General features: G+C 70.7%; 43 protein-coding genes, 4 tRNA genes, 1 other RNA gene and 2 pseudogenes (1 of these 50 cut by a window edge). 22 read left to right on the top strand and 28 right to left on the bottom strand.

Annotated elements, in window-relative coordinates:
- A protein-coding gene (locus AC5K6T_RS24270) for an SUKH-3 domain-containing protein (protein ID WP_493212117.1) crosses the window boundary here: on the top strand, positions 1-504 show its 3' portion. It extends 306 nt beyond the left edge of the window; 504 of the gene's 810 nt are visible here — the last part of the coding sequence; the start codon falls outside the window, past its left edge; it ends in the stop codon at positions 502-504.
- Between the two features lie 117 nt (positions 505-621).
- On the opposite strand, the gene AC5K6T_RS24265 is transcribed toward AC5K6T_RS24270, so the two are convergent.
- From AC5K6T_RS24265 to AC5K6T_RS24245, 5 genes are all read right to left on the bottom strand, one after another.
- Positions 622-1,758 carry a dihydrofolate reductase family protein gene (locus AC5K6T_RS24265; protein ID WP_493212115.1) on the bottom strand — a complete coding sequence of 379 codons (1,137 nt, stop codon included), beginning with the start codon at positions 1,756-1,758 and terminating at the stop codon, positions 622-624.
- Positions 1,759-1,867: 109 nt separating this feature from the next.
- On the bottom strand, positions 1,868-3,064 hold the full coding sequence (locus AC5K6T_RS24260) for an FtsX-like permease family protein (protein ID WP_493212113.1): 1,197 nt from the start codon (positions 3,062-3,064) through the stop codon (positions 1,868-1,870).
- Positions 3,061-3,759 carry an ABC transporter ATP-binding protein gene (locus AC5K6T_RS24255; RefSeq protein WP_493212111.1) on the bottom strand — a complete coding sequence of 233 codons (699 nt, stop codon included), beginning with the start codon at positions 3,757-3,759 and terminating at the stop codon, positions 3,061-3,063. Before AC5K6T_RS24255 ends, AC5K6T_RS24260 begins: the two co-directional genes overlap by 4 nt.
- A gap of 36 nt (positions 3,760-3,795) precedes the next feature.
- Positions 3,796-5,325 (bottom strand): hypothetical protein, encoded by a 1,530-nt coding sequence (locus AC5K6T_RS24250; protein WP_493212109.1) that lies wholly within the window; start codon positions 5,323-5,325, stop codon positions 3,796-3,798.
- 79 nt (positions 5,326-5,404) lie between these two features.
- Positions 5,405-5,869 (bottom strand): hypothetical protein, encoded by a 465-nt coding sequence (locus tag AC5K6T_RS24245; RefSeq protein ID WP_493212107.1) that lies wholly within the window; start codon positions 5,867-5,869, stop codon positions 5,405-5,407.
- A 675-nt stretch (positions 5,870-6,544) separates the two neighbouring features.
- Here AC5K6T_RS24245 and AC5K6T_RS24240 point away from each other — a divergent pair.
- Positions 6,545-6,844: a transposase gene (locus tag AC5K6T_RS24240; RefSeq protein ID WP_461025418.1), complete on the top strand. Its 300-nt coding sequence runs from the start codon at positions 6,545-6,547 to the stop codon at positions 6,842-6,844.
- Positions 6,841-7,728 carry an IS3 family transposase gene (locus AC5K6T_RS24235; protein ID WP_493212105.1) on the top strand — a complete coding sequence of 296 codons (888 nt, stop codon included), beginning with the start codon at positions 6,841-6,843 and terminating at the stop codon, positions 7,726-7,728. The genes AC5K6T_RS24240 and AC5K6T_RS24235 overlap by 4 nt, the downstream gene beginning before the upstream one ends.
- A gap of 493 nt (positions 7,729-8,221) precedes the next feature.
- On the opposite strand, the gene AC5K6T_RS24230 is transcribed toward AC5K6T_RS24235, so the two are convergent.
- The 5 genes from AC5K6T_RS24230 to AC5K6T_RS24210 form a co-directional block, all read right to left on the bottom strand.
- Positions 8,222-9,586, bottom strand: a complete 1,365-nt coding sequence (locus AC5K6T_RS24230; protein WP_493212103.1) for a Shedu anti-phage system protein SduA domain-containing protein — start codon at positions 9,584-9,586, stop codon at positions 8,222-8,224.
- A 192-nt stretch (positions 9,587-9,778) separates the two neighbouring features.
- Positions 9,779-10,096, bottom strand: coding sequence for a hypothetical protein (locus AC5K6T_RS24225; protein ID WP_493212101.1), 318 nt, complete (start codon positions 10,094-10,096; stop codon positions 9,779-9,781).
- Between the two features lie 234 nt (positions 10,097-10,330).
- A complete protein-coding gene (locus AC5K6T_RS24220) occupies positions 10,331-11,056 on the bottom strand; it encodes a PaeR7I family type II restriction endonuclease (protein ID WP_493212100.1) in 726 nt (241 codons plus the stop codon).
- Positions 11,057-11,068: 12 nt separating this feature from the next.
- On the bottom strand, positions 11,069-12,745 hold the full coding sequence (locus AC5K6T_RS24215) for an Eco57I restriction-modification methylase domain-containing protein (protein WP_493212098.1): 1,677 nt from the start codon (positions 12,743-12,745) through the stop codon (positions 11,069-11,071).
- An 87-nt stretch (positions 12,746-12,832) separates the two neighbouring features.
- Positions 12,833-13,414 carry a creatininase family protein gene (locus tag AC5K6T_RS24210; RefSeq protein WP_493212219.1) on the bottom strand — a complete coding sequence of 194 codons (582 nt, stop codon included), beginning with the start codon at positions 13,412-13,414 and terminating at the stop codon, positions 12,833-12,835.
- Between the two features lie 73 nt (positions 13,415-13,487).
- Here AC5K6T_RS24210 and AC5K6T_RS24205 point away from each other — a divergent pair.
- A pseudogene (locus AC5K6T_RS24205) lies at positions 13,488-14,329 on the top strand (PE-PGRS family protein).
- Here AC5K6T_RS24205 and AC5K6T_RS24200 read toward each other — a convergent pair.
- Positions 14,259-15,956, bottom strand: coding sequence for a PE-PGRS family protein (locus AC5K6T_RS24200; protein ID WP_493212096.1), 1,698 nt, complete (start codon positions 15,954-15,956; stop codon positions 14,259-14,261). The pseudogene AC5K6T_RS24205 and the gene AC5K6T_RS24200 overlap by 71 nt on opposite strands.
- Before the next feature lie 620 nt (positions 15,957-16,576).
- On the opposite strand from AC5K6T_RS24200, the gene aspS reads away from it, so the two are divergent.
- Positions 16,577-17,893 carry an aspartate--tRNA(Asn) ligase gene (aspS, locus tag AC5K6T_RS24195; RefSeq protein WP_493212095.1) on the top strand — a complete coding sequence of 439 codons (1,317 nt, stop codon included), beginning with the start codon at positions 16,577-16,579 and terminating at the stop codon, positions 17,891-17,893.
- 61 nt (positions 17,894-17,954) lie between these two features.
- Here the strand turns inward: aspS and AC5K6T_RS24190 are convergent, their stop codons facing one another.
- From AC5K6T_RS24190 to AC5K6T_RS24170, 5 genes are all read right to left on the bottom strand, one after another.
- Entirely contained in the window at positions 17,955-18,737 is a 783-nt protein-coding gene (locus tag AC5K6T_RS24190) for a hypothetical protein (protein WP_493212093.1), read from the bottom strand.
- A 15-nt stretch (positions 18,738-18,752) separates the two neighbouring features.
- Positions 18,753-19,631 carry a radical SAM protein gene (locus AC5K6T_RS24185; protein ID WP_493212091.1) on the bottom strand — a complete coding sequence of 293 codons (879 nt, stop codon included), beginning with the start codon at positions 19,629-19,631 and terminating at the stop codon, positions 18,753-18,755.
- The gene (locus tag AC5K6T_RS24180) at positions 19,628-20,929 is read right to left on the bottom strand and encodes a radical SAM protein (protein WP_432248885.1); all 1,302 of its coding nucleotides are present in this window, start codon (positions 20,927-20,929) and stop codon (positions 19,628-19,630) included. Before AC5K6T_RS24180 ends, AC5K6T_RS24185 begins: the two co-directional genes overlap by 4 nt.
- A 4-nt stretch (positions 20,930-20,933) precedes the next feature.
- Positions 20,934-21,293 carry a hypothetical protein gene (locus AC5K6T_RS24175; RefSeq protein WP_493212089.1) on the bottom strand — a complete coding sequence of 120 codons (360 nt, stop codon included), beginning with the start codon at positions 21,291-21,293 and terminating at the stop codon, positions 20,934-20,936.
- Positions 21,294-21,507: 214 nt separating this feature from the next.
- Positions 21,508-21,774: a hypothetical protein gene (locus AC5K6T_RS24170; RefSeq protein WP_493212087.1), complete on the bottom strand. Its 267-nt coding sequence runs from the start codon at positions 21,772-21,774 to the stop codon at positions 21,508-21,510.
- 278 nt (positions 21,775-22,052) lie between these two features.
- On the opposite strand from AC5K6T_RS24170, the gene AC5K6T_RS24165 reads away from it, so the two are divergent.
- The gene (locus AC5K6T_RS24165; protein WP_493212085.1) at positions 22,053-23,543 is read left to right on the top strand and encodes an NsdA family TPR-like regulatory protein; all 1,491 of its coding nucleotides are present in this window, start codon (positions 22,053-22,055) and stop codon (positions 23,541-23,543) included.
- A 15-nt stretch (positions 23,544-23,558) separates the two neighbouring features.
- On the opposite strand, the gene AC5K6T_RS24160 is transcribed toward AC5K6T_RS24165, so the two are convergent.
- Entirely contained in the window at positions 23,559-24,581 is a 1,023-nt protein-coding gene (locus AC5K6T_RS24160) for an NAD-dependent epimerase/dehydratase family protein (RefSeq protein ID WP_432248888.1), read from the bottom strand.
- A gap of 198 nt (positions 24,582-24,779) precedes the next feature.
- Between AC5K6T_RS24160 and serS the strand changes: the two are divergent.
- Positions 24,780-26,071: pseudogene (serS, locus tag AC5K6T_RS24155) on the top strand (serine--tRNA ligase).
- A 250-nt stretch (positions 26,072-26,321) separates the two neighbouring features.
- Here the strand turns inward: serS and AC5K6T_RS24150 are convergent.
- The 5 genes from AC5K6T_RS24150 to AC5K6T_RS24130 all read right to left on the bottom strand — a co-directional run bounded on the left by AC5K6T_RS24150 (position 26,322) and on the right by AC5K6T_RS24130 (position 33,005).
- Positions 26,322-27,221, bottom strand: coding sequence for a ParB N-terminal domain-containing protein (locus tag AC5K6T_RS24150; RefSeq protein WP_493212083.1), 900 nt, complete (start codon positions 27,219-27,221; stop codon positions 26,322-26,324).
- Positions 27,222-27,437: 216 nt separating this feature from the next.
- Positions 27,438-29,138, bottom strand: coding sequence for a relaxase/mobilization nuclease domain-containing protein (locus AC5K6T_RS24145; protein WP_493212081.1), 1,701 nt, complete (start codon positions 29,136-29,138; stop codon positions 27,438-27,440).
- Positions 29,135-29,692: a MobC family plasmid mobilization relaxosome protein gene (locus AC5K6T_RS24140; RefSeq protein ID WP_493212080.1), complete on the bottom strand. Its 558-nt coding sequence runs from the start codon at positions 29,690-29,692 to the stop codon at positions 29,135-29,137. Before AC5K6T_RS24140 ends, AC5K6T_RS24145 begins: the two co-directional genes overlap by 4 nt.
- 214 nt (positions 29,693-29,906) lie before the next feature.
- A complete protein-coding gene (locus AC5K6T_RS24135; RefSeq protein WP_493212217.1) occupies positions 29,907-31,232 on the bottom strand; it encodes a hypothetical protein in 1,326 nt (441 codons plus the stop codon).
- A 252-nt stretch (positions 31,233-31,484) separates the two neighbouring features.
- The gene (locus AC5K6T_RS24130) at positions 31,485-33,005 is read right to left on the bottom strand and encodes a DnaB-like helicase N-terminal domain-containing protein (protein ID WP_493212078.1); all 1,521 of its coding nucleotides are present in this window, start codon (positions 33,003-33,005) and stop codon (positions 31,485-31,487) included.
- Between the two features lie 321 nt (positions 33,006-33,326).
- On the opposite strand from AC5K6T_RS24130, the gene AC5K6T_RS24125 reads away from it, so the two are divergent.
- From AC5K6T_RS24125 to AC5K6T_RS24115, 3 genes are all read left to right on the top strand, one after another.
- Positions 33,327-33,821, top strand: coding sequence for a helix-turn-helix transcriptional regulator (locus AC5K6T_RS24125; RefSeq protein ID WP_493212076.1), 495 nt, complete (start codon positions 33,327-33,329; stop codon positions 33,819-33,821).
- Between the two features lie 170 nt (positions 33,822-33,991).
- Positions 33,992-34,288, top strand: coding sequence for a helix-turn-helix domain-containing protein (locus AC5K6T_RS24120; protein WP_493212074.1), 297 nt, complete (start codon positions 33,992-33,994; stop codon positions 34,286-34,288).
- Positions 34,285-36,051, top strand: a complete 1,767-nt coding sequence (locus AC5K6T_RS24115) for a tyrosine-type recombinase/integrase (protein WP_493212073.1) — start codon at positions 34,285-34,287, stop codon at positions 36,049-36,051. The genes AC5K6T_RS24120 and AC5K6T_RS24115 overlap by 4 nt, the downstream gene beginning before the upstream one ends.
- Before the next feature lie 81 nt (positions 36,052-36,132).
- On the opposite strand, the gene AC5K6T_RS24110 is transcribed toward AC5K6T_RS24115, so the two are convergent.
- A complete protein-coding gene (locus AC5K6T_RS24110; RefSeq protein ID WP_493212071.1) occupies positions 36,133-36,276 on the bottom strand; it encodes a hypothetical protein in 144 nt (47 codons plus the stop codon).
- 924 nt (positions 36,277-37,200) lie between these two features.
- Here AC5K6T_RS24110 and AC5K6T_RS24105 point away from each other — a divergent pair.
- Together AC5K6T_RS24105 and AC5K6T_RS24100 are read left to right on the top strand one after the other, a co-directional pair.
- A complete protein-coding gene (locus tag AC5K6T_RS24105) occupies positions 37,201-38,697 on the top strand; it encodes an ATP-binding SpoIIE family protein phosphatase (protein ID WP_493212216.1) in 1,497 nt (498 codons plus the stop codon).
- A gap of 159 nt (positions 38,698-38,856) precedes the next feature.
- Complete coding sequence (locus AC5K6T_RS24100) at positions 38,857-40,119, top strand: competence protein CoiA family protein (RefSeq protein WP_493212070.1); 1,263 nt, start codon at positions 38,857-38,859, stop codon at positions 40,117-40,119.
- A gap of 88 nt (positions 40,120-40,207) precedes the next feature.
- Here the strand turns inward: AC5K6T_RS24100 and AC5K6T_RS24095 are convergent.
- Positions 40,208-40,295, bottom strand: a tRNA-Ser gene (locus tag AC5K6T_RS24095).
- Positions 40,296-40,366: 71 nt separating this feature from the next.
- Here AC5K6T_RS24095 and ffs point away from each other — a divergent pair.
- From ffs to AC5K6T_RS24065, 6 genes are all read left to right on the top strand, one after another.
- An RNA gene (gene ffs / locus AC5K6T_RS24090) (signal recognition particle sRNA small type) lies at positions 40,367-40,465 on the top strand.
- 358 nt (positions 40,466-40,823) lie between these two features.
- On the top strand, positions 40,824-43,250 hold the full coding sequence (locus AC5K6T_RS24085) for a DNA polymerase III subunit gamma and tau (RefSeq protein WP_493212068.1): 2,427 nt from the start codon (positions 40,824-40,826) through the stop codon (positions 43,248-43,250).
- Between the two features lie 198 nt (positions 43,251-43,448).
- Entirely contained in the window at positions 43,449-44,732 is a 1,284-nt protein-coding gene (gene purD, locus AC5K6T_RS24080) for a phosphoribosylamine--glycine ligase (protein ID WP_493212066.1), read from the top strand.
- A 617-nt stretch (positions 44,733-45,349) separates the two neighbouring features.
- Positions 45,350-47,371, top strand: a complete 2,022-nt coding sequence (locus AC5K6T_RS24075) for a hypothetical protein (RefSeq protein WP_493212064.1) — start codon at positions 45,350-45,352, stop codon at positions 47,369-47,371.
- A gap of 543 nt (positions 47,372-47,914) precedes the next feature.
- On the top strand, positions 47,915-49,426 hold the full coding sequence (locus AC5K6T_RS24070) for a N,N-dimethylformamidase beta subunit family domain-containing protein (protein ID WP_493212063.1): 1,512 nt from the start codon (positions 47,915-47,917) through the stop codon (positions 49,424-49,426).
- 99 nt (positions 49,427-49,525) lie between these two features.
- Complete coding sequence (locus AC5K6T_RS24065) at positions 49,526-50,425, top strand: phosphoribosylaminoimidazolesuccinocarboxamide synthase (RefSeq protein ID WP_493212061.1); 900 nt, start codon at positions 49,526-49,528, stop codon at positions 50,423-50,425.
- A gap of 62 nt (positions 50,426-50,487) precedes the next feature.
- On the opposite strand, the gene AC5K6T_RS24060 is transcribed toward AC5K6T_RS24065, so the two are convergent.
- The 4 genes from AC5K6T_RS24060 to AC5K6T_RS24045 form a co-directional block, all read right to left on the bottom strand.
- Positions 50,488-50,560: transfer RNA gene (locus tag AC5K6T_RS24060), tRNA-Gly, on the bottom strand.
- A gap of 847 nt (positions 50,561-51,407) precedes the next feature.
- Positions 51,408-51,480: transfer RNA gene (locus AC5K6T_RS24055), tRNA-Gly, on the bottom strand.
- Positions 51,481-51,560: 80 nt separating this feature from the next.
- Positions 51,561-51,632 (bottom strand) — tRNA-Gly (locus tag AC5K6T_RS24050).
- A 332-nt stretch (positions 51,633-51,964) separates the two neighbouring features.
- Positions 51,965-52,282: a histone-like nucleoid-structuring protein Lsr2 gene (locus AC5K6T_RS24045; protein ID WP_493212214.1), complete on the bottom strand. Its 318-nt coding sequence runs from the start codon at positions 52,280-52,282 to the stop codon at positions 51,965-51,967.
- Between the two features lie 312 nt (positions 52,283-52,594).
- Here AC5K6T_RS24045 and purS point away from each other — a divergent pair, with 312 nt between their 5' ends.
- The 4 genes from purS to AC5K6T_RS24025 all read left to right on the top strand — a co-directional run bounded on the left by purS (position 52,595) and on the right by AC5K6T_RS24025 (position 57,099).
- Positions 52,595-52,858: a phosphoribosylformylglycinamidine synthase subunit PurS gene (gene purS / locus AC5K6T_RS24040; RefSeq protein ID WP_493212059.1), complete on the top strand. Its 264-nt coding sequence runs from the start codon at positions 52,595-52,597 to the stop codon at positions 52,856-52,858.
- On the top strand, positions 52,855-53,535 hold the full coding sequence (gene purQ, locus AC5K6T_RS24035; protein ID WP_493212058.1) for a phosphoribosylformylglycinamidine synthase subunit PurQ: 681 nt from the start codon (positions 52,855-52,857) through the stop codon (positions 53,533-53,535). The genes purS and purQ overlap by 4 nt, the downstream gene beginning before the upstream one ends.
- Positions 53,532-55,790: a phosphoribosylformylglycinamidine synthase subunit PurL gene (gene purL, locus AC5K6T_RS24030; RefSeq protein ID WP_493212056.1), complete on the top strand. Its 2,259-nt coding sequence runs from the start codon at positions 53,532-53,534 to the stop codon at positions 55,788-55,790. The genes purQ and purL overlap by 4 nt, the downstream gene beginning before the upstream one ends.
- 649 nt (positions 55,791-56,439) lie before the next feature.
- Positions 56,440-57,099 carry a DUF397 domain-containing protein gene (locus AC5K6T_RS24025; protein WP_493212054.1) on the top strand — a complete coding sequence of 220 codons (660 nt, stop codon included), beginning with the start codon at positions 56,440-56,442 and terminating at the stop codon, positions 57,097-57,099.
- Positions 57,100-57,671: the final 572 nt, after the last annotated feature.

Raw genomic sequence — 57,671 nt, 5'->3', positions numbered from 1 at the left:
GGCTGGCCCGAAGACGTGCCGGTGGACAAGGCATGGGTCGATGCGGCGGTGACGCATCTACGGGGAACCGGCGTGATCGAGGAGACACTGCGCTCGGCAGGCTGGCGGCCGGGACGGCACGTCTCGACGGGCCGCTGGCGCAAGGCGCTCGAGAAGACCGGCCTGATCCGCATGCACGATGCCGCTGAAGCCTTCTTGGCGGAGTTCGGTGGCCTGGACGTCCGGATCAGCGGCCCCGGGATCACCTGCGCCAGGACCCCCTTCACCTTCGACCCGGACGACCTGATCGGCGAGGAGGACCGCTTCGCCGACTGGAGTCACACCATCGGGCGCGCCGTCTTCCCCCTCGGCGAACTCGATGAGGGCAGATTCCTCCTCGGCATCGACGAGAACAGCGAGATCTACCTGGTCGAGACCTGGCTGGCTACGTTCGGCTCTGCCCGGGACGCGCTGGAGAAGCTCATCCTGGGCGTCGCCCCGGAGCGGATCGAGACTGCCGACTGAGCAGCCCCAGCCGACCGGGCTCCACCCCGACGACGCTTCCCGACGGGCCGCGCGATCGCCCAAGATCCCGTGTCCCTGCCGGGGCGGAGGCGAAGGACGGGTTGGGCCGGGCTGAGGTCAGGCGGGGGGTTCCAGGTGCCGGTTGGGAGCCTTGGCGCGGTCCGCGTACTCGGGCAGGACGACGACGTGGGCACCGTGCGCGGTGAGGAGTCCGCTGCCGTCGGCCCCGGCGACGAAGGTGTCGGGTTCGCGCCAGGCGGTGACGACACGGCGGACGCCGGCGTCGAGGATGAGCCGGGCACAGGGGGCGGGGCGGGAGGCGCGGCGGGCGCAGGGTTCGAGGCTGGAGTAGACGGTGGCGCCGGGCAGCCGCGGGTCCGCCGGGTCGATCTTGGCGAGGGCGGCCTCCTCGGCGTGCACGAGGGGGTCGCCGACCTCGCGGGAGTGGCCGCGGGCCAGTTCGGTGCCGTCGGCGCCGACCACCACCGCACCCACGCTGAAGGCGGTGTCCGACGGCGGGCACAGCGCGGCCAGATCGCAGGCGAGGGCCAGCCAGTGCCGGTCGGCGGGCACGGTGCGCGGGCCGGTGCCGGGGGCGGTGGGCTCGTAGCGCATGAGGACGACGTCCTCGATGCGCCGGGTCTCCACCAGCCGCAGCCGGCCGCCCTGATAGCCGCCGGGGCCGAAGAGCCGTGGCGCTTCGGGGGTGCCGACCAGGAGGGGGGCGAGGACCAGCTGGAGTTCGTCGGCGAGCTGCTGCCGGAGCAGCTGGGTGTGCACGGTGCCGCCGCCCTCGACCATCAGTCGCCGCACCCCCCGTACGTCGTGCAGGTGCTCCAGCACGGCGGGCCAGTCGAGCCGGTCGCCGAGGTCGACGACGTCGGCGGCGAGCCCCGCCCGCGCGGCGCGTCCGGCACCCCTGCCGGTGGTGTACAGCACCTTCTCACCGCCGGTGTGCCAGAAGCGGGCCGCGGGGTCGAGATCGCCGCTGGCGCTGACGCAGACCTTCAGCGGGAACTCCGCCCGCCCCTGTGCGACGCGCGCGGCCCGCCGCTCGGCGGAGTTGACGAGCAGCCGGGGGTTGTCGGCGCGCAGGGTGCCCGCACCCACCAGGATCGCGTCGCAGGAGGCCCGTACCTCGTCCACCCGGTCGAAGTCGGCCGGGGAGGAGAGCAGCAGCCGCTCCGGGCCGGTGTCGTCGAGGTACCCGTCGAGGGAGACGGCGGCGGAGAGAAGGACGTACGGGAACGGCATCGGCGCGAATCTCTCACTCTCACGGAGAACGGACGGCATCACACACCAGGGCCCCCATCCTCGCGCCTCCCCCGGGCCCCGGGAACTCCCCCCGCCTCCACCCGCACCGTCAGCCATGCGCCCGCGCCCCCAGATAGGGATCCCCCCGCAGCACCCCCCGACTGCCCAGCAACACCCCGCCGGCCAGCCCGAGAGCCGGGAGCAGCAGTACTGCGGCGGTCCAGCCCGGTCCTGGCAGGGAGTCACTGAGTGTGATCGGCAGTCCGAGCGTGCTGCTGAGCGGACCCGCGAGGGCGAGGGAGGCGCCGCTGCCGACGACCGCGCCGACCGTGCCCGCCACTCCGCCCGAGAGCAGTGCCTCGCACAGCAGGATCCGACGCAGCTCGGGGCGTCCGGTGCCAAGAATGCGCAGTACGGCAAACTGCCCGAGCCGGGCCCGGGCGCTGTCGGCGGCTCGCACGGCCCCCAGGCCGACAGCAGCCAGAGCCAGGACCAGTACCCCGGCCCGCATGGCGAGGTCCGCTGCGCCGAACAGACCCGGCAGATGACGGATCCGGTCGGACACCGGGGAGGCGGAGAAGCCTGCGGCCTGCAGCGCGTCGGTGACCGCGGCCACCTGCCTCTGGTGCGCGACCACCACGACGGCGGACTGCGCGCCCTCCTTGTCCCGGAAGGTCTCGGGGTCCTGCCCTGCCCGTGCGGCGGCCAGCAGCGCGGCGGAGGACTCGGAGAGATAGGCGACGCCTGGTCCGTCGGCTTGCCAGCTCGGGTCGTAGAGAGCCGCGATCCGCAGTCGGAGGACCGCGGTGGTGCCGGAGGCGGCCCCGGTCGCCCGGGTATGTCCGAAAGCGATCGTGCGGCCGAGGAGCGGGGTGAAGTCCGTGCCCTGCGCGGTGGCGGGAAGGACGACCTCGTCCGGGGAGAGCCGTTCCGGCAGGGTCCCTTGTGTGATGGGAAGGTCGTCGGCCGGGGTCAGAGTGCGGCTGGTCAGGTCGTACGTCCCTGACTCCTCCGCGTAGAGGGTGGAGGGGTAGTCCGCGACCACGTGGCGGACGCCCGGCACATTCCGGGCCTCTCTCAGGGCCGCAGTGGTCAAGGGGCGGACCGACACGTCGTCCTCGAACGAGGTGAGCTCGATCTGGGTGAGTCCGCCCGATGCCAGGACGTCTCGCTGGACGGCGCCCGCCGCGCCCGCGGTCACACCGGCCGACGTGCTCAGCAGAGCCGCCAGCACGGTGAGCGTGGGCAGCGCCCGGCGCAGGGACTGTCCGTCGCGTCTCCACGTGTACAGGCTCCAGCGGCTCATCCCTGCTTCTCCTCACCGGCGTCCTGCCGGAGGGCGGGTGACAGCACTCCCCCGTCGAGTACGTGGCGCTGCTCGCAGATCCCTGCGAGCAGCGGGTCGTGGGTGACCAGCAGGACGGCCGCCCCGCGCTCGGCACAGGAGAGCAGGGCGGCACTCACGGACTGCGCGGTCGCGGGGTCGAGGCCGGAGGTCGGCTCGTCGGCCAGGATGAGCACCGGCTCCTTCACGGCGGCTCGGGCGACGGCGATCCGTCGGCGCTGGCCGCCGGAGAGTTCCGTGACCGGGCGGTCGGCCAGGTCCGCCATGCCCAGATCGCCGAGCATGTCGCGCGCCGCCGCACGATGCCGGGTCAGGCGGGACCCGTAGGCCGCCGCGACGTTCTCCCAGGCGTTGAGGAACGGCAGAAGTCCGAGGTCCTGGAGCACGAGGCCGATCGCGCGCCGGCGCAGTTCGTCCCGTTCGGCCGCTGACAGGTGGCGGGTGTCCGTGCCGGTGATGTCGAGGGAGCCGGCGTCCGGAGAAAGGATCAGCCCGAGAAGGGCCAGCAGTGTGCTCTTGCCCGAGCCTGACGGCCCCTCCACGGCGGCCGTCGTGCCTGCTTCCAGGGTGAGGTCCGCTCGGGTCAGGCCGCCGCCTGACGCGTAGTGGAAGACCAGGCCCTCTGCCGCGACTGCGGGTGGTGAGGCGATGTTCATGCGCGGGTGAGTTCCTTCCGCCGGGATCAGGACGGTTCAGGCGAGCAGGTGGTAGGCAGCCCTGGTGCCGTCGGCGGAGGCGACACCGCCGGGCGACACGGCGTACAGGTCCGGGTGTTGCGGATCGCGGTAGGGCTCCAGGAGACCTGGCAGGTCGTCCCACAGGGTCTGGGGGATGCTGCGGTCGGAGACAAGCGCCGCCTCGACCGCGTCGGAGGCGGTCGGCAGATCCCCGGATCGAAGTGCCTCGCGGGCCTGCGCCACGAGATCGGCCCTCGTGGTGAGGCGCCGGGCCTGCGCCTCGCACCCGACGCTGGCGAGCATCGCCACGATGCGCAGGGAACGGGCGGACAGGGTGCTCCCCTCCTCTTCCGGCAGTTCCGCCGATGTGTGCCCGCACCCGAGGCCGAACTCGGCCCGTGCCGCCATCGCGCCGTACCAGCGGCGCTGGTTCTCCTCGGTGAGGCGGGCGGGCACCGCCGACTCGACCGCCTGCCGTACGCCCGCGGCGGCCTGTGGGCCGCAGGACAGGGACAACCGGTGGCAGATCATGGCGAGGAGGATCCGGTCGGACGGGTCGAGTCCGTGGTCGGTCCCCAACTCCGTCAGGCGTGCCTTCAGCCAAGGCGGCACACGCCGGTGCCGGCCGGCCGCGGTGAGAGCCCGCGCCGCGTTGTAGGTGGCGGTCAGCGTGCCCAACTGCGCCGGTGCCTTGTCGACAAGCCCGTCGGGCCGGACGGTGCCCATGGGGGGAGGCAGCGACGTCGAGGCCCTGTCGGCGTCCCGGGCCAAGGCCCTGCGGACGATCCAACGGGTCTGGGTGTCGCCGTCCCTGAGCGCGGGCAGCAGGCATGCGCGCGCGCTGTCCGGCAGGTGCCCGTGCAGCAGGGCCAGGGCAGCCCGCCGCAGAGGATCGAGAGCTTCGCAGTCGGCCGTCAGTCGAGCGCCTGCATCCCGCAGCGCATACGTCGCACGACCGCTCACCCCGGCCGACCGAAGCGCCTCTACGGCGTAGAGCACGGGGACGGGCTCGGCGGTGTGCGCGGTGTCCGCCACGAGGTGCCGCAGGGCGTCGGGCGGTACGGAGTCGGTGCGGCCCAGACAGGTCAGGGTCCGCAGGAAGGCCGCCCGTGTGGCCAGCGAGGTCAAGGGGTCGTCCGCCGCGTCCGGTGTACGCAGGTAGGCAAGCGCCTCGGCCTCGGCCCGCTCTCGGAGCCCGGCCCGCTCCAGGACTCTTGCCGCCGCCCGGACCGGTGCCCTCGTCATGGCCAGACACACGTAGTGGGCGCGCCAGGCCGGAGTGTCCAGGGCGTCGGTCCGGGCCAGATCCGCCAGAGCGGCCGGCAGGATGGCCGACGGGGTTCCGGCAGTCGGCGCGAGTGCGGCTTCCAGGCGCCCGTACGCGGTCGGATACAGCGCGGGAACCCGGCCGGTGTCCGCTCGCGTGGCCCGTACCAGGTCGTTCGCGCCGCGCAGGGCGTCGAGCCCTTCCGCCAGACGGTCACCGGGCGGAACCGGCCGGTCGATCGGGCCACCGCCGAACAGCGAGAGGCCGAGAACGCCCACGGCCGCCGCCACCGTGGTGCTGAACGCCCACCGGCGATACCCGGGGGCCGCCGCCCGGGGAAGACGGTTCCTCACGCGGTCAGTCGTTGGCGCAGGCCGAGGCGAACGCCTTGACACCGGCCGTGAAGGCGCCACCGTCCGAGCAGGTGGTGATGCTCGTGTTGAGTGAGCCACCCGGATCTGCGATGCCGCTGATGTCGGCGATCCAGGTGTTCTTGTTGGTCCAGCTCACCTGCCGCGTGTTCTCGCTGACGTAGGTACCGCTCGGGCTGAGAGAGAGCGTCGCCTGCCAGCCGTTGGCCTTCACGGTGGCCGTGTTGGTGATCTTTCTGACCTTGTACTTGTGACTGCCCCGGAACACCTTGGTGGACGTCTTGAAGGAGCACTTGTCGGCATAGACGTTGCAGTGCCAGGCGTTGACCTGGACCTTCGCTCCGGTGCCGGGCAGATCCGTCGACCCGGAGTCCGACACGGCGGCAGTCGGAAAGGCCGTACCCGCGATCAGGACCACGGCGAGTCCCGCGGTCAGAAGGGTGCTCTTCACTCGTCTCCCTGTACTCGTGGGGCATGCGCCCTGGTGACCCGACAAGGCATCGAATGCTATGAGTTGCGCCGATCCATACCGGTGACCGAAAAACGCCCTCTGTTGCGCCGTGACGTCGGCGGAGAAACGAATGGCCGGGGCGCCCGACCCGCTTGCCGACAGCGATCGGGGGCGCCTTCCGGCCACTCCAGGACATCCCGGTTCACCCCTACGCGGGACAGCAGCGGACGGAGATGACGGGCGACAAGACCACGGCGCCCGCCCCGGCATGAGGCGGACCAGGGCGCCGTGCGACAGGTCTCCCCCAGCCAGAGGCTGGTGCGTCTCGAACTCACCGAGGGTCCGCGACGGCACCGGCACGCCGGGGCACAGGGCACTGCACATCTCGAGAGTTGCCGCACGGCACCCGGGTGGCGCACACGCCGCTGCCGCGTATGCCGGGCGGTGAACCGTGGCGGCCGGGCAAGGTCTCGGCCACGGAGCGGCCCACGTCGAGGCCGGCACCGGAGCTACGAGGCCGCGGGCCCACCGCCGGCCGGCCGCCGGCGACCGGGATACGAACGCGCCCCCAGCTCGAACTGCCTGTGAGCCGGGGGCGTTGCGGTAGTGAAGCTTCCCCTTGATCGTGGACACCTGGAGACTGGGATCTTGAGGTTCCAGAGGAAGTAGCACCAGGTGGGAAGTAAGTACACGAAGCGGTACACCGAGGAGTTCAAGCGGGACGCGATCGCGCTCGTCGACTCCTCGGGCAAGACGGTTACCGCCGTCGCCCGGGAACTCGGCATCAGCTCCGAGTCCCTGCGCGGCTGGTACCGCCGGGCGAAGGCGGACCAGGGCGAGGGCACGTCCGGTGAGCTGACCAGCGTCGAGCGCGAGGAGCTCAAGCGACTGCGCAAGGAGGTCCGTGAACAGCAGCAGACGATCGAGATCCTGAAAAAAGCGACGGCCTTCTTCGTGAAGGAGAACGACCGGTGAGCGAGCTGTACCGGTTGATCCATGCGGAGAAGGCGAACTATCCGATCGTCCTGCTGTGCCGGGTGCTGAAGGTCGCCCGCTCCTCCTACTACGCCTGGTGCGAGGGCGAAGCCGCCCGCTGTGCCAGGCAGGCCGCCGACGACGCCCTCGCACACGAGATCACCGTGGTGCACGTCGCTTCCCGGCACACCTACGGTGTCCCACGTATCCATGCCGAACTGCGCCGCCTGGGCCGACGGGTGAACCGCAAGCGCGTCGCCCGCGTGATGCGTGAGCGCGACATCCGCGGCGTCACCCGGCGCAGACGGCGTTCGCTGACCCGGCCGGACGCGAGAGCGAAGCCGGCCCCGGACCTGATCGGCCGCGACTTCCATGCCGAGCGCCCCGGGACCAAGCTGGTCGGCGACATCACTTACCTGCCCACCGCCGAGGGCTGGCTCTACCTCGCCTGCTGGCTGGACCTGGCCACCCGCGAGGTCGTCGGCTACGCCATGGCCGACCACCACCGCGCCGAGCTGGTGGTCGACGCTCTCGACATGGCCCACGGCCGGGGCGGACTCGAGCCCGGCTGCGTGGTTCACAGCGATCGCGGCAGCGAATACACCTCGACTCAGTTCCGGCAACGAATAGGGAAGTTGGGGCTGCGGCAGAGCTGCGGACGCACCGGATCATGCTTCGACAACGCCGCCGCGGAGAGCTTCTGGGCCCTGCTCAAGGAAGAGATCGGCACCCGTACCTGGCCCGACCGGGCCACCGCCCGCGCCGAGGTCTTCTCCTTCATCGAGACCTTCTACAACCGCCGCCGCCTACGCAAGCACCGCACGTTCGGCTACCTCACCCCGGCCGAAACCAGGCAACGGCACCAGCACGCTCTCGCGGCATAGCGATCACGTGTCCGAGATCACGGGGAAACTTCACAGACCCACAGGTGCTGGCTCTGCTTCGCGACGATGAGCTGCGTCAGAGCCTGCTGGTGTGAGGCGCGAGCCGACTCGGTCTGAGAACGACGTCGGACGCACAGCGCTGACGACCGAGCCGACTGGGGCCAGGGAGACGAGCAGAGATCTGTCGCCGGGTGCCTCGGTAGGCCAACTGAGACCACGCAACGACGAAGGGTCCGGCCGCTGAGCGGTCGGACCCTTCGTTTGCCCAGGTGGGCGAGTGCGGAGGATACGAGATTCGAACTCGTGAGGGGTTGCCCCCAACACGCTTTCCAAATGTTCGTACGGGTGTCCGGTGCGGGCCGTACCCGTCCTGACCTGCGGCGGAGCGTTCGGGGTGACCCCGTCCGGACGGGCCTGGACGGGGGTGAATGCAACCAGAACTGCAACCAGACGATCGCCCTGACCCGTGGCAGAAGCCCGTGTCGCTTCGGGGCTACGCCTCTTCGCCGCTCACTCGACTGTCCTCCTCGAAGGCGAGAGCCCGCTCGGCTGCATCCAGCAGGTCGGCATACGTCAGGACCTGGATCCGAGACAGGTGGGCGTTGTAGGTCCTGATCGTCTGGTCGATCTGCTCGCGAGTCGCAACGTCCGTTCGCTCGGGGTAGCCGATCACGACCGTGGCGCGAGCGCGTCGGTAGTCGTAGTCGAGGTTCAAATCGTTGCGGTGGAGGGTGCCGAGAGCCGCACCCATTTCGTCGAGGGTGCGCAGGTAGTTCATGCACTGGCCGACGGCTTCGTTGACGGCACCAGAGAGGATGAGGTGGTTTTCACGGGGTCGTCGAATCAGTGGGGCCTCGGGGCCCTTGAGTTCGATGATATTGAGACTCCGGTCAGCTGAAATCAGAGGGATGTCGTGCTGGTGTAGATTCATGAGATCTCGCCTTGCAGCGACACCGATGTACTGACCGCCAAAGATCCAGTGATGACCGGACATGGCCTTGTGCATTACCGTCTCGTTGGTTCCCTCGGAGACGGCAAGTTTGCGCAGGTCTCCCAGCAGCGCTCGCCGCCGGCGAATAACCGCCGCCTCGGCCGCAAACAAACCCGCGGGCGTCGAGGTTAGCCCGGTCAGAACCTCGTCAATGTCGATACGATTCGACAGCATCTCGCCGAAGGAGACGGATGTGAGCCCAGCGGCCCCATTGAGTGCGGCAAGCGATTCCACCCTCGCCAGGAGGGTGTCGATAAGGGTCTCGATGGACATATCGGAGTAAGGCTCGTCTACGCTTGTGCCCTGCTCAGAGCCGACAGAGACGTAGCAGACTCCGTCATACAGGCCGTCTTTCTGGAACTGCGAGAAGGTCTCTCCCAGGCGCTCCTTGTACGACAACCCATCGCCGATCCTGACGTAAGAATCACCCCGCGGCTTGCAGACAGGAATGTTGGCACCCTTTCCTTCCTGGAGAACGAAGAAGAGCCCCAGGTAAGGCTGGAATCCGGTCAACTCCGGACTGCCGTACTGTCTGCGCACATCGAAAGCAATCGACGTTAGCTCCGCGATCCGATTGTTGTAGTTGTTGCCGTACGAGGGCCCGCCAAGGCCCTTTACGACGATCGCAGCGAGAGGAATCCCATCCTTGACCACGGCGAGGTCCCACGCCGATCGGCCCACCCCATACGCGCCCGGCAGGGTTGCATCGCGCCCAACGTGGATCCAATTCCGGTCAATGCCACGCGCGGCAAGTTCATCCGCCACGGCGAGGATGACATTGTCCCATCGTGCCGCACGAACCATGGGTGGGGTGCCAGTGCCGTTGTAATGGCGCTGAAGCCAGTAGTTCTTGACTGCTTCCCTCACCGACTTCACGGTCGGTCACCCCCACCCAGCGTTGGTCAAAGCTTCTCATCGAGGCTAGCGGGAGGGTGTGACAGCCGACCTCCGAGCGCCCGAAGCAGCAGGTCGCCCGGACTGTCCCAACGTCCTGGTGGAGCTCCAACGGACGCCTACTGGACCAGGGCATCCTGCTGAGCTCGCTTGTGTCTCTTCGAATCACCTGCCGGCGTTCGAGTGTTGGCAAAGTGGACGCGGCTGGTATCCGCCGGGGACCGCGCTGCCAGCAGCGCTCCAAAACGCCTGCGACTCGCCGAGGTGCCCACCGAGCGTGTGCCATGCCAGGGCCGGATGGTCGGCGCGAAGTGCGGTGAGGCCGGCGGTGGCCAACCCACACCGCTGGTACTGGGGCAGGGTGTAGGGCTGTTCGACCCAGCCGATGCGACAGGGATAGCAGACGAGGTAGTCGACAGCGAAGGCGAATTCGCCGTTCAGGTTTGCCGCGCGTTGGCGCCAGCCATCCCGCTCGGTCGACACCGTGTCCTGCCAGAGGGTATCAAGCTGAGGAACGTCAGGCCAGCCTCTTCGCCGACCGAGCCTCCCTCCGCTGATCCATTGCAGTGCCTCGCGCCAGAGAACCCGCCCGGACGCGCGACCGACGTCGTGGGCCTGGCTGGCGAGGCGTATGGCCGCTCGCCTGTCGTCATCTATTGCCATGCCTCACATCCGTACCCGACGGCCGCGCGTCGCCAACGTCCTCAGGCGCCGCACTTACCCAGGGATGCCAAGGTCCTTCAGATACGTGAGGCGGGCGTTTATCGCTGCGGAGAAGTGGCGCCAGTCGAGGCTCTCGACCAGTTCGATGGGCTTCGGGTTCTCAGCTGAAGACGTGACGTAGCACGCGGCGTCGTAGAGCTGCTCGGCCATGAGCCTCTCGCAGAAGATCCCGAACCGGTCCTGGTACGAGGTTCCGTGCCAGATCTTATCGGCGGGGAGGGCGCCCTTGGCCGTCTTGACCGGCCTCCGGGATCCTTCGCCGTCCTGCATGATGAAGAAGTAGCCCAGCCAGGGCTTCTCCTTCGGGTACAGCTCGGCGAGGGCAGCTCGGCGCAGGTCGACAGCGCTGCCCAGCGCCTCTTCGACCCGGTTGTTGTAGTTGTTGCCGTACGACGGCCCGCCCAGTGCCTTCAGCTCGAACGCCGCCACGAGGACGTTCTGGTGGACGACTACGAGATCCCACTGCTTCTGCGGCCGGTAGTAGCCAGGCAGTTCAAGGCCCTGTGACTTGGTGACGCGGATGCTCGAAGCCGGGTAGCCGGCGTCCAGGAAGAACTTCGCCAAGAGTGTCGCGATGACGTCGAAGTGCTTGCCGCCTCGGACGGAGCCAGCGGTGCCGGCCCCTACCGCGTCCCGGATGGCGGACTGCTCTTTCTGCAGTTGCTTGGCGCCCCAGTACGCCGCGATGGCGTCTTCGAAGTCTTGGCGGGTGACCGTCAAGATCCGTTCCTCCTAGTCAGGCAGCTCGGCGAGCCCGTAGACACGCAAAGCGGCCTCGGTGGCGGCCTCCCTATCCCGCTTGTCGAAGGCTTCAGCGAGAGCGGCCTGGTCGCCTTCGCTGATTGTTGCCGGGTCCGGGACGCGGATCTTCCGGAGGTACTGGGCTTGGAAGCGGAGGGTTCCCCCGCGCATCTTGACCGCGTACGCCTCCACGAATGCCTCCGCGACCTTGGACAGCAGCAGGCCACCGAGTACGCGCATGTCCCAGACGTCCGAGACGATGAAGTACAGGTTGTGGTGAGGGTACAGGCCGCCTTCGTCGAGGACCGGATGGATCCTCAGCTTCATGTCCGCAAACAGCAGCTTCTGACGACGGGTGAGCTTGTCGTCGACCTTGTCGATGGTCTTGTACCAGCGCTGCGGCTGCTTGACCGCGACGTAGCGCTTGCGCAGGTCCTCACCGTGCTTCTCGAAGTAGGAGGCGAGCCGCGGAAACGCGTCGAGGTCGACCAGGTCGCCGCTGGCCGTCCAGGGATTGACCAGGTGCGTGCCGTCCCAGTTGATGATGCCGCTGGTGGTGTCGCGGACCATGGCCATGGGGAGCAAACGGTCTGCCTCGACCAGGTCCTTGTCCTTGGTGAGGAAGATCTTGTCGGCGCCGGTGGCGATGCCGATCCCGACCTTCGTTCCCGTCTCGCTGTCTTCAAGGAGTCGGAAGCGCTCGGTGAGGTCCTCAAGGATCGCGAGCCTGGCCGGTGAAGCAGCCGGCCACGAGTCTTCTTCCGGGAACCAGTGCGGCATGCGAGCAGCTTGGTAGGAAGTCGTGGCGATCGTCGTCGGCTTGCCCTCCAGGTACCAGCTGGCGAAGTCCCGCGCCTGTTCCGCTCCGAAGGACCGGTTCGTGTCCGCGGCTACCGCTGCGCCCTGGCTCTTGTTCGAGATGAGGGTGATCGCGGGATAGGCCGAAACCTGATCGTCGAAGGCGTCTACGTCGTGCATCACGAGGGCCAGGTCCATGCTGAAGTGCTTGGTCACTAGCTTCCTCAGCCGCTGGCCGTACTGGTTCCGCATCCACCGGTCGGCGCAGATGAATCCCAGCTGGCCGCCTCGGTTAAGGCTGCGCAAGGCCACCTCGTAGAAGCCGATGTAGATGTCGGCTCGGCCACCCATCGTCGAGCAGCCGCGGCGGTATGCGGCCATCCGGTCGTCGGGAACATCTTCGAGCCGGATGTACGGAGGGTTACCGACGACGTAGTCGGCGCGATGCTCGGCGTCCGACTGCAGGAGGTAGTCGCCCTGCCTCACCCACGCTGTGGCGACCTTCCTCGCATCCTTCGGCTCCCAGCCCTCTGCTTGCAGCGTTTCGATGACCAGTGACCGGCTCTGCTCCACGTTGCGGCCCAGCAGGTCGAAGGCGCGGACAGCGTCGATGGCGTCGGTAATGGGGCGCTGGTGCACATGACATGACGCGCTGATTCGGGACGCGACGATGGTCAAGAATGCGCCGCCGCCGCAGGCCGGCTCCACGAGCCTCAGATCACAGAGGTCTTTGTCTGCCGTATAGCCGAGAAGGTCCAGGATGAGCTCGACCACCCAGGCACGCGTGAACACCTCACCGTGTTCCACAGCCTCCTGCAGAGACTCGGGAAGGGAGAGGTCGTCGGTGCTGAACAGCGCGATGGTTGCCACGCAAGGACAGTACCGCCGAACCCTCCTGAAGCCTGACTTCTATCCACAGTGCGTAGTCAGTTGATAACAGAATTGTGGATGTGGTCGTCAGTGTCGGGCGTGGTGGGAACCGCTGCCTCGCCGAGCGCGCAGAGGTGCTCGGCGAAATCCCCCGTCAGTCTTTCGGATGGCTTTGCCTTTGCCTGCAGAAGCAAGCGACGGGAAGCCGATCACACCGGTTTCTGTGTAGTTGCTGGTCCCGTGCACGAGGAGGAGAGGACGGGCTCCGCCGTCGTGGTCCGCGTCGGCGTACCCCTCGCGGACGAGCTCGGGAGCGGCGTGGAGCAGGATCGAGGTCTCGACTTCGCCGGTGTGCATGTCCGCGTGCCTGTCGGTCAGCCCGCCATGCTCCCGGGCGCGGTCCCAGTCGGGGCCGAGGGGGAAGAGGGAGACCGCAGGGCCGTCGACGTTGGCTTCCTGGACCACGCTCGACAGGACGTAGTTTCCGCCGTGGCCGTTGACGATCACCAGCTTGTGGATGCCCGAGCGGGCGAGTGAGGCGCGGATGTCGTCGATCACTGCGTACAGGGTCCTGGCGCTGATGCTGACGGTGCCCGGGAACGCTGCGTGCTCGTGGCTGCACGAGATGGTGATGGGCGGGAGGAGGTGGACAGGGTAGGCGGCGGCGATCTCCTGGGCTATGACGCATGCGATCTCGCAATCACGGGGGCGAAGGGATCAACAGACCTGGCTCAATGGACCCATGGAGATGGGTGAGCACTGGGCCTACCGAGCGAGGCCGAAGGAGCTGGGCGGCCCGGTTCGTCGGGTCGAGGTCGTACGGGTAGGCGGTCGTGGCCGGGCTGATTGGCTCCACGTGCGGTTCCTCGACGGTGACGACGCCGGACTGCAGGAGTGGGTAGACGCGACTTCCCTCGTGGCGCGCTGGGAGGACGTCGCGGCGTTTCGTGCGGACGACGCGAGCGAGCTGGCTCTGGCCGAGGCGTCGCGGCATGTGAGGGGGAGTGCCGACTTTGAGGCTGCACGGTTGATCCTTGGGTTCGTCCGTCGAAGAGCAAGCTGCGGCTGCGGCGCAGCGTCGCGGACGCAGGGATCTTGGAGATGGGCAGTCTTGATGGCAGCGCTCCCCTCGTCGGCATAGATCCCGCGGAGCTGCGAGGCGACCCGATGGTCTATGAGAACCGCTGCGGCAGGTGTCTGGCCGGGTGGCCGGTCACGGAGCGCATCGCGCGCCTCGTGGCCAGCCGTCTTGCCGAGGACATCCTGCCCGAGGTGGACCGCAGGCAGCAGGCCATCGATCAGGAGCGCACGCAGTCCTCCTGGTACTCCTACAGCCGCCGGGACGACCGGAAGCTGGACGCGGAAGCGGCCGTCCTGCGGACCGTCCGTGAGTGGTGTGGTCAGGACAAGGCCGAGCGTTACGACGAGCTGGTCGCCCTGCGCGAGGAGGTCGTCCGGCTCGGGAAGCTCGTGGAGAAGTCGGTGAAGGCCCTACGTGACCGCGGGCACGGCGTCATCGCCTCCACCATTGAGCGCGACCTCGGGGTCCATATCTCCAGCCTTGGTCCAGACGATCGTCGGTGAGGCCGCGCCACCGATCGGGCTCCGGCTTGGGCGGTTCGGCTTCCGCCTTGGGTTCTTCCTGCTTCGGAGGCTTCTCTTTCTCTGGCCGCTGCGGGTGCCAGCCGTCGAGGAAGGGTCTTAGCTGGTCGTCCGTGGGTTCCGCGTGGAGGCTGTGGCCGGTCAGGCTCCTGCCGGCCACGGTCGGGTCGAGCCGGTCAGCCTCCGCCTTCCCCCACGCTGACCACTCGCGAAGCCGCTCGGCTTCGTGAGCGTCGTCCGAGGTGGAGGCGGCCTCGTCGAGCGCGGCGCAGAAGGCCCGCATCTCCCCTGCGGCCCGCCACTGCGCCAGGGCGGTGCCGAACCGGTCGACCCGTACGGCGTCCACTGCCTTGATCGTCGCGAGGCTGACCGCCGCTTCCCACTCTCGACGCGTGCGCTCCTTCTTCTCCGCCTTCCGCCGGCGGTGCTCCTCTTCTTCCTGGGCCTCTCGCAGGCGGCGTTCCTCCTCTTGCCGCTCCCGCTCCTCATGCTGACGCTGCTGTTCCGCCTCCCGCGCCAGCCGGGCCTGCTCCTCTTCCTCCGCGCGGGCCTTCAGCGCTCGGAGGACAGCGTCGATCTGGTCCTCCAACGGCTTCTTGGCGGTGTCGGACCATTCCTTCGTCCAGCCGTAGCGGTAGCCGTAGCTGTACCCCGATTGCTGGGCCACCTGCAGCTCCAGCTCGCCGGACGGTTCGAGCCGGTGGGCCGGGGTGACCCGCTGCCAGTCGTACGTGCGCCGGCCCGGCTGCGTGGGCACGTACCGGACCTGCTTCTGCCGTTCCTTGAAGCTGATCTCGTACGTCCTGCCATGGACCGTGAGCAGCGGCCGCACCTGCCTACGCTTCTTCGACACCGCGATATCGCCGTGCCGCGCGAGGGCCTGCTCGGCGAGGAGCCGAAGGAGAGAAAGCACCCGTGGGAGGACCTCGTCCGAGATCTCGAAGGCGCTGTGGTCCACGGTGACCGCCGCGATCACGTCCTCGACGTCGGTGATCACTCGGCTGCGCGCCAGGCGGATCCGGTTCCATTCGGTGTCGTCCTCGCCTGTCACCCGGAGCAGACCGAGGAAGAAGTCTCCCTTCGCCCGCCCGCTGTACTTCAGGTGGTAGCCCTCCGGTGCACACTGTCGCGCGGCGTCGAACGCCCTGCGGTAGCGGGCTCGCTCCTCGGCGCTCGGGTCCGGGATCCGAAGGAACCGGTCGGCCTTCTGCACCTCCGCGATCAAGGCCGCGCCGATTTCCGCAGGCGACTGCCGTGGCGGCTTCGCAGGGCGCGCAGGCGTCGGCTTTGCCTCGGGCGGGGGCGTCGCTCGCCGACGGGGAAGTGCCGCAGCCTCCGGCCTCGGCGCGGCGGCTGCCGGCCTTCGCGTGCGCGGGGCTGGCTCGGGCCGGTCCGGGTGGTGGCCGTGTTCCAGGTAGAAGCGACCGTCATCGGTGATCTCCGCCTGCCACTTCCCACCGTGCTTGGGCATGGTGATGAGGCCCCGGCCCTTGAGGGCACGGGCGGTGTGGGCGAGTTCCGGGCTCGCTGAGGTGACGGGATCCGTTCCCTCTCCGATGCGAGTGAGCAAGGCCAGCTGTCGGTCGTTGAGCGGCGACCATCGGTACATGGTGACCGTCGTACCGGTCCCGCCGAGCGCCTACAACCAGAATGGTGATGTTCCCGCATTCTGCTGCTCGAGCGTCTCCACGATCGGGCTGGCCACGTCGGCGGCGGCTGAATCCTGGTTCTGGTCCTCTGCGCAAGCGCGTACTCCTCGCCGCGTGACCCGGCGTCCGCCCGGCCCTGGCAGTGACCGTCCGTCAGTTCAGTACGGAAAGTGATCCCGCCCCCCTTCAGCCGCCGCCGACATGCCGGGGACGGCGGCGTGTGCGCAGCTCTGTCGTTGATCGTCATTCGGCCAAGTCTTTGCTGTCACCGTGATTGCGTTGCAGGGGCCCTTAACGCTCCCTATCCTCGTGGGCAACGCGTAGATGGAGACGAGTAGCCGAGGATCACGCGAGCAGAGAGAGCCGCCGGTAGCTGGGAAGGCGGACTCGCGCCCGAGGTGAAGACCCTCCTGAGCGCGGGGAGGAACGGCCCTATGGCCCAATGCCCCGCCGGTTTGCCGCCGTCATCGGGCTGAATGAGGCCGCCGCTGTCTGGCGGTGGCAAAGGCGTGGTGGCACCGCGAGTACCCTTCTCGCCCACGCTCCCAAGGGATCATGACGACGCCCTTGGAGGGCTGCGATGATCCACACTACGACCCGCGTGCTGACCGCCGACCTACGCGGTCATATCGACCAGACCGTTTCGATCTCCGGATGGGTGAACGCGCTCCGGCTGCAGCGCAAGATGCAGTTCGTGATCCTGCGCGACCACTCCGGCATGGTCCAGGTGACCCACAAGCGCGACGGCGGCCCGCTGGAGGCCGTGCTCGAGTCCCTCACCCCGGAGTCCGCCGTACGGATCACCGGACGCGTCGTGGACGCGGCCCAGGTCAAGCTCGGCGGCCTGGAGCTCGTCCCCGAGTCAGTCGAGGTGCTCAACCTGGCCGAGACCCCGCTGCCGATCGACGAGCTCACCGGGCCCGAGCACCGGCTCGACTGGCGGTTCCTCGACGTCCGTAAGCGGGAGACCGCGCAGCTGGTGTTCGCCGTGCAGACGACCCTGGAGGAGGGGCTGCGCGAGTACGCCATGGAGCACGGCTGTACGGAGATGCACACCCCGAAGCTGATGGGGACGGCCTCGGAGTCCGGGGCGGAGGTGTTCAAGCTCGGGTACTTCGATCGGTCGGCCTACCTGGCGCAGTCGCCGCAGTTCTACAAGCAGATGGCGGTAGCCGCTGGCATCGACCGGGTCTTCGAGATCGGACCGGTCTTCCGGGCCGAGCCCTCGTTCACCTCCCGGCACGCGACCGAGTTCACCGGGGTCGACGTGGAGCTGTCGTGGATCGACGACGTCGAGGACGTGATGGCCTTCGAGGAGCAGATGCTCGCCCACGCCATCGCCAAGGTGGCCGACGTCCACGGCGAGCGGATCCGGGAGGTCTTCGGGGTCGAGGTGGCAGTGCCCGAGACTCCGTTCCCGCGGATCACGATGGCCGAGGCGCAGGAGGTCCTGCGGGCCGGCGGTTGGGACCCGGAGGGGGTGAAGGAGGACCTGGACCCGGACGGTGAGCGTCGGATCGCCGCGCACATGAAGGAGCAGACCGGGCATGAGTTCGCGTTCATCACGCACTACCCGGCGAGTATCCGGCCCTTCTACCACATGCGTCCGGCGGACCGGCCGGATCTGACGCTCAGCTTCGACCTGCTGTGGAAGGGCTTGGAGGTCACCACTGGTGCCCAGCGCGAGCACCGCTCCGACGTCCTGCTGAAGCAGGCGGAGGAGAAGGGCATGAGCACGGAGCCGATGCAGGACTACCTGAACATCTTCCGCTTCGGCTGCCCGCCGCACGGCGGACTCGGCGCCGGCCTCGGGCGGATCCTCATGGTCATGCTCGGCCTGGACTCCATCCGCGAGGCGGCCTTCCTCTTCCGCGGACCGAACCGCCTGACTCCCTGACCGAGTGCGTACGTGCCGCTGCCCCGCCGCCGTCTGGCGGTGGGGCAGCGGCACGAGGTGCTCAGTAGCGGGTGTGGCCCAGGTCGAGGGTCCACGCCTCGGCCGGGTTCTTGTCCCAGTGGGACCGGAGGGCCAGCTCGCGGTCGGCGTAGCGGCCTTGGTGGCACAGGCCGCCATGGGACAACGTGACGCTGAGGGCGAGCGGGGACTCGGTGGTGACCCAGTGCGGGGTCAGGGCGTGGCTCCACAGCTGGTCACCGGGGTGCATGGTCACGGACTGCCGGTCCGTCTCGTCGTGGGCCGGCGGTTCCTCGGCTGTGGTCTCGCCGATGACGGCGGCTTCTGCCGACAGGTGCTTGTCGGGGTTGTGGTAGCTGTGGAAGGTCTTGGTGCCGTGGACCTGCCAGACGAGGCCGTGCGAGTTGTCGTTGTGGTACGTCGAGGTCGCCCCCTGGGAGGACAGGAAGAGGATGGGCGCGCACCGCTGCCAGGTGAATCCCTGGGAGGCGAGGTACGTGCGCCAGGGGATCATGACCTCGTCCTGGAAGCCATCCAGGAGTTCGCCGTAGAACCGGGAGAGGTTGAAGTGCACCAGGCGGAAGGGCCAGGTGGTGATCTCCTCGACCGGGGCCGTCCGGAAGGCGGCCGTGCGGTCCATGCGGACCTGCCAGTCCTCGTCGCCGAGGATCGTGAACCGCACCTCTTCGTCCTGGCGGATGTGGTCGAGGATGTCGATGGCCGGCATGAAGAGGTAGTCGAACGGGACGTGCAGGCGGAAGTTCGGCGGATGCCTCCAGCAGGCGGTGAAATTGTGCGGGTCGGTGACGGAGACCGGTGCGTGCACGATGGCTCCTTGGGCTCAGGCCGCCGCGCAGGCGTGCGACGCGGGGCGGCAGATGGCGGCGCAGTCGGGTCCGACCCGGTCCTTCGCCGGCGCTTCGAGGAAGCCCCTGATCTCGGCACGCGGGGCCTGGACGCTGACCCCGTCCGCGCCGTAGGGGCAGCGCCGTAACTCGCCCCCGGCGGACATGTAGAGGGTCGCTGATCGGCAGGGATGGCCCTCGTCGTCGGACAGCTGCATCCGACGCAGATCATCGAGGTACGACCGGTACGCGTTGGACAGGCGGAAGCGCCCGGCAAGGGTCGCCGTGTCAGCCTCTCTGAGCTTCACAGAGTCCTGGACCGATCCACCGGCCCTGACTAAGCCCTGCTCATTCAGGAGTACGGGGCTGAGCTGGACCTGAATGCCTGTCCCGGCGACGAGGCCGGCGATCTGCGCTGCCTCCTCCTCTGCCACATCCACGTAGGTCAAGTGGAGAACCTTCGCCGGAACGTCCACGGCCAGCAGTGTTGCCACGGCGGAGGCCACGGTTCGCGTCGTCCGGCCGAGGGCCATCGCGCCCTCGGAATCGGCCGAGACGGTGACGTTGGTCAGAAGGTGCTCGACCTCCGTGAGGGCGGTGACCTCGGCTTCGGTGCGGGCCGAGGTCACCATGGACACGGACATCCCGAACTGGTGGGCCAGGCGGACGAGATGCCGGAGCTCCGGGTGGTGGGTCGGCTCGCCTCCCGTTAGGCATACGCCCTCCACCCCGGTCTCCCTCAGCCGCGACAGGGCCCGGGTGTAGGTCTCGACGGTGAGGAAGCCGTGGGCGCGGTCGGCGCGGAAGCAGAAGCCGCAGGCGACCTTGCAGTGGCCGGCGGTGGAGACCAGCGCGGTACGGGCGGGGGTGCTCATTGGACCCCCGTGTTGTCCCAGACCGCGATGGCCACGGTGCTCGTGTAGAAGGCGCACATCTGCGGGTCCGGGGTGTCGCCGCCGATGAGGGCCTGCTCGTTTCGGGACGGGCCGCCGCAGATGGCCAGGGCAGGGCAGTCGCCACAAGCGGGGATCGGGGCGACCTTCTTCGCCGCGGCGGCCAGCAGGCCGGGCTTCTGGCGGAGCTCGTCGACGGTGTGGAGGAAGGAGGGCTCCGTGAAGTTGATGTCACACACGCTGACCCTGTTGCCGGGCAGCAGGGCGGCGTTCAGGCTGCGGTCGCCCTGCATGTGGTCGAACAGCATCGGCCGGCGGGTGTCGAGGGCCTGGAACGCGCGGTCGAGGACGGAGAAGAGCATCCCGCCCCTGCCGAGCGCGGTCATGCGGGCCTCGTACAGCTCGCGGGCCAGGTCCGCGCCGTTGACTCGCCACTCACCCCCCGTGGGGATGGGGGTGTTGACGTAGATGAACTTCAGGCCGAGGTCGTCGATGATCCACCGCACGGTCTCGGCCAAGCGCCCGATGTTCGACGCCGTGGGGGTGAGGTTGCAGCCGACGTGCAGGCCCTCGGCTTCGACCAGGCGGCCGACGTTGCGGCGGATCCGGTCGTCGGCAGGCTGGCCACCCAGGAGGAGCCGGTTGGCGGAGTTGATCCCAGGCGGGCCGTCGATGGAGATCCCGACTCCGTACTCGCGCTGCACGAAGTGGTCAAGGGCCTCGTCCGTGAGCCGGGCGCCGTTGGTGACAACGGTGCGGCGGACGCGTGCGACGCCGTAGCGGGCGGCGAGGGTGTCAGCGAGCTCGTCGCCGTACTTCATGAGGTCGAAGCGGATGGTCGGCTCGCCTCCGAACCACTGGATGGACACCTCCTCCTGGCCGGCGTTCTGCTCGAACAGAAACTCCAGGCCAGTGGCGAGCTCCTTCTCGGTCATGTCCGGCTTGCCGGTGTTGGTGTCGACGAAGCAGTACGTACAGGCCATGTTGCAGCGGTCGGTAAGGACCACCCGCAGCCCGCTGATCCGTTGCGGTGTCGGGTCGAATCCGAGGGCCTGGAGGCGGTTGTGGAGTGCTTCACGGCGGTCGACGACGGGGCCGTCCTGGGTGAAGCCGAGCCCGGCGAGGGCTTCATGGGTCGCGGTCGGGGAGACCCCGGCGAGGTCAGCGACCTCGCCGGAGTCGAGAAGCACACTGTCCAGGGTGACCGGGTCGAGGAGGACAGCCTCCCCGGCCCGGTCGTACTGGAAGTACTTCCCCCACAGCAGCAGGGGAGCGGCCACTGGGTCAGGCCGCCGTTTCCTCTTCGGCGATGCCCAGCTCGGCCATCACGGCGCGGACCTGCTCCTCGGCGCCGGCCTGGAGCTGGGCCGAGGCCGCGGGGCTGCCGCCGTCGGAGAGGACGATGACGCCGGGCAGCGTCGGGTTCGGCACGATGATCGTGAGGCCGGCGGGCTCGGTGCTGATGACCATGATCGCGTCGTTCAGCTCGACCCAGTCGGTGCGGTCCTTGATCGCGTCGAGGATGCGACCCTGCTTCTCGCGGAAGGAGGCGCGCTCGCCCATCCACACACCCGCCTTGGACTTGGAGTCCACGACGTCCGCGTAGATCAGGTGGTTCTGCTTCTCTTTCCTGGGTTTCGGCATGCCGATCTCCTTGATGGAAGGGTGACTGCCCGGTTGGGCAGCTCTGATCCGCTCTGCTGGCCGCCGCTCGGGATGCCATACAACGCTCCGAGCGGTTTGGTGCACGGCGCCCGCAGTGCGCCGTTCCCCGCACGTGTCCGACTGGTGGCTGGCAACACGAGCGGGAAGTCTGTTCAGCTCCGGGTGCCGCTGCCCTGTACCGACTGGACGGTGGTCACCGAGGGTCCGCCGCCACGTTGGAAGCCAGCGGGCGCAGGGGCTGGAGAGAGCCGGGGTCCGCCGTCCACTCGCGGCCCGAGTCGTCCAGCGGGCGCATGTGCGCCACCCTCTTGACCACCCGCCCGGTGATCTTCGACATGTAGATCAGAACGGTGCCGACGGTTCCGCGCCGCCCGCTGGACGGCTGTGCGACCTCTCGGCCTAGCAGCGGGTGCCCAGGGTCGTCCGCCACCCAGAGATTCGCGTCGTTGGCCTTGATCACTGGGCACCCCCGAGACCGAGAAAGGCGTCGAACTGCGCGGAGCTCCAGGTGGCGGGATCACCGTGCTCGGCCCGGAACGCCTCCGCCGCCCGCGGCAAGCGGCGCCTCTCCAACGACGGGCCCGCGTCAGTCTCCGCGTATGGGGCTACGGCTGCCTCGTACTGCTGGTTGGTCGCGCCGGGGGTTCGGCGGGGAAGCCGGGGGCTGCTCACGATCCGTTCCCTTCGCTGGGCTCCTTGGGGTGGCGTAAGAGTCCCTCCGGTGCGGGTGTCACGGCCATGACGCCGCAGATGTCATCTGGCGCCCACTTGGGTGTGTGGGGTGTCATGGAGGTGGCATCGACATGTCATGTGCGCGGATTCCATTGCGGATCAAGCCGGTTGGCCGGTAGTCAACGGAGAGGACGGGGTGTTGTGACCCGTCTCCTGACTTTGAGGGAGCGACCGATGCACGATCCGGCCACCCTGTTACGCGTATTGGTCCAGCAGCGACGCTGGCGGTACCGGGACTTCGCTGCAGCCTTCGCGCGGGCGGCCTCACAGGCCGGCTTACCGGGTCTGTCGGTGTCCGAGGCACAGTTCCGGCGGTGGACATCGGGCCGGATCAAAACCCTGCCGGGACCGGACACGTGCCGGGTGCTTGAGCGCCTGTTCGAGGTGGAGACCGTCGCGCTTTTCGGTCCTCCGCCTACGCCGTCTCCGACGACGTCGGGGGCTCCTGTTGCGTACGACCTCGAAAGTGACATTGCAATGACCGCACGTGACGCCGCAGATGAGGCGGGTGCTGCCGCCGCGCAGTGTGTATCCGACACCACCATCGACCAACTTCGCGACGACGCCCTTGCTCTCGCCCGCTCCTATGGGGCGGTGAGCGCGTTCGACACCTTCCGTCGGGCCAGGGTGCTTCGCACGGAGGCGGAGCACCAGCGGGGGCTGACACAGGTGCCCGCCCAACAGCAGGATCTGCTGATTGTGGCCGGGCAGGCGTGCGCGCTGCTGTCGACCGCCGCGTTCGACCTCGGCTCCCTGGACGACTCGGCTCGGCTTGCTCGGTCGGCAGCCCTGTACGGGGAGATGGCTCGGTTCGATCCGTTGCGCGCCTACGCGACCGGGTCCTTGGCGATCTGCGCCTACTTCACGGGGCGACCGTCCGAAGCGGTACGGCAGGCCCGGACGGCGCTGGCCTACGCCGGGTTGGGGGACACGGCTCGTCGTCGACTGCTGTCCATCGAGGCTCGCGCCCACGGACACCTTGGAGACCGCGAGCGGGCGACCCGGGCGCTCGTCGCATCGACCCGGCAGGATCGAGGAGAGCGCGACGAGCTGCACGACGGCGTGGGCGGCGAGTTCGCGTTCAGCGAGGAGCGGCTGTTGATGTCCAACGGCACGACGGCCCTACTCGTCGGCGACGGGGCAGGTGCCGAGGCCACCGCGCAGCGGGCGCTGGATCTTGTCTCGTCCCGGCCGCCGGCCCGGCAGTCGGCGTCCGTACGCGGGAAGGCCGCGGCCGACCTCGCAGCCGCGCAGCTCCTGCGGGGCGACCTGGACGCGGCGACGGTGACGCTGGAGACGGTCTGGGCAATTCCTGAGGACCAACGCGTGGCTGGGCTGCTGGAGCGCACCGGGACCTTGAGGCGGGCGCTGACCGCCCCCACGTTCAGGGGGGCGGGCGCGGCGATCACGCTGGGCGAGCGGATCGAGGAGTTCGGCCGCCGCTCAGCGCCGAGGCAGTTGGGGACTGGGCGAGGGCTGCTCGCCATCGATTCCTGATCCGCTCGCCCCTTCTTACGCGTGGCCGAGGGCAGCGAGGATCCGGGCCTCCTTGTCCGGGTCCACGCCGTGTTCGGCCCACCTGGGGTGCTCGACCGGTCGTCCGTCCGCCCGCATCCACGCCCAGGTGTCGGCGATGGTGTCCGCGAGCGGACGGCACCGGAGCCCGGCCGCTGCGGCACGGGAGGCGTCGACGGACCACACGCCGGCATGGGTACGCCACAGCGGAAGCTCCGTCCACTGCTTGACGTCGTGCGCCGTGAGGATCGTGGCGTCGGTCCACACCGGATGGCCGATGCCGCCCGTGACCGCGAGGCATGCGCTCATGAAGTCCGCCCAGCTGATGCCCTCGGGGTGGGCGATGTTGAAGGCTCGCCCGGGGGTACCGGCCGCGGCCTGATCGACGGCGAAGGCGGCGACGTCGCGCACGTCGACGGGCTGGATGCGCTGCTGGCCCGGCGCCGGGACAACGATCGGGCCGCCGCGATGGGCCCTGGTGAGCCACCACGGGAGGCGGCCGACGTACTCGCCGGGGCCCAGGATCACCCCCGGCCGTACGAACACCGAGTCGTCCCCGAACGCGGTCCGCACCGCGGCCTCTCCGCCGGCCTTCTGGAATCCGTACTTCGTCGGGCTGCCGTCGGGGCCGGTGTGACCGAACGACTCGTCCGCGTCCGGTGGGCACTCCAGCAGCGGGGAATCCTCAGTGAGCGGCTGGTGGGGCCAGCCCTGGTAAACGGACACCGTGGAGACGTGCACCCACCGGGCGGCAACCGGGCGCAGGGCCTCGGTGGCGAGGAGTACGTCACGAGGCGAGAACTCGCTGCTGGAGGTGTCGATGACGGCATCCCACGGCCCTTGGTTGGCCAGCCGCTTCACGTCGTCGGGGTCAGTCCGGTCACCGCGGACCGTGTCGGCGCCCTCTACCGCACCGGAACGGCCGCGGTTGAAGGTTGTCACCTCCCAGCCCCGTCGCAGAGCTTCGTCAACAATCGCGCGGCCGAGGAACCAGGTGCCGCCCATCACCAAAATCCGCATGGGGTCGACCCTGTCACGAAGCACCGAGCGGGCACCATCCCGGCCCTGATCGAGGCTGGCGGGATCTGGACAGTACGAGGGCCCGGTAGCGCTGCGCCGTAGAGATCACACGGCGATATTCCGGATCCGAGAGGGGTCGCTGTTGCTACCGTCGCTCTGGAATCCACATCCCACTCGCTGGATAAAAAGGATCCCCTCATGCATGACGCCCGCGCCCTGATTGAAATGGGTGCCGAAGCTGTTCGTCGGCTCGCTCGTCGCGGTTACTCCCTGGACCTGTCCCGGCTGGAAGACCTCCAGTCCCGGCGCAACCAGAGCATCCGCTCGGCCGACGAGCTGCGGGCGGAGGCCAAGCGGGTGGCGAGCGAGGTCCAGCAGACGGCCAAGCAGGGCGGCGACATCTCCAAGCTGAAGGAGCATGCCCGCGAGCTGAAGGACCAGATCCGAGACATCGACGCCGAACAGGAGCAAGCACAGGAGGAGCTGACCGATCTGCTCCTGACCATCCCGAACCTGCCGGACGACTCGGCCCCGGACGGCGACTCCGAGGAGTTCGCGGTGGAGGTCCGTCGCGTCGGCACCCCGCCGGTCTTCTCCTTCGAGCCGAAGGACCACGTCGACCTCGGCGAGAGCACCGGCATCCTCGACTTCGCCCGAGCGACGAAGCTCTCGGGCCCCGGTTCGTCGTCTCCCGTGGGGCAGGCGCCGCCCTGGAGCGCGCCCTGGCGACGCTGTTCCTCGACATCCATACCCGTCAGCACGGGTACGTCGAGCATGCGGTCCCGTACCTGGTCAGCCGCAAGACGACGACCGGCACCGGCCAGCTGCCGAAGTTCGAGGAGGACCTGTTCAAGACGGGCGTCGCCGACCGGGAGCTGTTCCTCATCCCGACGGCCGAGGTTCCGCTGACCAACCTCTACGCCGACGAGATCATCCCGCCGGTCGACCTGCCGCTGGCTCTGACCGCGCACACGCCGTGCTTCCGGTCCGAGGCCGGCTCGTATGGGCGTGACACCCGGGGCCTGATCCGCCAGCACCAGTTCGCCAAGGTCGAGATCGTCCAGATGGTCGACCCGGCGGACGCGGACGCCACGCTGGAGACGATGGTCGGCCACGCCGAGGCATGCCTGAAGGAGCTCGGCCTCGCGTACCGCGTAGTCAAGCTGGCCGCCGGCGACACGGGCTTCTCCGCCCAGCTCACGTACGACATCGAGGTCTGGATCCCGAGCCAGAACACCTACCGGGAGATCTCCTCGGTCTCGAACTTCGGCACCTTCCAGGCCCGCCGTGCCAACATCCGCACCCGCGGCGAGGACGGCAAGCCCAAGCTCGTCGCCACCCTCAACGGCTCCGGCCTGCCCATCGGCCGCACCCTGGCCGCGCTCCTTGAGCAGTGCCAGCAGCAGGACGGCTCGCTCCTCCTTCCCGAATCCCTCGCCCCGTACCTCGGCTTCCGCCGCATCTCGGCGGACGGAGCACCGGAGGCATAGCGTGTACCGGGCTCTGTTCGGCGAGCTCCGAGTTCCATGGCCGCCGGTTGACCGCCCCATCGAGGGGGCGATGCGCTGGTAGGCGCAATGCCTCTGGGGGCCAGTGCGTTTCGGCGCTGGCCCCCAGAGGGCGGGTGAGGACGCGACTCTGGAGGTGCCGACCATCCATCTCGAAGGACCCGGTGAGGTGTGGGGCGGACGTGGCCCACCTGCTGAATGATCTTCCGTTGCCGGGTCTCACGGGTAGGGCTCAGGGGAGGTCACGCTCCTGCCATACAGCGTCCATTTCGGTCAGCGCGGTCATCGCGTGGGCGATGGTCTCGCGGGTGACGGGGCGGCCCGGAGCCTGGTACTGGGGGTCGTACCTGGCAAAGGTTCTGGTGCCCCGCGCCTGTGCCAGAGACGTCACGACATCGCACAGGAGATAGGTCGCGACCCTGCGCTGCCGTACGTCTTCCTTGATGCGAGCTCGGTGCTTGTTCCATGCCTGAAGCGCGGTGAGTTCGCCCATGATGACCAGGTCTGCGAGGTCAGGGGCCTCGGTACGCAGGCAGGCGAGGTGCTGCTGGCTGGCTTGTGCCCGGGCCTTGTTGGTGAGTGCGATCTTGTGGGCCTTGTCCAGACTGACAGTACGCGTGATGACCGGCTCAACGAGCTCGGGCTCGTGTCGCATGACCATGTCGGCCAGCTCCAGTCGGCCCGTGGGGAGACCGGTCGTCTCACTGAGGGAACGCATCGCCTCCTCGGGGGAGAGGTGCTCGTTCGCCTTGGTGCCGGCTTGGGCCTTGGTAGCGATCATCGCGGCCTGCCCCGTGGTCAGTTTGCGCTGGCGGATGTTGACGGACAGGGCGTATCCGTCGGGATCACCGCCTTCGTAGGTGGTGAAGCGGGGTTCGACTCCGAGAGCCTTGCAGACGGCGAGTCGATGACGGCCATCGAGGACGGCCCCATCCGGGCCGAGGACGATCTCGTGACGCAAGCCGTGGGTCCTGACCGAGTCGGTCAGCTCGTGGAGCTCCTCGTCGGTGAGCGGCGGGAACATGGCAGCGGTGGGGTGGAACTTCAGGGTGGTGCTCCTTGTGATGTGGGTGCGCCGACAGCACCGTGCGATGCTGTGCGTCTGGGTGGGGTTGGGCGCGAGCCCGGACATGTAAACGGTCTGGGGAATCGCCGGTTTGGCTAACCGGCGATCGTCGGCTATGTATGTCGGCCCTCTCACGGCGATCGCGTCCGGATCCGCCTGTGCGCCTCGGCCCGGAGAACGGCCCCGGTGGCGGCCGGCCGTATGAGCACAGCTGTGGTGCGCTGCGGGGCAGACGTGTCCTGCTGGGGCGCAGCGCGGGTGCCACTGAGGAGATTTCAGGGGTCATCGCCGCCGCCGGTTGGGCCGGACTCCGGGGACTGCTGGCGGCTGTGCGGCAGTGGCCTGCCGGCCGGTCACCGACGCCGTGGTGCGGAGGCGGGCGGCTTCAGCCCGGGGGTTGGGGCTTGGGTTGCGGCTGGTGTGCTGGAGGCGGGTGATCAGGACGCGGGCGGGCTGGCGGGCTGTGGCCAGTTCGCGCTGTGCTGCGGCCTCCTTCAGAAGGCCATGGGGTTGGTGGCCTCGGGCCTCAGCGTCGGCCAGGAGGGCGGCGAGGGCGGGCCAGCTGGGGTCGGTGAGGATGCGGTCGGCCTGGTCGGGGACGGCGGCGCGGACGTCATGGGCGAAGGTGCGGCGGGCTTCCTCCCTCGGTTGACGCTGCTCGAGGACGACGAGCGTGGGGGTGAGCGCCTGGTCGGCGGCTGCCTGTAGGTGGTGGAGGGCTTGGCGGGCGGCGTCGGCCTGGTGGGCGTGGCCCTTGGCCTCATGCCAGCGGTTGGCGATGATCCCGGCCCACAGGAGGGCAGCGATGAGGGCGGCGAGGGCGCTGCCGTCGGGGCCGGTGGCGGTGTGGACGATGTCGCGGGCCGCGTTCCGGATAGCGTGGGCGGCGCGGTCTTCGGCACGGATCTGGGAGCGCTGGGCGCGTGCGAACGCCTTTGATGCGGCGTGGAGTTCGGCGCGGAGTTGGGCGGGGGCTTTCTGGGAGGTGGCCTCCAGGAGTTCGCCGAGGGCCGTGATGTGGGCCTGGGCGTGCGGGTCGTCGGCGAGGTCGGTGCGGAAGGTGTCGAGGGCTTCGGTGGCCTGGTGCCAGGCGGTGGTCGGGCGGTTGCGGCGGGCGGTGGGGTGTTCCTCGGGCTGGCCGACTTCGAGGCGGGCCTGGAGCTTGGGGAGAGTGAGGTCGGGAGCGATCTTCCCGCCCGGGTGGAAGACCTGTTCGCCGTCCTTGTTGAGGTCTCCGGGGCGGCCAGCGGCGTAGCCGAGGAGGTCTCCGGAAGGGCCACGGCGGGCCTTGATCGCGATGCCGTCGGCTTCGAGGTAGGCCAGGAGTTCCTCGGCGGTGCGGGCGTGGGGGATGGCGGCGCGGATGCGGCCCTGGAGCCAGTCGCGGCTCGTCTGCTCCCAGCCGAGGCGCTGGGCCTTGTGCATCTCAGCCTGGGTGGGGGCGCGGGTTCCGGTGCGGTCGCCCTTCCTCAGGCGGCGCAGGCCGTAGTCCTTCTCGATCTCGCGGCAGGCGTCGCCGACGCGGATGCCGCTGTCGTGGAGCCTGGGGCGGCGGCCGTCTTCGCGGACGGTGGTGGCGAGGATGTGGATGTGGTCGTCGGCGTGGCGTACGGCGATCCACCGGCAGCCGAGGTCGTCGCCGGGCGGTGCGATGCCAGCGGCCTCGACAATCCGCTGGGCGATGTCGGCCCACTCCGTGTCGGAGAGGCGGCGGTCTTCGGGTGCGGTGCGGACGGGGCAGTGCCAGACGTGGTCGGTGACCTTCCTTCCGAACTCGCTGTTCCGAAGATGGACGGGCTCGTCGAGGTGGCGGGCGAGCTGGGTGAGAGTGGCGTCCGGGTCGCGGCCGGGATCGGGCATGCCCAGCATGGCGAAGCCGGCGACGATGTGCGGGTCGGTGTGCTCGTCGTGGCGGCCGGGGCCGTAGAGGTAGGCGAGCAGACCGCGGGTGTTGGACCCGGCCGGTTTGATGGCGGCGATCACGCGGTCTGGTTCCTGGAGTCGGCGGGTTCGCGCAGGGCCTCGGCGATCAGCTCAAGCAGGCGGTGCAGCTCATCGAGACGGTGGCGGATGTCGGGTGGGGTGAGGTCGCTGTTGAGGGCGCGGGCGATCTGGTTGACGTTGACGCCGATGCGGTTGAGCTCGCGCAGCACCTGGGCGCGGAACATGTGGGTGCGGCGGCGGTCCTCGGACAGCGGCAGGTTCGCCGTGAAGCTGCCGGCGATGAAGGCGAGGACGATGTCGGCGGCGAGGCCGGATTCCCCCTTGTAGCCGTGCTCGGCGGCAGACTCCTGGAGAGCGTTGTGCTCGTCGCCGGTGAACCGCAGCGGGCCGACGCGGACGGTCCGCTTGGTGCCGGTGAAACGGCGGATGGCCGGCTGGACGCTCTGCACCGCTCGCTCGCCGGCCGTCGGCTCGGTGGCGGGTGCGGGGCGGAGGATCTGCTGCTGGACGGCGTGGAGTGTGTCCGGGTCGGGGCCGCCCTCGGACCCGACCTCCCGGTCCGGCGCCCCCTGGCGCTGGGCCGTCTCCGCCACCCCCGGGGCGGAGACCCCCGAAGACCGGCCTTGAGTCGGACTCGGGGTACTACTGGCTCCGCCAGGGGCCGTCCGTCCGAACGCGCGCCGCAAACGCTCCTTCAGCGTAGGCGACTTCTTCAGCGACGGCAGTACGCCGGGGTTGCTGGCGTGGTGGGGGTCGTGCGTCACGATCGGGATCTCCGGGAGGGGCGGGCGATGGGCGAGGTGGTCGTCACTCGTCGCGCGAGGTGCTCAGTTCGGCCTTGATCTCGCGGACGATGACGCCGGCGTCGTCGCTGGCCACGGTGTATCCGTCGCCGCGTACAACCTGTTCCAGGAGGTCGCGGGACAGGCGGCCGTGCTCGTCAAGGAGCCGGTGGGCGTAGTCGCGAAGGATGTCGTCGGTGGCACGCGGTTTGCCGCCGGCCCGCCTTGGCTTCGGGGTAGGGCGCTTGGCTGGTGGGGTACGCGAGCCGCTGCCCGCGGGCGGCGGAGCGGCCTCTTGCGGGCGGGCTGCCGTCTCCGGGCCGGAGCGAGCGGTGGGAGCCGGGCGGGCGGATTGTGGGCGGGCACCCGGGTGGGGTTGCTCGTCGCCCGGATCTGATGGGTGCGGGCGGGGCCGGTCTTCTGCCCGCCCGTCGCCTCCTGCCCGGGAGTGGTCGGGCAGCGCTGCGGTCGGGCTGACGGGCTGCCCGGCGGGCGTGGTCCAGCGCTCGGGCAGGTCGATGGTGGCCAGGGCGGCTGCTTGGCGGCGGGTGGCGAGCTGGCGCAGCAGCTGCTCGTTGCGGAGCGGGTCGGCGTCGATGCCGGAGCGGGCGAGGGCCTTGGACAGGCGGCGTACGGTGCGCCGGCCCGCCCGTTCGGTGCGCTGGTCGGGCTTCATCTCGGCGAGGCGGGCGGCGAGGGCGACGGCCCGGTGCGTGGCCCGGTCGTGGATGATCTGGGCGGCACCCTGGTTCTGCTCGGCGATCCCCAGGCGGGCGAGCAGTCGCTCGCGGGCCTGCCGTGTGAGGACGGCGGCGAGCCCGCGGGAGGCGGCGTCGGGAGTTCGCTGGCGGAGCTCGATGCCCATGGCCAGGTGCCACAGCACGGCCGCCAACACCGGGCCGGCGAAGGCGCGCACAGTGCCGCCGACCGGGCCGGACTCGGCGTAGGCGGGGATGGCCTGCATGGCGGTGATCACCCAGACCAGGGTTCCGGGCAGGCCGGCCGCCTGCCTCGGCCCGTGCAGGTTCTGGCGGGCCATCAGCGCCAACGAGAACAGGGCGAGTTCGGCGGCGGCGAACATCGCGGCGCGTTCGGCCGTGTTGCGCATGTCGAGGTAGTGGGCGGCGAACCGCCAGCTCGTGTCCGCGCTGTAGGCGGTGCACACCAGCGCTGCCACGGTCGCAGCGACGACGGCGGCCGAGGGGCGCCGCATCTGATCGTGGGTGCTGCGTCGGGCCCTGAGGCCCGCGAGCAGTGCGCCGGCGGCGACGGCCAGCACGGTCACGGGCAGGAGCGGATCGGCGTACGGGAGTGAAGCGGTGGCGAGTGTGTCGGTTGTCGCGGGCGGCATGTACGGGGCTACTCCGAGGGAGGTTGAGGAGACGATCACGGCGTTCACGGAGGGGGCGTACACGCGGGGCCCCCTTTTAAAGGGGGCCCCGAGCGTGATCGCTTGGGTGCGTGTACGGCGTGGACGGTCGCGTGATCGCTCTACCTGCGGTTTTGCGGTGAGCGTGTGCGCTGTGAGCGGTTCACGGCGGTGTGCTGGCGCAGGGGCCGCGTGTACGGTCGCGTGAACGCTTTCAGGGGGTCGGTGTGGGGCTCAGCCGACGGCGGTGAGGTGGCGGGCGGAGGCGTAGTAGCGGGCCTGCTGGCCGCCTCCGGCCCCTCCGGCGATGCCGTCGGCCTTGGTCGCCAGGCCGCTGTCGACGAGGCGGCTGAGGTGGCGTCGCGCCTTCTCGATGTCGGCACGTTCGGGGTCACCGCCGCCGATGAGGATGATCGCCAGGTCGCGTGCGGTCAGCCCGTTGGGGGCATTGCGCAGCAGGGCGGCGGGGTCCTTGGTGGGGTCGACGGTGGTGGTGCCGCGCACGTGGTCGTGGGTGACGTCCAGGGGGCCGACTTCACCGGTAGAGGTCTTGAGGTGGTGCAGGGTGACCGCGGGGTCGCCTGCCCGGCCGCTCACGAACAGGACGCTGCCCGCGCCGGAGGTGAACCAGGTGGAGCCATAGACCTGGTCCAGGCTGGGGCGCTGGCCGCGCGGCGCGTCGGCCGTGGCCTTCCGCTGGTGGTGCAGCTCCATGATCTCCACGCCGTTGCGAATGGCGCGCATGCGGGCGTTGTGGAAGGCGACCGCGAGGCTGTCGTCGACCATCGTGCTGACAGCGTCCTTGAGGCTGTCGATCACGATGGTGTCGGCCTGGTGGGCGGCGGCGAGGTCGGCGAGGAGGTCGGGCTCCTTGTCGAGGGGGGCGGGCAGCGGGCCCTCCCAGACCACGAGCCGCTCGCGCAGGATCTTCTCGTCGGTGGGGAAGACGCGGCGGGCCATGGCCTTGGCGATCTGCTTGGGGCGGTCCATGGCCAGGTAGAGCACCCGCCTACTGGGGGCGACGGGCATCTCCAGGGCAGTCTGGTGCAGGCCGATGCGGGCGAAGATCACCTGGTGGGCCAGGGTGGTCTTGCCGACGCCCGGAGCGCCGACGATCATCAGGCTCTCACCAGGGGCCCAGACGGTCTTCTCACGCGTGCCCCACAGGGGCTCGGCGTCCGCGCCGCTCTCTTTGACGAACGACCACCCGTCGGTGGCGAAACGGGACAGCCGCCCCTGTCCCGAGGCGAGCGCGCGCTCGCGTTCGGCGCGTACTTCCGCTTCGACCTCGCTGCGGATCGCCTCGGGATCCGCACCGGGCTCCTGGGCCCGCTGGAGGGTGCGTACGGCGGAGGTCACCAGGCGGCGCAGGTCGGCCTTCTCGCGGACGATCTCCGCGTGGTGCGTTGCGCTGCCGGTGCCGTAGGGCGCGTTGGCGAGCTGGAACACGTAGGTGTGACCGCCGACCCGTTGCAGGTCCCCTTGCTGCTGGAGCAGTTCGGTGAGGACGATCGGGTCGGTCGGCTTGTCCTCGCGGTGCTGGGCGAGGAGCGCGCGCCAGATGGTCTCGTGCGCGGGCCGGTAGAAGGCGTCGTCGCCCAGGATGGGTCGGACCGCGTCGATGATGTCGGCTTGGTGCATGCAGGCGCCGAGGACTGCGCACTCGGCGTCCACGTTGAAGGGCGGCTCCATCGGCGTGGGGCCCTCGTTGAAGCGGGATGGCGTCTGGGATGGCAGGGTCGTACCCTGGGGCATGGAGCTCCTCATCCGGCAGGCCATTACGGGGCGGCAACCCCGGCCTCCGGTTTCGATCGTTCAGGGATGGATGGTTGTGCGGTGGAGCCTCTACTTCGGCCCCGGTGTTCGTAGCACCGGGGCCGCTTGCGTGTGCGGATCCGTCCACCGCTGTACGGCGGACTATGACCATAGCCGAGATTTTCGGCAGCGCAACGCCTTGCATTTCACTCCGCAACGATGTTTAGTTGTGGACGCTGGCCCCAGTGGACCGTTGTCGCGTGAAGGGAGGTGCGAATGAGCGGTGAGGAAGGCGCGGAGCGTGCCGGCCCTGGTCGGCCTGTGCCGGAAGATCACGTCGCCGCACGCATCAAGCTGGAGCGTGAGGTCCGCGGTTGGAGCACGGTGAAGCTCGCCGAGGAGATGGCCGCCGCCGGCCATCCGATCAACCAGTCGGCGATCTGGCGCATCGAGAGCGGCAAACCCCGTCGCAGAGTCAACCTCGACGAGGCGCTCGGCTTCTGCAAGGTCTTCGACCTCACCATGCAAGACCTGACCGGACCGCCAGGAGAACTGGCCACGCCCCGCATCCGCCAGCTCGCCAAGGAGTACGTGCAGATGACGCGGGAGTACCGCCAACTGCGAGCAGCGATCGACCGGAACCAGATGCACCTGCACGAGATCGACATGGAACTCAACGCCTACGGGGACAAGGGTCCCGAGCAGAGAGGACAGGTCGACGAACTCCTCCGGCTCGAAGAACGGGCCCTGCAGAGGAGCCTGCACCCGTCCCGGGCGCACCTGCGAAACCAGGGGCAGCCACCCACCGGCGAATAGTCCGTCGCTGCCCCTTTTACGGCGCTACGAACGCCGAGAACCCCCACGCGCGGCGACCTCCGTCGCCGACGACCATCCACCGCCCCATCCATCCCTGAACGACGCCACCGGCCAGGCCGACGGGAGTTGCCGCTCCCGCGACGCCGCGATGCCGGCGGGAGGAGTACCCCTTGTCGCAGCCCGTCCTGCCCATTTCCCAGATAGCCCAGCTCCTGGACGTCCCCGAAGACGCCCTGCGCACCCTGATGGCGGAGCGGCGATCCGCCGGCGACACGACCCTGGTCGCCCTCACCGTCACCGAGGCCGCCCGCCGGATCGGCATCGGCCGCACCAAGCTGTACGAGTACGTCTCCTCCGGCGAGATCACCTCCGTCAAGATCGGCAGCTTGCGCCGCATCCCAGCGGAGGCGGTGAACGAATTCCTGGCCCGCCGTCTGTCGGCGACCGACTTCGGGGCCGCCGCGTGACGCGAGCCTCCGTACCGAAGTCCCGCCAGCCCAACGGCGGCTCTTCGATCTTCCAGGGCAAGGACGGTCGTTGGCACGGTTACGTCACCGTCGGCGTCAAGGACGACGGCACCCCGGACCGGCGCCACGTCAGCCGCAAGACCCGCCCCGAGGTCACCAAGGTCGTACGCGAGCTGGAACGGCAGCGCGACAAGGGCACGGTCCGTAAGGCCGGCCAGAGCTGGACGCTGGAGACGTGGCTGACGCACTGGGTGGAGAACATCGCAGCCGCGCACGTCTCGGAGAACACCATCGACGGCTACCGCGTCGCGGTGAACCACCACCTCATCCCCGGCCTCGGTGCCCACCGCCTGGAGAAGCTCGGACCCGAGCACTTGGAGCGCTTCTACAAGAAGATGCAGGACAACGGCAGCGCGGCCGGCACCGCCCACCAGGTCCACCGCACCGTGTGCACCGCCCTCAACGAGGCGGTCCGCCGAGCCCACCTCTCCGTCAACCCGGCCACGATCGCCAAGGCACCGCGCCTGGAAGAAGGGGAGGTCGAGCCGTATTCGGTCGAGGAGGTTCAGCGCCTGCTCGCCGAGGCCGCCAAGCACCGCAACACCGCCCGTTGGGTCATCGCGCTCGCCCTCGGCCTGCGCCAGGGCGAGGTCCTCGGCATGCAGTGGGACGACGTCGACTTCGAGCTCGGCGTCATCCGCGTACGGCGCGGTCGGCTGCGGCCCCGCTACAAGCACGGCTGTGGAGACCGCTGCGGACGCAAGCCCGGCTTCTGCCCCCAGAAGATCAACACCCGGCGCGAGACGAAGAACGCCAAGTCCCGCGCCGGCCAGCGCCCCATCGGTGCCCCCGATGAACTCCTCCAGCTCCTGCGCCAGCACAAGGAGGAGCAGGCACGCGAGCGAGCCCGGGCCCGTGACCTGTGGGCGGAGAAGGGGTACGTGTTCACGTCGCCCACCGGCGAGCCCCTGAACCCGAACACGGACTACCACAAGTGGAAGGAGCTGTTGAAGGCCGCCGGCGTCCGCGACGCCCGCCTCCACGACGCCCGCCATACCGCGGCGACCGTCCTGCTCATCCTCGGCGTCCCCGATGCGGTCGTCGACGCCATCATGGGCTGGGAGCCCGGCAAGTCCGCCCGGATGCGCCGCCGCTACCAGCACCTGACGAGCCGCGTCCTCAAGGACACCGCCGCCAAGGTCGGTGGCCTCCTGTGGGGCACGGACCAGGCGGAGGGAAGCGGTGCGCCGGAGGCCAGCCAGAGCCCCGTCCCCGCCGAGCTGGTGGTCCACGTCGCTCGCCTCGGCGAGCGGCGTGTTCCCTTCCTCCACCGAGAGCACGCCGACGAGGTCGTCGCACGGTGGAGCGAGGACTGGCCCGACCACACGGCCGAGGTCGAGGAATGGGACCGCTGGCGCTGGGAAGACCAGGGCTCCGGCGGCGCGAGCGCCATCCGCGACCGGGTACCCGAGCGGGCCGTGATCTTCCACGCCCGAGCTCTGTTCCTTCCCGGCGGGGAACGCGCGGCGACCGAACTCCCGGAGCAGTGGTCGGTGCCGGCATGGGCATTCGAGACCGACCGCTACACCGACCGCGCCTCGGCCTGGCGCACGGCCCGACGGCCCGGCACGGGCCAGGAGGTCGAGGCCCAGGTGCGAGGCACGGACAAGGACGCCGTGGAGGCGGCCTTCGCTGAGGCGTGTGCACAGGCTGTGGACCGCGCTCAGAACCCAGGAAAGTACGGCGACACCGACGAGTGGTAGACGCCCTGTGCCACGTTCCTCGGGTTGAAGGTCGGCACAAGCGTGGGGGAGCGGGCGACACCGGTCGGCTGCTCCCCCACCTCACTTGAGCATCAGGAAGAGACCGACCAAGGATGCTCCGAGGGCCATGGTCCCGGCGAAGGCGATGCCCCCTCGACTGATAGCGGCGGGCACCGGGAGCCCCTCCCAGCGCGCGAGCGCCACTGCTGCGCCACCTACTCCCATCGCCAGAAGGGTGATCATCAGCAAGGCGACGAGGAGCAGTCCAGCCTGCGTGAGGTGCACGGGAAGTCTCCGAGTTCGGTTCGTGTAGGGGCGTTGGGGGGTCGATGTGCCTACACGATCCAGCTGCGCGGTGGTTGACGGTACCGTTTGGATGTTGTTCCGGCGACAACGGTGGGTTGTCGCGGAACAACACGGGGAGCAGCGATGGGGGAGCGGAAGAAGCGCCCGGGGCGTCCCTGGGCGCCGCCCAAAGGAGCCAGCGCCGAAGCCAATGCGCTGGTTCAGATGGTCCGTTCATGGATCGATGAGGCTGGTCTGAGCGTTCGGGACATCCACAGCCGGCTGACCCCGGAGCACTTCGCGGACGGGAGAGTCGCAGACCTCCGCCGCCTGCGTATTCATCTGTCAGGGGAAGACCTGACCTGGGATGTCGTGGAGGCAGTCGCGGATGTGTGCTTCCCCGACGAGCCGGGCCACCAGGCGCTGGGCCGCGTACGCGAGGCGCGCGCCCTCTGGGACAAGGCGCAGAACGCTCCGACCCTGGTCGGCGTCGACGGTCAGGTGGTCGTGTCGCCGCGCGAGCTCATCGAGGAGAAGGAACGCACGATTCAGGTCTACCGGGACCTCGTGCGCGCACGTCAGGCATACGAGACGAGCGAGCAGGGGCGTCAACAGGCGCTCCGGATCGCCTCGATGCTTTTCCTCGTCCTCGGCCAGGCACAGGCCAAGGTCGTCGAGCTGTCGCGACGTGTCGACGCACTCACCGGGGTCGGTGTGCACGCACCGGACCCGATGCGTGCGCTGCAGCCGCAGCTTGACCGCGCTCGAGACCAAGCGGCGCGCCTGAGCGCCCAGCTCGAGCGGGCAGTGAGGCAGCGTGACGAAGCCCAGCGCATCGCCGACCTTGCTGCCCGGCGCGTGCAGATGCTGGAGACGTATCTGCTGGACATCGGCCAACAGCCGCTGGTCAGCAATGCAGGAGACCTGCCCGCGATCCCCGCTGACGCCATCGCTCACGACGTACCAGGTGAGGACAGCGCTCTTGACCAGTTCGACGAGATCCTGGCGCGAACCGACGACGCCTTGGACCGTGAACAGGAGGCTGTGCGGGACGCCGCAGACGACCTGGGGGTCACCGCGGAGCGCCACGATTCCTCCGAATCACGCGTCATTGCGGGAAGCGTGCTTCCACATCCCAGATCGCCCGCAGGAGACCCTAACCCCGAGTTGTTCCGAACAACCCTGAACAACTCTTACGGGTCGGACGACGACGTCGCCGTGTTGCGCGAGCGGCTCGCCCTCGCTGAGAAGGATCGGCACAAGACGGCAGTCAGTCTTCAGCAGTCCCTTCTCCCGCAGGAGCTGGAGCAGCCCGACGACCTGCGCATCGCCGCCACCTACCAGCCTGGAGACTCCGACGCCGGTGGCGACTGGTACGACGTCGTCTCCCTGGGAGCCGGCCGTACGGCCTTTGTCATCGGAGACGTTATGGGCCGCGGGGTGCGCGCGGCTGCGGCCATGGGTCAGCTGCGTGCCGCTGTGCGGGCCTATGCCCGACTGGACCTGCCACCGCACGAGGTCCTTCAGCTCCTCGACGGCCTCGCCGCGGAGATCGCCGCCAGCCAGATCGCCACCTGCGTCTACGCCGTCCACGACCCGAGCGAAGGACGGCTCGTCTACGCGTCCGCCGGTCACTTGCCGATTCTCGTACGGCACGGGGATGGCACTGTCCGCCGTGCCGAGAACCCCACCGGGCCCCCTCTCGGCACCGGCGGCTGGCTGCACGCCTCCGGCTCCATCGGCCTGCCACCCGGCGCCACCGCCGTCCTCTACACCGACGGCCTGGTCGAACGCCGAGGCATGGACATCGACGAAAGCGTAGCCGTGCTGGAGCGCACACTCGCTAGTGTCCAGGGCACCCCTGCCGACATCTGCGCCACGCTGCTCCGCACCCTGGATGTCGACGCATATCTCGAAGACGACATCGCCGTGATGGCTCTCCAGCATCCCACCCGCACCGGCGCGGACGCCGAGCTCTTCGTCAATGCGGCACTGGATCTCGTCGGCGGCGGCATCGAGGCAGCCCCGCGCGCTAGGACATTTACGCGGGACACGCTCGCCTCCTGGCGCCTGCCAGCCGAGACGTGCGACCTCGGCGTGCTGGCCGCAAGTGAGTTGGTGGCGAACGCTCTCCAACATGGAACCCCACCCGTGGGGCTGCGTCTGCGCCGCACTGACCGTCGGCTGATCATCGAGGTGACGGATGGGGACGATCATCTGCCGCGTCGACGGCAAGCCGGACCCGCCGACGAGGACGGTCGCGGCATCTCGGTCATCGCCGCGATTGCTTCGTCTTGGGGGTCCCGTCGCGACCCAGCCGGGGGCAAGGCTGTGTGGTGCGAGCTGCCCTTGCGGGGATAGGACACGTCACCGTTGCGAGCACAGCTCTTTCGGATTTCGCCGAAAATGCCGTCTGCGTTGCACCGAGGGACAGGTGGGCTCGAACTGCCGTTCTGAATGGTGGCGTTGGAGTTCATATGCGCCCTGTTGAGTGTCAGTGGTCGTTCCTATGGTGGAGGAATGGCTAATGGGGTGTGGCACACCGGATATGGCATAGAGATCAATCTGTCCCTGCCCGACCTCGGTCACCCGGACCGTCCCGATCTGCTCCAGGAGATCACCGCCAAGGTCTCTGAGCGCGACCCGCAGCTCCTCGAATGCCTCGCACACCATGACAAGCGCGAGTGTCTCTCGGAGTCGGGCGGCAAGTCGCCCTGGATGTTCATCCGGCGAGGTCGCGTGGGCGGCCGGCGACCGCTCGTCGCCTCGCACCTGCCGATCACCCACAAGGCGACGCCGGCGGAGAGCGCCCAGCACAAGGCCACCAAGGAGCGGATCGTCGAGACCGCCGGGCGGTCCGGCCTGGAAGCCGAGGTCGAGGTTCCCGTGGCCAACCGGCGCAGCGTCTCGGACGCCGTCGTCACCGGTCCCGGCGGTCTCAGGATCGGCTGGGAGATCCAGTACCACCACCTCAGCCCGAGCAGCGTCCACCGGCGCTCGGTCAACGCCGTGGAGCACGGCATCACCCCGCTATGGGTGGCGAAGGACCGGACGGCTTCCCTGATCGACCGGGCTCCCTGGGCGCGGGTGGACGACATGCCGTGGAAGGACATCGCCGACGGTAAGGAGATGGTGATCCGCGGCGGGTACCGACACCTCGAAGTCTGGAAGTGCGTAGCGAGCAGCGAGCGCCACTGCCTCATCAGCGAGGGTGCCGGCCACTGTGGCGCGATTCACGCGGACTGGTTCGTGCCCGCGCTGTGCCTCCCGGAAAAGAAGCCGGTCTTCATCGAGGACCTGGTCCTGCGGAGCGCGACGGGGGAGAGCGTCCCGGTCTACGTGCCCAACCGAGGAAGCGGGCGCGCCGGCCGGCACATGTGGGTGTCGGCCGAGGACCGCGCGCTGTGGCAGGAGCTGATCGGTGAGAAGGCGTCTCTCCCTGCGGCCCCGGTCGAGGACGAGGACGACGTGATCACCTTCGCCGAGCGGGAGATCGACCGCGCCTGCCGAGCTGGAGAGGAGGGCTGGTTCGTCAGCGACGGCCGGCCCGTCCGCGATCTCGACCAGCCGACTGGCGGCTTCACGCTTCCCCGCATGCCGGTCCAGCGCTCCCGCGACCCGATGCGGATCACCACCGTGGAACGCGCTGCAGCCTCCGCCGCGCTGGGATGCCCGCCGTGGGAGCTCGGGCTGTGCGCCGGCTGCGGCCAGCTGATGCGGCGCTACGGGCGGAACGCCGCGATGTACTGCAACGTGTGCCGGTCCGTCCTCAACGGGCGGTAGACGCGAACTGCAACCAAAACTGCAACCACACAACGACGAAGGTCCCGACCGCTACGCGGTCGGGACCTTCGTTTCGGCTGGTGAGCCGTGGCGGAGGATACGAGATTCGAACTCGTGAGGGGTTGCCCCCAACACGCTTTCCAAGCGTGCGCCCTAGGCCTCTAGGCGAATCCTCCGCCGGAAACATTACATGACCCGGAGGGGTGCTCGCGAACTCGTTCCCCCTGGCCGCATCGGGTACCCTTGGCGCAGCCCCTCACGCGGCGCTATCTGACTGAACTCCCCCAGGGCCGGAAGGCAGCAAGGGTAGGTCGGCTCTGGCGGGTGCGTGGGGGGCGCTTGCGTTGCCGCCGGGACCGGCCCGGTCGGCCCGCCGGGCGTCGGGCCCCCCGCTCTCCGCCCCCGGCCCTCGAGTCCTGCTCTCGCTACCGTCGGCCTCCGCTCTCTCGGGCGCCCTTGCTGCCTTCGGTCCCTGTTCCCGCGGGTCTGCGCTGCCGTCGGCCGGGCGGGCGTCCTCCCCGCGGTTCTCCCCGCTCTTCTTCTCCCCGCCGCCGGATGCACGCCGACGCGCGCCGGACCCGCGCCCCGGCTCCCGCCCGGACGCACACACCGCTCCCGCCGCGACGCGCGCGCCGAGTCCGCCGGCCGCCCTCGCTCTCCGCGGCCGGTCGGCTCTGTCAGTGGACGCCTATAACCTCGTAGGCGTGTCGTCTCTCGCGCTGTACCGCCGCTATCGCCCGGAGTCGTTCGCCGAGGTCATCGGGCAGGAGCATGTCACCGACCCGTTGCAGCAGGCGCTGCGGAACAACCGGGTCAACCACGCGTACCTGTTCAGCGGGCCGCGCGGCTGCGGCAAGACGACCAGCGCGCGCATCCTCGCCCGCTGCCTGAACTGCGAGCAGGGTCCCACCCCCACCCCCTGCGGGGAGTGCGAGTCCTGCCGGGACCTCGCCCGCAACGGACCCGGCTCCATCGATGTCATCGAGATCGACGCGGCCTCCCACGGTGGCGTCGACGACGCCCGTGACCTGCGGGAGAAGGCCTTCTTCGGGCCCGCCCGCAGCCGGTACAAGATCTACATCATCGACGAGGCCCACATGGTCACGTCGGCCGGTTTCAACGCGCTGCTCAAGGTCGTCGAGGAGCCGCCCGAGCACCTGAAGTTCATCTTCGCCACCACCGAGCCCGAGAAGGTCATCGGCACCATCCGCTCGCGGACCCACCACTACCCCTTCCGGCTCGTTCCGCCGGGGACACTCCGCGACTACCTCGGTGAGGTGTGCCACAGGGAGGACATCCCCGTCGAGGACGGGGTGCTGCCGCTCGTGGTGCGGGCCGGCGCCGGATCCGTGCGGGACTCCATGTCCGTCATGGACCAGCTCCTCGCGGGTGCGGCCGCGGACGGTGTGACCTACGCCATGGCGACCTCCCTGCTCGGCTACACCGAGGGCTCGCTCCTCGACTCCGTCGTCGAGGCCTTCGCCACCGGTGACGGCGCCGCCGCCTTCGAGGTCGTCGACCGGGTGATCGAGGGCGGCAACGACCCCCGCCGTTTCGTCGCCGACCTGCTGGAACGGCTCCGCGACCTCGTCATCCTCGCCGCCGTCCCCGACGCGGCCGACAAGGGCCTCATCGACGCCCCCGCCGACGTCGTCGAGCGCATGCAGGCCCAGGCCGGCACCTTCGGCGCCGCCGAGCTCAGCCGCGCCGCGGACCTGGTCAACGAAGGGCTGACCGAGATGCGCGGGGCCACCTCGCCGCGCCTCCAGCTGGAGCTGATCTGCGCGCGCGTGCTGCTTCCCGCCGCCTACGGCGACGAGCGTTCCGTCATGGCCCGCCTGGACCGCATCGAGCGGGGCGCGCACGTCTCGGCGGGGGCCGCGGCCGGCCCGCCCGCCGCGGGGTACGCCCCCGGGCCGGGGCCGCACGGGTCCCAGGCCGACGCGGGCGCCCCGGCCGCCGCCGTTGCGCCGGGCGGCGGTCCCGCCGCGGCCCGCGCCGCGGTCCGGGGAGCAGGCGCCCCGGCTCCCGCTGCGGCTCCCCCGCACTCCGCCACCGCCCCGGCCGCCCCTCCCACCCCGGCACCCTCACCGGCCCCGGAGCCTTCACCGACCCCGTCCGCATCTCCCGCCGCCGCATCTCCCGCCGCCGCGGCTTCCGCCGCGCCTGCGCCGCCTCCCGCCCCCACGCGGGAACCGGCCGTCGGGCACAGTGGCCCAGGGGGGACCCCGCCGCCCGCTCCCGCGACCTCGGAGCAGCCTGCCCCCGGCGCCTGGCCCACCGCGGCACCGCCCGGCGGGCGACGCCCCGGCGGCTGGCCCACCGCCGCCGCCCCCGGCGGCGGACGCCCCGCCGCCCCGGCCCCGCCGGCGGCCCCGTCGCCCGGCTCCGCCCCGACACCGGCCGCTCCTCCCGCACAGCCCGCTCCTCCCGCGCCCGCGCCCGGTGGCCTCGACCCGCGCGCGCTCTGGCCCGGCATCCTGGAGGCGGTGAAGAACCGCCGCCGCTTCACCTGGATCCTGCTCAGCCAGAACGCCCAGGTCGTGGGCTTCGACGGGACCACACTCCAGCTCGGTTTCATCAACGCCGGCGCCCGCGACAACTTCGCGGGCAGCGGCAGCGAGGACGTGCTGCGCCAGGCGCTGGCCGAGCAGTTCAACCTGCACTGGAAGATCGAGGCGGTCCTCGACCCCTCCGGTGGCGGCTCCGCGCCCCCCTTCGCCGGCGGCAGCCCGTCCGCCGGTGGTCACGCCTCCCAGCCGTCCGGCTCCTACGGCACCCCGTCCCCGGCCGCTCACGGTGCCCCGGCCTCCGGCGGCCCCGGTACCGCGGCGGGCTCCGGCGGCTACGGCACCCCCGCCCCGCCCCCGTCCGCCCCACCCTCCTCCGCCACCTCCCCGGCCTCCTCCGCGCGGCAGACCTCCGCGCCGTCCTCCACGGCCCCCTCGGCCCCCGGAGCCGGGCCCACCCCCCCGCCCGCCCGGGAACCTGCCCCCGCACCCGTGGCCCCCGAGGACGACATCCCCGAGGACGACGACCCCGACCTCGACGAATCGGCCCTCTCCGGCCAGGAGCTGATCGTGCGCGAGCTGGGTGCGACCGTGGTGGAGGAGTTCACCCACGAGCCGTGACGGCGAGCGGCGTCGCGGCCCGGACAGAGCTCCGGGGACGGTGGCCGGTGAAGCCTGAGCACCGGAGCACCTGAGCGCCGGAGGGCCTCCCGGCGAGCCCCTCCGGCGCACGGCTAGGAGGAAGCCACAACCCCGCCACCCCTTCCTCCTCGGCATCCCGCACAAAGCCCGCCCGCGCCTCCGGCTAGGCTGGCCCCCGTGAAGGTCCTCGTCATCGGCGGCGGCGCCCGCGAACACGCCCTGTGCCGCTCCCTGTCCCTCGACTCCGCCGTCACAGCGCTGCACTGCGCTCCCGGCAACGCCGGCATCGCGGAGGTCGCCGAGCTGCACCCGGTCGACGCCGTCGACGGGGCGGCCGTCGCCGCGCTGGCCACCGAGCTCGGTGCCGACCTGGTCGTCGTCGGCCCGGAGGCGCCGCTCGTCGCCGGAGTCGCCGACGCCGTCCGTGAGGCGGGCATCCCGGCCTTCGGCCCGTCCCGCCAGGCCGCGCAACTGGAAGGCTCCAAGGCCTTCGCCAAGGACGTCATGGCGGCCGCGGAGGTTCCGACGGCACGGTCGTACGTCTGTACGACCACCGAGGAGATCGACGAGGCCCTCGACGCCTTCGGTGCCCCGTACGTCGTCAAGGACGACGGCCTCGCCGCCGGCAAGGGCGTCGTCGTGACCTCCGACCTGCAGACCGCCCGGGCACACGCCGCGCGCTGCGTCGGCGCCCCGGACGCACCCGAGGAGCAGCGCGGGCAGGTCGTCATCGAGGAGTTCCTCGACGGCCCCGAGGTCTCCCTCTTCGCCGTCACCGACGGCGAGACGGTGGTGCCCCTGCAGCCCGCCCAGGACTTCAAGCGCGCCCTCGACGGCGACGAGGGCCCGAACACCGGCGGCATGGGCGCCTACTCCCCGCTGCCCTGGGCCGACCCGAAGCTGGTCGAGGAGGTGCTGGAGACCGTCCTGCAGCCCACCGTCGACGAACTGCGCCGACGAGGCACCCCCTTCTCCGGCCTGCTGTACGCCGGCCTGGCGATCACCTCGCGCGGCGTACGCGTCATCGAGTTCAACGCCCGCTTCGGCGACCCCGAGACCCAGGTCGTGCTGGCCCGGCTCAAGACGCCGCTGGCCGGAGTCCTGCTGGCCGCGGCCGAGGGCACCCTCGCCGACCTGGAGCCCCTGCGCTGGAGCGACGACGCGGCCGTCACGGTCGTCATCGCCTCGCACAACTACCCCGGCACCCCCCGCACCGGCGACCCCGTCACCGGTCTGGACGAGGTCGCCGCGCAGGACGCCCCGCTCGCCTACGTGCTGCACGCCGGCACCCGGCTCGACGGGGACGCCGTCGTCAGTGCGGGCGGCCGCGTCCTGTCCGTCACGGCCACCGGCACGGACCTCGCCGAGGCCCGCGAGCGGGCCTACCGGTCCGTGGCCCGGATCGGCCTCGACGGCGCCCAGCACCGTACGGACATCGCCGCGAAGGCCGCCGGAGCGTAGGGCCCGCGCGGGACGAGAGCCGGAGCCTCCGCAGTCCCCGCAGTCCCCGCAGTCCCCGCAGTCCCCGCAGTCCCCGCAGTCTCCGGTGCCTCCGGAGCCTCCGGAGCCCCCGGCGCCTCCGGAGCAGAGAGGACCGGCTCCGGCCCCACACCCCGCCGGGCACCCGCGCACCCCCGGCGGGCACCCGCGCTCCCGCCCCGCCGCGTATCCCGGCCCCGCCCGCCGCGGGCGTCACCCCGCCCCGCACGCCCGCCCCGCGCCCCGAACGCCGCACGCCGCGCGCGCCACCCCGCCCGGCCACCGCGGTCCGCACCGCTCCGGCGAACCCGCCGCGCCCACTCCACCGAAGCCTCCGGGCCCCGGTTCCGCCCCTCGGGAACCGGGGCCTGAAGCGTGTCCTGAACCGTGTCCTCCACCAGCACCTCTCCCCTGAGCCATTCCATCGGGTGACCGATCGGCTATACGGCTGACGAGGGACCGGGGCCCAACTATGGTGCGGCGCAAGCGTTCCGGCACTTGGCCCACCGGCATTGCGATGTCAGTGGTGGGTGCCACAGTGGGGGAGTGAGCAACGCCAGGAATGCACCAGCTCGGCAGCAAGGGGGTGGAGTCCGGTCGTGACCGGCATGGGTGAGGAAGCAGGTGCGCAGGCCGCCCGGTCGCGTGCCCTGGCCGTGCTGCGCGTGCGCGGCAGGGCGCTGGCCGTGGCTCTGCTGCCCGCCGCGGCGGCGGTGGTCCTGCTGGCGGGCGGCGCCACGGACCATCTCGTGGGGCCCGGCTGGGACAGCGCCCGCTGGGCCGTGACCGCCGTCGCCGTCGTCGTCCTGCTCGCGGCCGCGGGCATCGCCCTGGTCGTCGCCCGCGCCCGGCCCGCCCTCAGCCCGACGGTCCCCGTCGCCGAGGACGCGGCTCCCGACCTCTACCGGATGGTGCGCGACCTCGCCGAGCGCCTCGACGTCCCCGCGCCCTCGGCGATAGCGCTCACCCCGGACTGCGACAGCTGGCTGGAGGACCGCACCCACCCGGGACACGGCCCGGCCGCCCCGGAGCGCCACGACGAGATAGCCGGCCGTGCCGCGCGCCGCACGCCCGAGGCTCCCGTCCTCGTCATCGGCTCACCGTTCCTGTGGTGGATGCGCGTCGGTGAGCTGCGCGCCGTCCTCGCCCCCGTCGTCGCCGGTACGGGCCCGTCGGCGCATCCCGACATAGCCGCCGCCCGGCGTTTCGTACGGGGACTGGACGCCGCCGTGGCCGTCGCCGCGACACCGACCCGCTCGGCCGTCTCGCGGGTACTGCGGGCCGTCGTCGGCTGGGTGGTCCGGCCGATGCTCCGCGGCTGCCGGCAGCACGCCGTGGAGATGGAGCGCGGTGTGGCGGCGGCCGCCGCCGAGCGCGCGCAGACCGTGGACTACGGACTGCGCATCGCCGCCCAGGAGCAGGTGGGCCTCGCCTACGCGGGCTGGGACCGGCTGCTGACCAGGGTCGCGCTGCCCGCCTGGCGCATGGGCCGCTGGCCCTCCCGCCTCGACGTGGGCGTGGTGGCCGCGCTGACCGAACTGTCCCGCCGCGACCGGCTGGCCGAGGGATTCACCTCCCGGCTGGGCGAGCGACCCGCCTGCGACCTCCTGGAGGAGCCCGGCCTGGCCGACGAGGCCGCCTCCCTGCTGGCCGCCCGCCTCTTCCACGGCGGGCCCGCCGAGCCCGGCCCCGACTGGTCCCCGGTGGAGTGGCAGGACTATCCGGACGAGGTCGTCGACCGCAAGTGGCGCACCGATGCCGCCCGCCTGCACCGCGTCCTCGACACCCTCGGCGTCCGCGCCGCCGGCCCCCACTCCCAGGGCCCCACCCTGGCCCGCGTCCTGGACCACCTCGCCGACCCCGATGCCGCAGGGGCCGCCGGCACCCCGGACGCCCACACCCTGCTCACCCCGGACACGCCCCAGGACGGCACGACCTCCGCTCGGCGCGCAGCGGACGTGCCGCAGCCGGGCCCGCCCGAGGCGGACGGGCCGACGACGGACGGGCCGGCGACGGATGGGCCAGGGGCGGACGTGCCGGAAGCGGACACGGCGGGAACGGACACGGCGAACGCGGACACAGCGGGCGCGGACACGGCGGGAGCAGATACGGCGGGAGCAGATACGGCGGGAGCAGATACGGCGGGAGCGCAGGTGCCCGAGCGCCACCCGGAGCACGGCGAACCGGCCGGGGACGAAGGGCCCGAAAGGTCCGGCGCCACCGGCCGCTGCTCCGCCCTGGCCGAGGGCCTCACCGCCGCGCTGGCCCGGGAGGAGGCCGAGGCCCGCCCCGCGGCAGGCGCCTCCGCCGTGGGCCGCCCCGTCGGCACCGCCGAGTGGGACGACGGCCTTCCCCTCTTCCCGCTCCAGCCGCCCCGCACCCCGAGGGAACTGCTCGCCGACCACATCACCGCGCTGGTCTGCTGCTCGGCCGTGGACACCGCGGGCGCCGCCCCCGGCCTGGACTGGCTGGACGGCCCCTCGCTGCTCGTCGACGGCGAACGTGCCACGGACCTCACTCCGAGGGTCCTCAGCCTCATCGAGGACGGCGACCCCGCACCCCTGCGCTCCTGGCTGACCGAGGTGGGCATACGCCCGGAGAAGCCGGTGCGTCTGGTCTGAGCACCGGTCGGACCACTCATGGCCCACTCATGACCCCCTCATGGAGCGCTGGCCGGACCGCTGGCCGTACCGCTCCCCGGACCGGCGGTCCGGCCACGAGGCGGGGCAGGTCCGACCGGCCCCGCCGGACTCCGGACTCCGCCCGGTTCGGGCCCGGTCGGTTCCGACGCCGCCCGGTTCCAGACCGGCCCCGGCCCCCGAACTCCGGGCTGTACCTCCCGGCCACCGAGCCGCGGTCGCCTGTTCGAACGGAGCGGATACTTCCACTTTCGGTCAATCGAAGACGAACAGTGACGGCATCCGTGCGCAATGTGATGTGCTGGAATCCGTCGCGCTCATGGCAAGGGCGCCCGACATAGGACAGCCGCACCGACGCGAGGGGCCTGAGGGAGGGGAGCCATCATGGGATCGGAGCACGGATCCGCGCACCAGCCGGCGCACCGGGCGTCGCACGGACCGGCGGAGGCACCGGCGGAGGCACCGGCAGCGGCACCGGCAGAGGCACCGGCGGACGCACCGGCGAAGGGACCGGGGCACGAGCCGGTGCCGGGCCCCGCGCAGATCCGCCGCTGGGAGTCCGGAGCGCTCGCCCACGCCGTGACTGACCCCTTCGGCCAGGGCCCGGTCCCCTGGCTGCGAGGCAGCGAGACCTACTTCGACGACACCGGCCACGTCGTCCCCTGGTACGTGGACGCCGCGCCCGGCCAGACCGCACGCGAGGGCTCTCCACGCGTCCCGGCCCCCCGCAGCGCTCCCGGCCCGCCCGGCGCACCCCGCTCCGCCGACGACGTCCACCGTCAGATCAAAGGTTTCGCCTCCACCGGCGCGGTCGCCCCCGGCGAGGCCCTCGACTTCCACATCACGGTCGACCCGCCCCAGGAGTTCGGCGTCGACGTCTACCGCATCGGCCACTACGGCGGCGACGGCGCGGCCAAGATCACCACGAGCCCCCGTCTCTCCGGGATCGTCCAGCCGCCGCCCCTGACCGCCGACCGCACGGTCTCCTGTCACCACTGGTGGCTGTCCTGGCGCCTCCAGGTCCCCTCCTACTGGAGCAACGGCGCCTACGTCGCCGTCCTGACCACCGCCGACGGCTACCGCTCCCACATCCCCTTCACCGTCCGCGACGACCACCCCGCCGACCTGCTGCTGCTCCTGCCCGACCTCACCTGGCAGGCGTACAACCTCTACCCGGAGGACGGCCACACCGGCGCCAGCCTCTACCACGCCTGGGACGAGCAGGGCCGTCTCCTCGGCGAGGCCGACGCCGCCACGACGGTGTCCTTCGACCGGCCGTACGCGGGCGCGGGCCTCCCGCTCCACGTCGGCCACGCCTACGACTTCATCCGCTGGGCCGAGCGCTACGGCTACGACCTCGCCTACGCGGACGCCCGCGACCTGCACGCCGGCCGCGTCGACCCCACCCGCTACCGGGGGCTGGTCTTCCCCGGCCACGACGAGTACTGGTCCGACCGGATGCGCCGCACCGTGGAGCGGGCCCGCGACGGCGGCACCTCCCTGGTCCTGCTCTCCGCCAACACCATGTACTGGCGCGTCGAGCTGGGCCCCTCCCCGTCCGGGGTGCCCGACCGTCTGCTCACCTGCCGCAAACGCAAAGGGCCGGGCAAGGCCTGGCTGTGGCGCGAGATCGACCGCCCCGAGCAGCAGCTGGCAGGCATCCAGTACGCCGGCCGGGTGCCCGAACCGCACCCGATGATCGTCCGCAACGCACGCCACTGGCTGTGGGAGGCGACCGGAGCACACGACGGCGACCCGATCGACGGCCTGGTCGCGGGCGAGGCCGACCGCTACTTCCCGCGCGTGCCGCTGCCCGAGCACGACGAACGCGTCCTGCTCGCCCACTCCCCGTACACCGACGGCGAGGGCGCCCAACGCCACCAGGAGACCAGCCTGTACCGCGCGCCCTCCGGAGCCTGGGTCTTCGCGTCCGGAACGTTCGCCTGGTCTCCCGCCCTGGACCGCCCCGGGCACGTCGACCCCCGTGTCCAGCGCGCCACCGCGAACCTCCTCGACCGCATCTGCAAACGGGACTGACCCGTACCGGCGAGCACCCCCGACCTCGGCCCCCGTGTCCGAGCCGTCCCCGCGATACGGGAGAATCGAGCCACTTGGACAGAACCACGGGGAGGAACCGTGTCCGGATTCGTCGAAAAGCCCGAGCCGGCCCAGGTGCCCGGCCTGGTGCATCTGCACACCGGCAAGGTGCGCGACCTGTACCGGAACGAGGCGGGCGACCTCGTGATGGTCGCCAGCGACCGCATCTCCGCCTACGACTGGGTACTGCCCACCGAGATCCCCGACAAGGGCCGCGTACTCACCCGGCTCTCCCTGTGGTGGTTCGACCAGCTCTCCGACCTGGCCCCGAACCACGTCCTGAGCACCGAGCTGCCCGCCGGAGTCCCCGCCGACTGGGCGGGACGCACCCTGGTCTGCAAGTCCCTCGCGATGGTCCCGGTGGAGTGCGTGGCCCGCGGCTACCTCACCGGCTCCGGCCTGGCCGAGTACAACGCCTCCCGTACGGTCTGCGGTCTGGCCCTGCCCGAGGGCCTCGTCGACGGCTCCGAACTGCCCGCCCCGATCTTCACCCCCGCCACCAAGGCCGAGGTCGGCGAGCACGACGAGAACGTCTCCTACGAGGAGGTCGCCCGCCAGGTCGGCGCCGCCACCGCCGCCGAGCTCCGCCGGACGACTCTGGCCGTGTACGGCCGCGCCCGCGACATCGCCCGGGAGCGGGGCATCGTGCTCGCGGACACCAAGTTCGAGTTCGGCTACGACGGTGACGAACTGGTCCTCGCCGACGAGGTCCTCACCCCGGACTCCTCCCGCTTCTGGCCGGCCGACGCCTGGCAGCCGGGCCGCGCGCAGCCGTCGTACGACAAGCAGTTCGTGCGCGACTGGCTGACCTCGGCGGAGTCCGGCTGGGACCGCGGGAGCGAGCAGCCCCCGCCCGCCCTGCCGGACAGGGTGGTCGAGGCCACCCGCGCCAAGTACATCGAGGCCTACGAGCGCCTCACCGGCACCCGCTGGAGCTGAGCCCGGGCCGGGAGCCCGGACACGAAGAGACCCCCGGCACAGGCCGGGGGTCTTCATCGAAGAGCGGACGACGAGGCTCGAACTCGCGACCTCAACCTTGGCAAGGTTGCGCTCTACCAACTGAGCTACGTCCGCAGTGCGCCGTGGCGCGACAGCAACTATACCCAAACCCGCAGGCGCCCGGGACCACCGTCGGGCGACGGCCCCGGACCGCCCGCCGCACCGCCCGCCGCGCGGCGGGACCGACGAACCGACCCGGGCGGGGTGCCCCGTCGCCGCCGACCGCCGCACCGGCGGTCCGGCCGGTCCCCGCGCGCAGCCCGCCCTTCCCGCACCCCGCCCCGCCTCGCGGGAGCCCGTCCTTCGCCCGCCGTACGGGCCTGCTACCAACTCCCGCCCCGCCTCGTGCCTTTCCACCCGGCACCGCTCGCGGCGCCCGCAGCCCCCTGGCTCTGCCGTCGCACCCGCTGGCCGGCCGCGCCGGGCAGCCGCCCCGGCGCGGCCGGCGGCCCCGCACCGTGACGCGGGCGTGGGCTCGGCCGTGATCACGGTGCCGCGGACCGGCAGCCCGCCCCCACGGATGTGGCAGCCTTCACATCACGGTCTCGCGGTCTCGCGGCATCGCCGCCGTCCCGGCGATCCGACGTCGGGACGACCGGACGGCGGCGATCCGGGCGCGGGACCGATCCGACGTCGGCGACCAGGCTCACCGGCCGACCCGACGGCGGCGATCCGCTGACGGGCTGACCCGAGGGCGGGCCGGACCGACGGCGCCGGCCCCGCACCGCATCCACACCGCCCCATTCCCCGGTGCCGCAATCACGGTGCCGCAATCACGGTGCCGTGAAGAGGGACACGCAAGGACGGCGACGCGAACCCGGGCAGGCGTCCACGGGCAGACATCGACGGGCAGGCGTCGACGGGGAGACATCCGGGGGCACGGAAAAGACCCCGGTCGAAACGACCGGGGTCTTCATCGAAGAGCGGACGACGAGGCTCGAACTCGCGACCTCAACCTTGGCAAGGTTGCGCTCTACCAACTGAGCTACGTCCGCATTGCCTCCGACCGGCTCTCACCGATCGGCGCGAGCACCAGCCTACCTGATCCACAAGAGTGGTCGGGACGGCGGTGCAGAGCGGGTGACAGGAATTGCACACTGCGCCTTCCCCCTGGAAGGGGGATGTTCTACTACTGAACTACACCCGCATGCCGCTGTGAGCTGGGTTTCCGGGCCCCGCTCCGTGGCGTGCCCCTGACTCTAGCTGATCAGCAGGGGTGCTGTGCAAGTCCGGTGCGCCGAGGGGCGGCTGAGCGGGCGCCGTCGACTCTCACGGGGCGTCAGCGAACCCGCCGGGCCCGCGGCGACGCCCCTGCCGGGCAGCGCCCCGGGCCGGGTCCCGAACCGGCTCCGGAACCCGGCTCCGGAACCCGGCTCCGGAACCCGGCTCCGAGCCGGAGCCCGACGGCGACCCGGGCAGGAGTCGCCACCCGCCCGCAGCGCGCCCTCCGGCGCGAGCGGGGTGCCGGTCCGCCGGATCTCACCGGGAGGCGGCGAACGCCTCGTACACCCGCTTGGGGATGCGGCCGCGTGCCGGGACGTCCATCTTGTTGGCCTGGGCCCACGCGCGGACCGCGGCGGGATCGGGGGCGACCTCCGTCTGGCGGTAGGTGCGGCCCGACTTCGCCCGCTTGCGGCCGGCCTCCACGTAGGGCGCGAGCGCCTCACGGAGTTTCCCGGCATTGGCTTCGTTCAGGTCGATCTCGTACGACTTGCCGTCGAGTCCGAAGGCGATCGTCTCGGCCGCTTCCGAGCCGTCGATGTCGTCGAAGAGAGTGACCACGACCTTCTGCGCCACGAATATCGGTCCCTTCGTACGGCACTCCATACAGCTCAGCTGCCATGACGTGCCGAGTTTGTCGGCTATTGCCAATTCATTTGTACAGTGCCCGGCATTGCAAAGTGAAGCCCGACTAAATCTCTCCGCGTGTCCGTGCGCAATAGGTATCGCCCACCGCTTCGGCGATCTTTCCCGGAACTTTTCCCGAACGCACCCCTCCGAGACCGGATCGTGATGGCCGTCACGTAGGTTCCTCCTACTCTACTCGCGTAGAAATTTTGTACGGGTAGTCTGAAGGAACCTGCTCAGCACCACACACCGGGAGTGCCAGTGGCACGCGTCGTAGTCGACGTCATGCTCAAGCCGGAGATCCTCGACCCCCAGGGCCAGGCGGTGCAGCGCGCACTGCCGCGGCTCGGTTTCGACGGCATCTCGGACGTCCGCCAGGGAAAGCGATTCGAACTGGAAGTTGACGGGCCGGTCGACGAGGCCGTGCTCGCCCGCATCCACGATCTTGCGGAATCCTTCCTCGCGAACACCGTGATCGAGGACTTCACCGTCAAGGTCGAGGACGTCGCGGAGGCCGTGAAGTGACCGCTCGTATCGGCGTCGTCACTTTTCCGGGAAGTCTCGACGACCGGGACACCCAGCGCGCGATCCGCCTCGCGGGCGCCGAACCGGTGGCCCTGTGGCACAAGGACAAGGACCTCAAGCAGGTCGACGCGGTCGTCCTGCCCGGCGGCTTCTCCTACGGCGACTACCTGCGCGCCGGCGCCATCTCCCGCTTCTCCCCGGTCATGGAGACCGTGATCGGGCAGGCCCGCGCCGGACTGCCGGTCCTCGGCATCTGCAACGGCTTCCAGATCCTCACCGAGGCCCACCTGCTGCCCGGCGGCATGCTCGGCAACGACCACCTGCACTTCATCTGCCGCGACCAGAAGCTCCGGGTGGAGAACGCGGGGACCGCCTGGACCGGCGACTACGAGCAGGGCCAGGAGATCCACATCCCGCTCAAGAACATGGACGGCCGCTACGTCGCCGACCGGTACACGCTGGACCGGCTGGAGGGCGAGGGCCGGGTCGCCTTCCGCTATCTGGACGTCAACCCCAACGGCTCGCTCAACGACATCGCCGGCATCACCAACGAGGCGGGCAACGTCGTCGGCCTCATGCCGCACCCCGAGCACGCCGTGGAGCCGCTGATCGGCAGCGGCCGCACCGACGGCCTCCCCTTCTTCACCTCGATCCTCAAGAAGCTGGTCAACGCATGAGCCGCACGCCTCTGGACACGGTCGAGCACGCGGCCGCGACCCCCGACGTCGAGCTGCCCTGGGCCGAACTCGGCCTGAAGAAGGACGAGTACGAGCGCGTCGTCGAGATCCTCGGCCGCCGCCCCACCGGTGCCGAACTGGCCATGTACTCGGTCATGTGGTCCGAGCACTGCTCGTACAAGTCCTCCAAGGTGCACCTGCGCCAGTTCGGCGAGAAGGCCCCCGAGTCGGACGCGCTGCTCGTCGGCATCGGCGAGAACGCCGGCGTCGTCGACGTCGGCCAGGGCTACGCCGTCACCTTCAAGGTCGAGTCGCACAACCACCCCTCGTACGTGGAGCCCTACCAGGGTGCGGCCACCGGCGTGGGCGGCATCGTCCGCGACATCATCGCGATGGGCGCCCGCCCCGTCGCCGTCGTCGACCCGCTGCGCTTCGGTGCGGCCGACCACCCCGACACCAAGCGCGTCCTGCCCGGCGTCGTCGCCGGCATCGGCGGCTACGGCAACTGCCTCGGCCTGCCCAACATCGGCGGCGAGGTCGTCTTCGACTCCTGCTACCAGGGCAACCCGCTGGTCAACGCCGGTGCCATCGGCGTGATGCGGCACGAGGACATCCACCTGGCGAAGGCCTCCGGCGCCGGCAACCAGGTCATCCTGTACGGGGCCCGCACCGGCGGCGACGGCATCGGCGGCGCCTCCATCCTCGCCTCGGAGACCTTCGACGACGCCAAGCCGTCCAAGCGGCCCGCCGTCCAGGTCGGCGACCCCTTCCAGGAGAAGCTCCTCATCGAGTGCACCCTGGAGGCCTTCCGCGAGAAGCTCGTCGTCGGCATCCAGGACCTCGGCGCGGCCGGCCTGTCCTGCGCCACCTCCGAACTCGCCTCCAACGGCTCCGGCGGCATGCGCGTCACCCTGGACGACGTCCCCCTGCGCGACTCCACGCTCTCCCCCGAGGAGATCCTGATGAGCGAGTCGCAGGAAAGGATGTGCGCGGTCGTCGAGCCCGAGAAGGTCGACCGCTTCCTTGAGATCTGCGCGAAGTGGGACGTCATCGCCACCGTCATCGGCGAGGTCACCGACGGCGACCGGCTGGAGATCTTCTGGCACGGCGGGAAGATCGTCGACGTCGACCCGCGCACCGTCGCCCACGACGGCCCGGTCTACGAACGCCCCTACGCCCGCCCGTCCTGGCAGGACGCCCTCCAGGCGGACGACGCGAACAAGCTGCCCCGCCCGGCCGATGCCCAGGAGCTGCGCGACCACGTCATGCGGCTGGTCGCCTCCCCCAACCAGGCCTCCAAGAAGTGGATCACGTCCCAGTACGACCACTTCGTGCAGGGCAACACCGTCCTCGCCCAGCCCGAGGACTCCGGCATGATCCGCATCGACGAGCAGTCCGGCCTCGGCGTGGCCATCGCCACCGACGGCAACGGCCGGTACGCCAAGCTCGACCCGTACACGGGCGCGCAGCTGGCCCTCGCCGAGGCCTACCGCAACGTGGCGACGACCGGCGCCAGGCCGCTCGCCGTCTCCGACTGCCTCAACTTCGGCTCCCCGGAGGACCCGGCGGTCATGTGGCAGTTCGCCGAGGCCGTACGCGGCCTCGCCGACGCCTGCCTGCAGCTCGGCACCCCGGTGACCGGCGGCAACGTCTCCCTCTACAACCAGACGGGCGAGGCCGCCATCCACCCGACCCCGGTCGTCGCGGTCCTCGGCGTCATCGACGACGTGGCGCGCCGCACCCCGGTCGCCTTCCAGGAGGACGGCCAGCTGCTCTACCTGCTCGGCGACACCCGCGAGGAGTTCGGCGGCTCGGCCTGGTCCCAGGTCGTCCACGACCACCTCGGCGGTCTGCCCCCGCAGGTCGACCTGGAGCGCGAACGGCTGCTCGCCGAGATCCTGATCTCCGCCTCCCGCGACGGCATGATCGACTCCGCGCACGACCTGTCCGACGGCGGCCTGATCCAGGCGGTGGTCGAGTCGGCCCTGCTCGGCGGCAAGGGCGCCCGCCTGGTCGTCCCCGACGGCCTCGACGCGTTCACGTTCCTCTTCTCCGAGTCGGCCGGCCGCGCCGTCGTCGCCGTCCCGCGTTCCGAAGAGGTCCGCTTCAACGACATGTGCGGTGCACGCGGCCTCCCCGCCGCCCGTATCGGCGTCGTCGACGGCGACACGGTCGAGCTGCAGGGCGAGTTCACCCTCACCCTGGAGGAACTCCGCACGGCCCACGAGGAGACGATCCCGGCGCTGCTGGCGTAAGGGCGCCGCCGTTCGCCTCGCGGCGTCGCGCTCTACGCATCCGGCGCCGCGATCTCGGTCCTCCGCGGTGCGTGTCCCGGACGGCCCCGCCCGCCACGGCGGGGCCGTCGGCGTGTCCGTCGCGTCCGGGCGTTTGCCGCCGTCCGGGCGTCCGCCCGCCCTCACCCCTCCCGCGGACTCCCGAGGTTGCCGAGGCTGCCGAGACCGATGCCTTTGAACGGGGCCGGCGAAGGGGGCGGGGAGGGGGAGGTACCTCGGGCGGGGTCCGGCCGCGGACCGGCCTCGGACCGGGTGGCATGAGCCGGCGCCGAGCCGGAGCCGAGCCGGCGCCGGAGCGGGGCCGAGCCGGAGCAGCAGGGCCAGGCCGGAGAGCACACACGGTCCCACTGAGCAGCAGGCTCACCGGGCGGTCTCCTCCTCCGCCGACTCCGTTCCTCCGCCAACTCCGTCTCCGTGACGAGGGACTGCCGCTCGGGGCGGTCGGCGTGCCGCACCCAGACGAACGCCTCCCCGGCATCGGCCCCGCCATACCCCGACCCGACCTGGACGACGCCCCCCTCGAACGGCTCGGGACGCTCATGCCGACGCGCTTCGGCGGGACGTAGCTGGTGCCGCGGACCCGGTCGCCGACCGAGGAGGGGGCGTCGGTGTGGGGGCGGGGGGGGTGGAGGTTTGGCTGGTCCCGGGATCACGGTGGCGCTCGCTCCAGGCGAGTCGCAGGCGAACGCAGAGCTTCCACCGGGAGTGGCACATACCGAAAGGTCGGCATTGTCCCGCGCAAGGCGTGCGCAGGCTGCCGCACTCCGAGCATGACCGGTCACGTGCCGGGCACGCGGCGCCAACTGGTCGTCAGCTCCGTACGATTGGCGGGCATGGCCGCAGAGGGGGCGGCGCAGTGGCGACGAAGACGGGGCCGACGATCCGGCGCAGTGAGGCAGACGACAGCTGCGTAGAGGTGGCCCAGGCGGCCCCGCTCCCTGTCCGGGTGGCGGTCCGCGACTCCAAGGACGTCGGCGGCCCAGCCCGGTGCTTCACGCAGTCGGCGTGGACAACCTTCGTGACCGGGGCGGCCACGCTGGACGGGGCGGGCGCGCCGGACGGGGCGGGCGCGCCGGACGGGGCGGGCGCGCCGGACGGGGCGGGCGCGCCGGACGTGAGGTTGGGGTGGGTTGGTGTGGGGCGGTGTGGGAGGAGTCCGGGTGGGGCCGCCCGCTTCTTTCGCAGTGTCGTGCTTCCACGGGGCGCGTCAAGGGCGCTCCGCCTCCGGCTCCGCGTCGCCTACGGCGATGGCCCTGCGGGCCACCCTTGACCCGCCCCGCTCCAGCACGGCAGAGAAGCGAGCGAACGGCCCGGAAAGACGGGTAGCCCGCAGCGTCACCCCCTCAGGTCCCCTTGCCTGCCCGACCGCGCTTAGGGCCGCACCCGCGCCTCGCCAGCACGCCGGGCGGGTTGAGCGGCTGTCGGGTGGTAGGGGGTGGGGGCTGTGTGCTGGGGATAGGCGTCGCATGGCAGGTGCCTGCCGGGCCCGCACCCGCGCCTCGCCAGCACGCCGGGCGGGTTGAGCGGCTGTCGGGTGGTAGGGGGTGGGGGCTGTGTGCTGGGGATAGGCGTCGCATGGCAGGTCCCCGCCGGGCCCGCACCCGCGCCTCGCCAGCACGCCGGGCGGGTTGGGCGGCCACCCGTCGGTGGGCGCTCGGGGGTGGGTGCTGCGGACGGGCCGAAAGGCGAGCCCTGTCGGGGGCGCATCCCCGCCTCGCCAGTAGGCCGGGCGGGTTGAGCGGCTGTCCGGTGGTGGGGGGTGCGGGGAGGTGCGGGGGGCTGTGTATTGGGGATGCTGGGGTCGCATGGCAGGGCCTGCCGGGCCCGCATCCGCGTCTCGTC

This window comes from Streptomyces sp. B8-7, from assembly GCF_058833805.1.
The sequence above is the reverse complement of the archived record's forward strand: the minus strand, read 5'-3'. Positions and strand labels throughout refer to the sequence as shown.

Excerpts from the sequence above, each read along its gene's own strand:
- AC5K6T_RS24265 (WP_493212115.1), bottom strand. The coding sequence starts at position 1,758 with ATGCCGTTCCCGTACGTCCTTCTCTCCGCCGCCGTCTCCCTCGACGGG.
- AC5K6T_RS24260 (WP_493212113.1), bottom strand. The coding sequence starts at position 3,064 with ATGAGCCGCTGGAGCCTGTACACGTGGAGACGCGACGGACAGTCCCTG.
- AC5K6T_RS24255 (WP_493212111.1), bottom strand. The coding sequence starts at position 3,759 with ATGAACATCGCCTCACCACCCGCAGTCGCGGCAGAGGGCCTGGTCTTC.
- AC5K6T_RS24200 (WP_493212096.1), bottom strand. The coding sequence starts at position 15,956 with ATGTACCGATGGTCGCCGCTCAACGACCGACAGCTGGCCTTGCTCACT.
- aspS (WP_493212095.1), top strand. The coding sequence starts at position 16,577 with ATGATCCACACTACGACCCGCGTGCTGACCGCCGACCTACGCGGTCAT.
- AC5K6T_RS24185 (WP_493212091.1), bottom strand. The coding sequence starts at position 19,631 with ATGAGCACCCCCGCCCGTACCGCGCTGGTCTCCACCGCCGGCCACTGC.
- AC5K6T_RS24175 (WP_493212089.1), bottom strand. The coding sequence starts at position 21,293 with ATGCCGAAACCCAGGAAAGAGAAGCAGAACCACCTGATCTACGCGGAC.
- AC5K6T_RS24165 (WP_493212085.1), top strand. The coding sequence starts at position 22,053 with ATGACGCCGCAGATGTCATCTGGCGCCCACTTGGGTGTGTGGGGTGTC.
- AC5K6T_RS24160 (WP_432248888.1), bottom strand. The coding sequence starts at position 24,581 with ATGCGGATTTTGGTGATGGGCGGCACCTGGTTCCTCGGCCGCGCGATT.
- AC5K6T_RS24150 (WP_493212083.1), bottom strand. The coding sequence starts at position 27,221 with ATGTCCGGGCTCGCGCCCAACCCCACCCAGACGCACAGCATCGCACGG.
- AC5K6T_RS24135 (WP_493212217.1), bottom strand. The coding sequence starts at position 31,232 with ATGCCGCCCGCGACAACCGACACACTCGCCACCGCTTCACTCCCGTAC.
- AC5K6T_RS24130 (WP_493212078.1), bottom strand. The coding sequence starts at position 33,005 with ATGCCCCAGGGTACGACCCTGCCATCCCAGACGCCATCCCGCTTCAAC.
- AC5K6T_RS24110 (WP_493212071.1), bottom strand. The coding sequence starts at position 36,276 with ATGGGAGTAGGTGGCGCAGCAGTGGCGCTCGCGCGCTGGGAGGGGCTC.
- AC5K6T_RS24105 (WP_493212216.1), top strand. The coding sequence starts at position 37,201 with ATGCTGGAGACGTATCTGCTGGACATCGGCCAACAGCCGCTGGTCAGC.
- AC5K6T_RS24100 (WP_493212070.1), top strand. The coding sequence starts at position 38,857 with ATGGCTAATGGGGTGTGGCACACCGGATATGGCATAGAGATCAATCTG.
- purL (WP_493212056.1), top strand. The coding sequence starts at position 53,532 with ATGAGCCGCACGCCTCTGGACACGGTCGAGCACGCGGCCGCGACCCCC.